A 44,193-nucleotide genomic window follows, 5' to 3' on the forward strand; every position below is an offset into this window, starting at 1 on the left:
GGCTAGGAGGGCCTTATAGGGAAGAGTTTTGCCGGATGTAAGCCCCTAAACTGGCAGGCAGTAGGGCAGTAGGGCAGTAGGGCAGTAGGGCAGTAGGGCAGTAGGGCAGTAGGGCAGAGGTTCGAGCGCCCTTTAAACATATTGCCCTACTGCCCTACTGCCTTATTCCCCTTACCACTATCCCCCAACGCCAAAGCGTCCGTAATCTCGAAGCGTTCGGAAGCACCGACGCGGATCATGTTCAGGCTGCCCTCGCGGGTGAAGCGGAATTCGCCGGGTGCGTCCGCACCGGCCGGCTTGCCGGCCTCGAAGCTGATGATGCGCGTGCCGCCATCGGGCCAGGTCACGGTCACGTCGGTCTTGTCGCCGGTGCGCACCACGCCTGCCTTGCAGCTGGTCATCGGCTGGCCGAGATAGCGCGCACAGGGGATGGCGTTGCCGGCACCGGGTACCGGTGTCCCCGGCGGCTGAAGCCGCGCAACGGTCTGTGCGTCGGCCGGGGGCGCCGCGTTGGCCGCGCCGAAATTCTGGACGGGACCCACTGCCGCGGGCGGCGATCCATCAACCTGTCCAGTCGTGGGGTTTCCACCGGCCAGGGCCAGGCGGTAAGCATCCTCGATCGCCACCCTGCCGATCGCGTCAGGGGAATTCAGCGGCGTTTCGGGAGCGGTCGCGCCGAGGCGCGTTGTCAGGTCGGGCAGCGGCTGAGGCGCAGGGTTCTCCGCACTGGCCGCCACCTGCGGTGTCACTTGCCGGGGATTGATAGGGTCGAGGTAGCGTGCGGGCGCCCATCCGCTCATCTTCGGGTCATCAATGTCTTCAACCTTGCACCATTTGTAGCCGCTGACGTCGCCGCAGCCGAGATTTTTCACGCTCGAACCACTCGGCAGCCGCGCCTCGATCTTGCCCATGGCCGACGCCGTGGCGCGCACGTTCAGGAGGTCATCCGGAGCGAGACCCGTCACAATCGAGACGATGGGCTCCGGCTCCTGGCCGTTGGCCGGCAACTCCGCCAGCATCAGCGGAGCGGCGATCACCGCAAGCAGCGTCGTCGGGAGTGTTACTGTGCGCCTAATCATCTGCCATGGGCGGTAGGTTCAATTGCCGAATGCGCGGCCAGGCACGAAAGCGCCATCGCACGCCAGCCGGTTTTTATAGGCGACGAGACGGCGCTGTGTAAGCCCGAAACGGTGCCGCGTGTTGAATCGCGACCAGGCCACTTCCGTGAACTAACAGCCGGCAAAATATTGCACATTTCATGTAAATATGCACTCTCTCAAGTAAGGTTGAGGAGGGCAAGATGGTCGACCTTGAAATATTTGCGCAGGTGGAAAACATAGTTCGCCAGCGTATCAAGAAAACGCGCGCCGAGATTGAGGCTTCACTTGGTCACATCGCCAACGGCAATCCGCTGGCCGCCGAACAGACCCTCTCCAGGCGGCTCGACAGGTTGCAGGTAAAGGCATCGCTCAGCCGCACCGAAGCGGAGATGATATCGGCAGCGATCGACATGAGGTCTGCCGGGGAAAGGAAGGCCGCCGCCAAGCAGCCGGGGCCGGAGGCAATTCTCGGCCCAACGCTCGATTTCATCGGGGTCGCATTCCTCGAGCGTGGGCGCCGTGCTGCCGATGCGGTTGGCCGCGTTGCCTTTCTCAACGGCAATCCACAAGGATCGGGTTTTCTGGTCGGGCCAAGGCTGTTCCTCACAAACAACCATGTGATTTCGTCGCCGGCGGATTCCCGGCGCTTCCAGGTCCAGTTCGATTATGAGCAGGACGGTGCAAATGCCGTGCGTACGCCGACGACGTTCCTGTTCGATCCTGAATCCTGTTTCGTGAGCGATAGCATAGAGGGTCTGGACTATACGCTGATCGGGGTTGGCGAGCGGCGTTCCGGTCCAAAGGAACTGGGGGAGTTCGGTTTTATCTCGCTGTCGGATGCGCGCGACAAGCATATGCTCGGCGAAATCGCCAACATCGTCCAGCATCCCGATGGCCGCTTCAAGGAACTGGTGTTGCGTGAAAACCGGCTGGTGGCCCGCGACGAAACGGTACAAGTCCTGCACTATGTCGCCGACACCGAACAGGGTTCTTCCGGATCCCCGGTCTTCAACAATGAATGGGAACCTATCGCCCTGCACCATTGGGCCGGCCCGTTCCACGAGGTGACGGGCATAGGTGGCTATGCGCTTGCCCGCGAGATCAACGAAGGCATACGGATCAGCGCCATCGTTGACCATCTGGGTGCTAGAAAGTCCAAGCTGCCGGGCTCCTCGGCATCGGCGGTTTCGCAAGCCATGGCGATTTGGGCCGGCATGCCGCGCATGGTGGACGAGACAGTTCGGCTGAACGCCGATATTCGCGAAGATGTGCCGGACAAGCCGGTGCAGCGGCCGGAACCGGATCGCAATCCGCCGGCGACGAGACACAATGCCGATGGCTCGGTCACCTGGACTTTTCCCGTCGAGATAAATGTCCGGGCGCCGCTGATCGACGGAGGCGATGCGAGACGAAACGACGGCAAAGGCCCGGCAAGCGAACCCGGGAAGGTGGCCATCGCCGAGGCCGCGGGTTGGAAAACAGAGGATTTCGATGATCGTGGAGGGTATGAGCCCGGCTTCATACCGGGCTTTGTCCTGGCAATGCCGACGGTCGCCAATTCACCCTACCGGTTGGCCAAAAACCTTCTTGCCAAACCGGGAGAGGACCCACACGAATTGCGCTACCATCATTTTTCGATCTTGATGAACGCCGATCGCAGGCTTGCCTTCGTCACCGCCTGCAATATCGATGGATCCCGCACCAAGGCGGTCAATCGTGAGGACAAGACGGTCATCGACAACCCGTCGCTTCTCGAATTGGAGGTGGAGTCGATTTCCGGTTCGGAAGCCAGCGATGCTTTCCGGCCGGATCGGCGCATCGATCTTGGCGAGCAGATGAACCAGGAATTCTATTCGAGCCAGAATGTGCCTGGATTTCCCGTCGCAAAATCCAAGGAACGAATCGCTCGAATGTTCCAGAAGGGCCATATTACACTTCGCGGCGACCCCGCATGGGGCGTCGATCAGGAGGCGGTCGCGGCAGAACGCGACACGTTCGTTTATACCAATGCTGCGCCGCAAGTCGGCTTCTTCAATCAAGGAAGCTCGCTTAACCATCCCGGCTCCAAGGGGAAGTTGAGATGGCGCGCGGTAGAAACCTATGTGCTGCGCAACGCCTATACGACGCGAGGCCGTGTCACGGTGTTTGCCGGGCCAGTGTTCGGCGAGGACGATCCTCCCTACCGCTTCGACAGCCATGTCCCCCTGAAGTTCTGGAAGATCGCGCTGTGGTCCGATCAAGCTGGCCTGCGCGCCATCGCGCTGCTGGCGGACCAGAAGCCGGTTTTGGAAGTGATGCCCGAAGCGTTCGGCGAGCGTGCCGAGGCATTCGATGACCCGCTTGAAATTGCCAGGGTATCGGAGTTCCTTTCGACGGTGGCCGAGATTGAAGAGCTGACCGGCCTGAACTTTGGCCAGCAGGTGCGCGACGCCGACATTCGGGCCGGTTCCGAATCCGCCCCAGCACAGAGTTTCAACCCAACGCAACTGGCGCCCAAGACGTCACGGCCAAAGGCTTCGACGTCCAAGACTTCGACGTCCAAGACTTCGACGTCCAAGACTTCGGCGTCCAAGACTTCGGCGGCCAGCGCCCGACGTCCTGCCAAGCGATCGAAGCCATCGGCGTCTGACGACTGAAGCTTGGACCGGTCGCGACTTCTGCCGCTCGAAGGCGGTCAACCGTTCAGCTAGGCATGAGCAAGCTCAGCCTGGGATGAGCAGGCTCAGCCCGGGATGAGCAAGCTCAGCCCGGCATGAAGCCGGTGCGCAGCGCGTGAGCCCATTCGGGCCGTCCCGCCTGCTCGGCCTGGCGCGCCGCCGCCTCGTGGTCATAATCGACGGCGATGGCTTCGAAACGATCGGGATGCAAGTCGACGATGCCGTAGCGGGCGTGCGGCGAACCCTGTTCGGAGACATGCGCCGGCGGGGTTGAATCGTCATAGGCGGGGCAGCCGATGCTGCCCGGGTTGAAGATGACCGGACCGCCGGGAATGCGGACCAGCTCGCTGCGATGGCTGTGGCCGCAAAGCATGATGCGGCAGGCGGGATCGATCGCGCCGAGGCGCCGCTCGATTGCGACCAGCGGCGCGCGCACCAGCCGGCTGTCGACGATCGCGTCAGTCAGGTATTTTTCGTCGTGGTCGGGCCGGGCATGGAAGGCGAGTATGCCGGGCGCCACCTCCAGCGTGAGGGGCAGCGCGAACAGCGCCTCGCGCTGGCCTGCGGTCAGCCGTTCCTGCGCGTAGCGGTCGGACGGCCACATGGTCTCGTCGGCGGTGTCGCGGGCAACGCGGCGGTCGTGATTGCCGCGCACCGTCGGCAGGTCGAGCGTCTCGAGCCGCTCCATGGTCTCGCGCGGCCAGAGCGGGCCGGAAACGCAATCGCCGAGATTGACGATGAGGTCGGCGCCGCCGCGCTGCCGCAGATCATCGAGCACGGCGTCGAGCGCCAGGACATTGCCGTGGATGTCGGCGAGGACGGCAATGCGCATGGCAGGCTCCGTTAATTGGAATGGCTGGAGGGCGGGTGAAGCTACTTTGCTCGTCTCGCGAAGCGGGCGAGAGCGGAACCTAGCTTTGGGTCGTTCAGGCGCGGACTTCGATCTCTTGGCCGCCGACCGCCGGCAACGATGCGTCGCCGGCCGCGGCAATAACACTGTCGAGCAGGCCCGGGAAGCGGCGGTCGAGATCGTCACGGCGCAGCGTGATCAGCCGGCTGGTTCCAACCGCCTCGGTGCGGGTGACGCCGGCCTCACGCAACTTGGCCAAATGGTAGCTCAGATTGGTCTTCGAGCAGAGATCGAGGAACCGGCTGCAATTCAGCGGCACGCCCTCTTTGCTGGCGAGATAGCGCACGATGGCCAGTCGCGTCGGGTCGCCGAGCACGGCAAGCACGTTCGGCAGGCTGATCTGGTCGGCGGTGGGATGGGGCAAGGTCATGCCCAGGAATTAAGCACATTCGGAGCCGATTTCAACGCATCTCCTCTCGTGGCCAATGGACACATAGTTTCGTCCCGTCGCCCGGTCCTGACACCGGGCTGTCAGGATGGTTCGGCTATTTTGCAGCGGCTTTATTGACATCATGCCCTGTTATGTCCAATTGTTCAATAACCTTTGAACTAAGGAAATTGCCATGGATAAGCGCCTAATCTGGCTTGCGCTCGGATCGTTCACGATTTCGACCGAAGGTTTCGTCATCTCCAGCCTTTTGCCCGACATTGCAAAGGATGCCGCCATCTCCGTTCCGCTCGCCGGCACGCTGATCACCGCGTTTGCGCTCGCCTATGCGATCGGCACGCCGATCCTGGCAACGCTGACCGGCGAATGGGACCGGCGCCGCGTCATCCTGTGGACGCTGGTGTTCTTCGTGTTGGGCAACGTCGCCGCGGCGCTAAGCTCCTCCTTCGAATTGCTGTTGATCGCGCGCATCGTCATGGCGCTGTCGTCAGGCTTGTTCGCGGCGACCGCACAGGGAACGGCCGTTGCGCTTGTCGACGATCATCACCGCGCCCGAGCCATTGCCGTGGTCGTCGGCGGCACTACGGTTGCGGTCGCGGTCGGAGCACCGCTCGGCGCGCTCGTTGCGACGGTTGCCGGCTGGCGCGGCACCTTCTTTGCCATTGCCGGCCTTGGTGCGCTCGCCGGCGCGATCCTGTGGTACCGGCTGCCGCGCGGCATCGTCGGCACCAGGCTGCCGCTCCGGATGCGGCTGGCAGCGGCACTTCGCCCCGGCGTCATGCCTATCCTGGTGACGACCATCCTGGCGCTGATCGGCGCCTTCACCGTCTTTGCCTTTGTCGCGCCGCTCGCGATCGAAGGCGGCGGACTGAACCCGATCGCGCTTCCCGGAATGCTGCTCGCTTTCGGCGTTGGCGCGGTCATCGGCAATATCGGCGGCGGGCAGGCCGCCGACCGTTTCGGCGCGACGCGCACCGTCTGCTGGTCGCTGGCGCTGAGTGCCGCCATGCTGGTCACGTTTTCGCTGATCCCGATGTTCCTGCCGCGCGAGATCGCCGGGCCGGCGCTCATGGCCATGATGGTGCCGTGGGGCATCGTCGGCTGGGCGTTCCCGCCGGCGCAGGCCAGCCGTATCATCAAGCTGGCGCCCGATGCCGCGCCCATCGTGCTATCGCTGAACGCTTCGGCGCTCTATCTCGGCGTGGCACTGGGTGCCGTGGTCGGCGCCGCGGTGCTGCGCTATGGCGCACCGGCCGACCTCGGCGTGGTCGCGGCGGCATTCCCGATCATTGGTCTGGGCGTGGTACTGGCGGGCCATCTGGCGGCGCGCCCGGTGGCGATGCCGGCCGAGTAAGGCTGTCAGGGGAGCTTGGCTGCCGGCCGCCGATAATTCAACTCGCGGCCGGCGGTGCGTCAAAATCAAGCGCGGCGATTTCGTCCAGCGCCGAATTCTGGGAAGTTGCCGGAAGCGACCTCGCCGACGTTCCGCAAGAAATCGTCATGACCGCCGACGATCTGGTCGATGCAGCGCTGGTTGGCCTGGCAAAGGGTGAAGCATTCACGGCACCGGGTCTTGCCGATATTGCCGGGGGGTGCCTTTCTTCGCGTCCGCAAGGCTTCTTCGGCAGTCTTCTGGCGGGCAAGCCGGCGGCGCGTTACGCTGCCTGACATGGCTAAAGACTGACCTTACGCTGTCCGCCACATCGGAATGATCGAGGCGGCCAGCAGCAGGCCAAGGACGGCGTTGAGCATGCGCCACTGCCGCTCGGTTCGCAGCAACCGGGCGAGCAGCGTGCCCGCCACGCACCACGCCGCCAGCGAGAGGGCCGCCGCAAGGCCGAAGACCGTGCCGAGCAGCACGGCGAGCTGCAGCGGCCCGTTGGCGAGCGCGGCAAAGGATGCCGCCGCTCCCAGCCCCATGGCCCAGCCCTTTGGGTTCATCCATTGCAGGCCGGCGCCGCCCAAAAAGCTGTTCGGCTTTGCCATGGCCACGTCCAGATTGGGCGGACCGCTGCGGCCGATCTTGAGGGCAAGCCACGTCAGATAGAGGGTACCGGCCATTTTCATTGCCAGTTGCAGCGAAGGAGCGGCGGCCAGCAGACCGGCGAGCCCGGCAGCACCTGCCGCAGCCACCGTGGCCAGGCCGGCCGCACTCCCGGCCATCAGCGGGATAGAGCGGCGAAAGCCGAACTGCGCGCCGGACGCCGTCGACAAGGTCGTGGCCATGCCGGGCGTTGAGGTTGAGACCAGCGCGAACAGGACGAGGGGAAGGACAGGTTCAAACATGCTGCTTCCTTTGAAGCCTGCACGGTAGGCTGTTCGGCTCATCAGTAAATGCAATGTTTGCTATCACACGCATTAGCAAATATAATAGCCGGATGCTCCGCAACCTCGATACTGCCCTGGTCCGAACCTTCGTCACCGTTGCCGACAAGGCCAGCATGACGGCGGCGGCCAACGCGCTGCATTTGACGCAAGGTGCCGTCAGCCAGCAGATCAAGCGTTTGGAAGAGGTTCTCGGCTGCAGCCTGTTCGATCGCGATCGGCGCGGATTGCGATTGACCCGCTCCGGCGAGCGATTGTTCGGCAAGGGCAAGCGCCTGCTTTCCCTCAATGACGAGATCCTGGCGGAGATGGCGGGCGATGCGGTTGCCGGTCAGGTCCGGCTCGGGGTGCCGTACGACCTTGTCGGCACCTTGCTTGCGCCGGTGCTGAAGGCCTATGCCGAGGCCTATCCGCAGGTCGAGATCTCGCTTGTCTGTGCTTCGTCGCCAGAGTTGGCCGCAGCCTTGGCGACCGGCACGATAGAACTCGCGGTGATCGAGGAGCCGATCGGTCGGTCGGCCGGCGAATGCCTTGTTGTCGACCGGCTGGTCTGGGTCGGCGCCAAAGGCGGCGCCGCCCGCGGCAAGCGGCCCTTGCCGGTTTCGATGGTCGCCGAGACCTGTGCGTTCCGCCCGGTGGTGCTGGAGGCGCTTAAGGAGCATGGGCTGGAATGGCGCACCGTATTCGAAAACGGCAGCATTGACGCGACGACGGCGACAGTGCGTTCGGACTTGGCCGTCACCACCTGGTTGGCGTCGACCGTGCCTGTCGACCTCGACATTTTGGCCAACGATCCGGAGCTGCCGTCATTGCCGAATTTTTCGATCAATCTGCATTTGCCGAAGCACGACGTCGCGCCGGCTGCACTGGCATTCGCGGGCCACCTCCGCGATGGGTTGGCAGGGCGACGAGAGGCGGCTTAAAAACAGCAAAAAGGACGGCCAGTGTTCAGCCGTCCTTGATCGCCCTGCGGCATCTACTTCCAGTTCTTGCGCCGCTCGATCTCGGCTTCGGACGGCTGCTCCGTGGCAAATGACCCGGTCTTGATCTCGCCGGAGCGTTCATAGCTCGCCATGATGACACCGGTGGTCGATGCCTGCGAACGGGTCAGCTTGAAGGCGGCGGGTATTGTGCCGCTGCCGAACAGTTTTTTGCCCTTGCCCAGCACCAGCGGGAAAATCAGCAGGCTGATCTCGTCGATCAGGTCATTGGCGAGCAAGGTCTGGATCAGCTCGCTCGATCCCTGAATGAGCAGGTCGGGGCCGTCCTCCTGCTTCATCCGGCGCAACGTCGCCACGACATCGCTGCCGAGCGGCTGGCTGTTTTGCCAGGACAGCGAATCCGGCCTGTGCGTCGCCACATATTTGGTGACGGCGTTGAAGCTGTCGGCGATCGGATCATTTTTCTGATAAGGCCAGTGGGCGGCAAAGATGTCGTAAGTCTTGCGGCCGAGAAGCAGCGCGAACGGTTTTGAAAACGTCTCGCCCATCGCGGCGCCCATCACATCGTCCCAGTAATGAAACGTCCAGCCGCCGAATTTGAAGCCGCCGACAGGGTCCTCTTGCGGGCCGCCAGGCGCCTGCATGACGCCGTCGAGGCTGACGAATGTTGCGGCGATGATCTTCCTCATTGGAGCTCCCTTTCTCTGATCCGTGCCGTCATGGCCGGAGTTCGAGCCAAGGACGGGCGAACGGACATTTGTCCGACAGCGGCCGGCAAATTTCTAGGACCGGGGGCAGGTGACTGCCGACCTTATCGTCTCAGCTTGGAGCCGAGAACGCTCAGCCCAAGCCAACGACCGTATCGTAGAGCAGCTTGAAGTTGAGCACCAGGATGAGCGCGGCAACCACCCAGGCCAGCACGGCGACGGCGCGGGAAATGGCAAAATTGCCCATCTTGCGCTTGTCCGAGACGAACTGCACCAGCGGTACGACAGCGAAGGGGAGCTGCATCGACAGGATTACCTGGCTGAAGACCAGCAACTGACCGGTTCCCTTCTCGCCATAGAGCGCGGTGACCACCACCACCGGAATGATGGCGATGCCGCGCGTCAGCAGGCGGCGCGCCCATTGCGGGATGCGCAGCCGCAAGAACCCTTCCATCACGATCTGGCCGGCGAGCGTCGCCGTCACCGTCGAGTTCAGGCCGGAGGCGAGCAGCGCTACGGCAAACAGGATGGAAGCGATGCCGAGGCCAAGCAGCGGCGACAGAAGCTCGAAGGCCTGGCCGATCTCGGCAACGTCATGATGACCGGTGCCGTGGAACGCCACCGCCGACACGATCAGGATGGAAGCATTGACGAACAACGCCAGTATCAGCGCGATGGTCGAGTCGGTCGTCGCCCATTTGATGGCGTCGCGCTTGCCGCGATCGGTGCGCTCATAGGCGCGGGTCTGCACGATCGAGGAATGCAGATAGAGATTGTGCGGCATCACCGTGGCGCCGATGATGCCGATGGCGATGTAGAGCATGGCCGGATTGGTGACGATCTCGGACGACGGCACGAACATCGCATGCAGGATGGAGCCGACCGGCGGGGCGGCGGCAAAGATCTGGATGGCGAAGCAGCCGAAGATGATAATCAAAAGCGCTATGATGAAGGCCTCGAGGAAACGGAAGCCCTTGTTCATCAGCAGCAGCAGCAGGAAGGCATCAAGCGCGGTGATGATGGCGCCGCCTATCAGCGGAATGCCGAACAGCAGTTGCAAGGCGATCGCCGTGCCAATGACCTCGGCCAGGTCGCAGGCGATGATGGCCAGTTCGCAAGCGACCCAAAGCATGAAATTGACTGGTCGCGGATAATAGGCGCGGCACGCCTGCGCAAGGTCGCGGCCGGTGGCGATGCCGAGCCGGGCGGCGAGTGCCTGCAGCAGGATCGCCATCAGGTTCGACAACATGATGATGAAAAGCAGCGTGTAGCCGAATTGGGCCCCGCCGGCGAGGTCGGTCGCCCAATTGCCCGGATCCATATAGCCGACCGAAACCATGTAGCCCGGCCCCATGAAGGCGAACAGCCGGCGAAGCCAGATCCCCGAGTGCGGCACCGCGATCGTTGCGTTGACTTCGCGAAGGCTGGGCTGCTCGTCGTCCTCCGGGCGGGCAAATCGCCACATGGACCGGGGGGCTGAGGTGGCTTCGGCTTCCGACATGAAATGGCTTTCCACTGGAACGATCGATGTTGTCTCCTTATCTATGCCACGGCTGAACATTATGCAATATGCTATATTTCATTGTCTGAGCTTTTTCTTGTGGCCGCTTGGCGTGCGGCCTGAACGGCAGTGAACGCCGGTTGCGCCGGCCACCGAATGGAAATAAACGGCCAGAACCAATAGGGTTCCGTGTTATGACCGCAATGTCGATTCAAACTGCCGGGAGGAGCGCGTATTGGCGCTGAAGAAAAGACCGGTTCCTCGCGAAAAGCCGCTGCCTGACGCAGAAATCCACTCGGAAGGCTTCAGGCAGACGCGTGAAGCGCGCCGCAGCGCGCTGGTCGAGGATTATGTCGAGCTCATCGCCGACCTGATCGAGGATGGCAACGAGGCGCGCCAGGTCGATATCGCGGCACGGCTCGGCGTCGCTCAGCCGACGGTCGCGAAAATGCTGACGCGGCTGTGCGCCGACGGGCTGGTCTCCCGGAAGCCTTATCGCGGCGTGTTCCTGACCGATGCCGGCCGCAAGGTTGCGGAAGAGAGCCGCATTCGCCACCAGACGGTCGAGGCCTTCCTGCGCTCGCTCGGGGTCAGCGCCGAGACGGCGCGCATCGACGCCGAGGGCATCGAGCATCATGTCAGCGCCGAGACGCTCGAAGCCTTTCGCAAGGCAATAATCGCCGCCCGCTGAAAAGCACGGCCAGCGTATCTCTTCGCGCGACTCGCTTCCCACGAGCAGGGTGAACGGCACAGACCTTGCGATGTCTCGGCCAGAGCAGGCAAGCGTCAGCAAGCATTGCTTGTTCGCACGAAAAATACTGTGACTTGGCGTAACCGTTGAGATAATTGTTGTCGTGTCCGATCGAACCGGGACACGGCCCGATCGGCCGGAAAATTGCATCACGGGGGTTGCCATGCTCTGGAAGGGCCGTCGTCAGAGTGACAATGTCGAGGACGAGCGCGGCCAGAGCGGCGGGCTTGGCGGCGGGCCGGGGCAGTTTCGCATCCCGATCGGCGGTCGCGCGGGCGGCGGCGGCATGTCGGGCATTATCATCGTAGGGTTGATTTTCCTGGCAGGGTGGTATTTCGGCTTCGACCCGAGTCAGATCCTCGATAACAGCGGCTTGCAGCCCGGCGGCGGTCAGATCACCGACAATAGCGGTGCGCAAGGCGGCGGCACCGGTGCGCCCGCCTCCGACGAGATGAAGCAGTTCGTGTCGACTGTGCTGGCCGAGACCGAGGACACGTGGACCGGTATTTTTCAGTCCGAGGGCCTGACCTATCAAGATCCAAAACTGGTCCTGTTCAGCGGACGGATCGGCTCTGCTTGCGGCTCTGCCTCGTCAGCGGCCGGACCATTCTACTGTCCCAACGATCGCAAAGTCTATCTCGACACCACCTTCTTCCAGCAGCTCGATCAGCAGTTCGGTGCCTCGGGCGATTTCGCACAGGCCTATGTGATCGCGCATGAGGTCGGCCACCATGTGCAGAACCTCGTCGGCATCCTGCCCAAATTCAACCAGATGCGGCAGAGCATGGGCGAAGCGGACGCCAACCACATGTCGGTGCAGGTCGAGTTGCAGGCCGACTGCTTTGCCGGCATCTGGGCGCATTTCACCGGTCAGAAAGGCATCTTGGAACAGGGCGACATGGCGGAGGCACTGAACGCCGCCAAGCAGATCGGCGACGACACGCTGCAGAAGAAGATGCAGGGCTACGTCGTGCCGGAAAGCTTCAACCACGGCACGTCGCAGCAGCGGCAGACCTGGCTGGCGCGAGGCTTCCAGAACGGCAAGCTTTCGGACTGCGACACGTTCAACAACCCGATCTGAGCCGACGGTTTTCTCGTAATCCGAGAGACTGGATCGCAGTCAGGGGATGTCAGGATGAAAGCACTCTGCCCGTTCCCTCATTGTTCCCAGCGATGTGCTCGCCTATAAGATGTGTTCCCGTTAGCTTGGGCGGCCCGAGGAGATACCATCATGATAGACCCCAAAACCGCCAGGCGGGGCCTTGCGCTTGTTTTCACCACCCTCCTGCTCGACATCATTGGCTTCGGCATCATTATGCCGGTGCTGCCGGCCTATCTCAGGGAATTGACCGGCGTCGGCATCAGCGAGGCGGCTATCGAGGGCGGCTGGCTGTTCTTCGTCTATGCGGCGATGCAGTTCGTTTTCGCACCAGTGATGGGCGGGTTGAGCGACCGGTTCGGGCGGCGGCCTATCCTGCTTGCCTCGGTGCTGACGTTCGCTATCGACAATCTGATCTGCGCTATCGCCTGGTCCTATCCGATGCTGTTCATCGGCCGCGTGCTGGCCGGCATTTCCGGCGCCAGTTATTCCACGACATCGGCATTCATTGCCGATATCTCGACCGACGAAAATCGTGCGAAGAATTTCGGGCTGCTCGGCATTGCTTTCGGCGTCGGCTTCGTCATCGGGCCGGTTCTGGGCGGGTTGCTCGGCACGTTCGGGCCGCGTGTGCCGTTCTATTTCGCTGCCGGGCTTGCTTTCGCAAACTTTCTGATCGCGCTGTTTCTGTTGCCGGAAACACTTGATAACAAGCACCGTCGCCGCTTCGAGTGGAAACGCGCGAACCCGGTCGGCACGCTCGTCCAGATGCGCAACTACGAAGGTATCGGCTGGATCGGACTTGTCTTCTTTCTGATGACGCTGGGGCACATGATGTATCCTGCGGTCTGGTCGTTCGTCTCCAGTTATCGCTATGGCTGGAGCGAACAACAGATCGGCTTCTCGCTCGGCGCTTTCGGCCTGTGCGGGGCGATCGTCATGGCGACAGTCCTGCCGCGCGTGATCCCTAAGCTCGGCGAGTGGAAGACGGCGGTAATCGGTCTGGCATTTACCGCACTCAGCGCCTTCGGCTACGCCTTCGCGTCACAAGGCTGGATGATCTATGCAGTGATCGTCGTCGGATGTCTCGAGGCGTTGGCCGACCCGCCGCTCAGAAGCCTGGCGGCCGCCAAGGTGCCACCCTCCGCCCAGGGCGAACTCCAGGGCGCGATGACCTCGATCTTCTCGATCACCTCGATCATCACACCGCTGCTTTATACGGCGATCTTTTCCTGGTTCACGGGCCCGAACGCGCCCGTGGTTTTCGGCGGTGCCCCGTATCTGCTCGGCGCGATTTTCCTCACGCTGGCGCTCGTCGTCTTCGTCACCAGGGTGGCCAAGCCGACGCCGAAGGAAGTCAAACGCATGCACGCGCGGGAAGCCGTGACGGACGGGGCTTGATCGGCGCCGGGAGCCCGGCCGGCGCCGTCAGTCAAATCCGTTTTTACGCAATGCGCTAAAGACGCTCGGCCAGTGCCGGCTCGCCGCGCTTTTCGCGGATCAAGTTGACGAAGCGGCGAAACAGATAGTGCGAATCCTGCGGGCCGGGCGAGGCTTCGGGATGATGCTGGACCGAGAAGACCGGTCTGCCGGTGAGCGCAATGCCGCAATTCGAACCGTCGAACAGCGAGACATGGGTTTCCTCGACGCCGCTCGGCAATGAGTCGGCGTCGACGGCAAAGCCATGGTTCATCGAGACGATCTCGACCTTGCCGGTGGTGTGGTCCTTGACGGGATGATTGGCGCCGTGGTGGCCCTGATGCATTTTTGCGGTCTTGCCGCCCAGCGCCAGCGCCAGCATCTGGTGGCCGAGGCAGATGCCGAAAAGCGGGATTTCGGTCTTCAACAGATCCTGGATGACCGGAACGGCGTAGTCGCCGGTGGCTTCCGGATCGCCAGGGCCGTTGGATAGAAAAATGCCGTCGGGCCGCATCGCCAGGATCTCCTCGGCGCCGGTTTTTGCCGGCACCACGGTGACCTTGGCGCCGAGACCGGCCAGCAGGCGCAATATGTTGCGTTTGACGCCGTAGTCGACGGCAACGACGTGCATCGACGGATCAGCCTGTTCGCCAAAGCCCTCGTTCCAGACCCAGGGCGTCTCGCGCCAGACTGATGACTGGCCGGAGGTCACCTCCTTGGCGAGATCAAGCCCGATAAGCCCTGACCATGCGGCGGCGCGGCGCTTGAGGTCATCGACGTCGAAGATACCGTCGGGCGCGTGCGCGATGACGGCATTGGGCATGCCCTTTTCGCGGATCAGCGCGGTCAGCGCCCGCGTGTCGATGCCCGAAAGTGCGACGATGCCGCGCTTCTTCAGCCACTGGTCGAGACCGGTTCCGGCCCGGTAATTCGACGGGTTGGTGACATCGGCCTTGAACACGGCGCCGACGGCGCCGGCGCGGGCCAGCGGGTTGAGGTCCTCGATGTCTTCGTCATTGGTGCCGATATTGCCGATATGCGGAAAGGTGAAAGTGACGATCTGGCCGGCATAGGATGGGTCGGTGAGTATCTCCTGGTAGCCGGTCAGCGCGGTGTTGAAGCAGACCTCGGCGACGGCGGAGCCGGTGGCGCCCAGACCGCGGCCCTCTATGACAGTGCCGTCGGCCAGCACCAGCAGGGCTGTCGGCCTCTCGCTGGCCCAAGGGGGGGTCGACGCGGCTGTCATCGTTGCCATGGCGGCACTCCTAAAGGTTGCGCCCTCAGTCGGCGCAACAAAAGGCGCGAAGCGGCGATCTCACAGCCTCGGCGCGCTAAGTTTTCACTTGTGCCTGTCGTTGCCCAAAACCGCTACGCATTTTTGGGCGACGTGCACTAGAATTCAATTCATGCAAGGCCCAGTACATAGGGGAAGGCGCCAAGGCGGTCAATGATGCCGCGCCGTGCGAGCCTAGATTTATTTCGTCGAATAATATCAGCGGTTTGCCGGACGCTATCGAGTTTGCCTTGAGCTATCGGCACGACTATTGTCCGCCGCATTCGAAGGAGAAAGCACCATGCGAGGCAAAGTCGCCGAATCCCTGAAGAGCGCGATGAAGTCGCAGGACAAGCGGCGGCTGCCGACATTGCGGCTGATCCAGGCGGCCATCCATGATCGCGACATCGCCAATCGCGGCGCCGGCAAGGAGCCGGCGAGCGATGACGAGATCCTGCAGATCCTGGCCAAGATGGTGAAGCAGCGCGAGGAATCGGCCAAGGCGTTCGATGACGGCAAGCGGCCGGAGCTTGCAGCGCAGGAGCGCGACGAGATGGCCATCATCCGCGACTTCCTGCCGACGCAACTGGGTCAGGCCGAGACGGAAAGCGCCGTCCGTTCCGCCATCGCCGAGACCGGTGCCAGCGGCGTCAAGGATATGGGCAAGGTGATGGCGGCGCTCAAGCAAAAATACGCCGGCCAGATGGATTTCTCCAAGGCGAGCGGCATCGTCAAGAGCCTGCTGCAGTAAGCCGCCGAAGGCCCTTGCCGTCGCGCCCGCAATCCGGCAGCCAAAAGCCCGCGCCCGTGATCGAACTCGTCAAACCGGCGTTTGAACACCTGCCGTCCTACAAGGCGGCCCTCGAGCGCGGCTGGTCGCCGGACAATGTGCGGCTGCTCGACGCGACGCGCGAGCAGCTTGCGGCTATCGAAAAGGATCCAGCGACTTTCCTTGGCGATCTCGACGATTCCGATGGCAAGGGACCGCCGATCACCTTGCCCGACGGTTCGACGGTGCCGCGGCTGCCCGGATTCCGGCGCTGGATCTGGGACGGGGAAGTCGCAGGCTCAATCGGCCTGCGCTGGCAGCACGGCACCGCGTCGCTGCCGTCGCATGTGCTCGGCCACATCGGCTATGCGGTGGTGCCGTGGAAACGGGGACGCGGCTATGCGACCGAGGCGCTGCGGCTGATGCTGGTGGAGGCGAGGGCGGTTGGCCTGCCCTTCGTCGAAATCACCTGCAAGCCTCACAATGTGCCCTCGCAGAAGGTCGTTCTGGCCAATGGCGGCCGGCTCGTCGGGCGTTTCTTCGAGGACGCCGCCTATGGCGGCGCGGAAAGCCTGCGCTACCGGATCGATCTGTAGCCCTATTCGGCGGCAGCCGGCAGCGGCGGCGCAGCCCGGCTGCGCCATTCCCAGACATGCGAGGCAAGCGCAACCGCGACGGCGACCAGCATGGCGATCGCGCCAACCACCGGCAGGCTGCGATAGCCATAGCCGGCATTGAGCATCGCCGCGCCGAGCGATGCGGCGAGCGCGATGCCGACATTGAAGCCCGACGGGATGAGCGACGAGGCAAGGTTGGAGGCGTCCGCGGTCCAGGTCAGGATGCGGGTCTGGATCGGAGTGCCGATGGCAAAGTTGAGGCCGCCCCAGACGAAGATCGCTATCACCATCGGCAGCGGGTAAGGGCCGACAGCGTAGATCAAGGCGAGCATTGCCGCCTGTAGGAAAAGCATGGCGATAAGCGACGGCATCAGCTTCCAGTCGGCGAGCCGCCCGCCGACAAAGACGCCGATCGTTGCGCCGACCCCGTTGAGCAAGAGCACCCAAGGTATCCATTTCTCGTCGAGGCCGGTGACCTCAAGCAGCGTCGGCGTGATGTAGGTGAACAGGCCGAACTGGCCGATCATCAGCATCAGCATAATAATGAGCGAGGTCCAGACCTGCTGGCGTGCGAGCACACGGACCTCGCTTCCAAGGCTCGCCGACGGGCTCGACGATCCCGTCTTGCGCGGCAGCAGGGCGCCGACTGCCGTGAAGGCCACCACACCGAGCGCGCACATCACCCAGAATGTCGCACGCCATCCCCAGATGTTGCCGATTGCCGTGCCGGCCGGAACGCCGATTACGTTCGATACGGTGAGGCCGGACAGGATCAGCGCCACCGCCATGCCGCGCTGGTCTTCGCGCACGAGGCCGACGGCCACCACCATGGCAACGCCGAAATAGGCGCCATGCGCGACGGCCACCGCTATCCGCAACAGCAGCATCGAGGCGAAGTCGGGCGCCAGCGCACAGGCGGCCTGGCCGATGGTGAAGGCTGCAGTCAGTCCAAGCAGCAGGGCCTTGCGGGAGAAGCTTTTGGTGGCGAGCGCCAGCAGCGGGCCGCCGACTGCAATGCCGCCGGCATAGCCGGAAACGAGATAGCCGGCGGTCGGGATCGCAACACCAAGGCCCTCCGCCACCTGCGGCAGCACGCCGGCGATGACGAATTCGGTAGTGCCGAAGGCGAAGGCGGCAATGAACAGGGCAATGAGGGGGAGCATGGCGGAAAGGCGATCCTCAGATAAGGTCGCCTCAAACCACGGATGAGGGCAGCGGGCAATCCAGAAATTGTCGACGCCGCTTTAGCTTTTCTTGATCGCCGGTCAGGCGTCCGCGCGGAGGCAAGAGCTAGGCGGCTGCCTTCCTCCCGTAAGGAATTTTCAGCCACGCACGTTCGTGAAGGTAGTAGAGCAGCGACTTGGTGACGACCTCGGTCAGGCCGATGGCAGCGGCGAGCTTGATGCTTCCGGTCACGACGAGCGAAATGATCATCGTATCGATGGTGCCGGTGATGCGCCAGGAAAGCGCTTTGGCGAAGCTGCGAGAATGGGTGTCCATCGACTTTCCTTCCGGTAGATGCGGCGATCTTTAGCCGACAGACAGGAGGTGGCGCAAAGATAATTTCTGCGCATTGGCCCACAGCAATTTTCATAGGCGATGTTCTGAAGCTTCCCGGCCTGTGGATGCAATCTATCCGGCCTTCAGCCGCGAACCGGTGAGCAGGCCGCGCTCTTCAAGAACGGGATAGGCCATCGAGGCGAGCAGCGAGTTGATCTGCTTGAGGTCGCGAATGGTGTCGAGATGGATCGAACTGGTCTCGACGCTCTTGGGGGTGCCGTCGCGCAGCCGCACGAAATGGCTCTGGCTGGTTTCCTTCTCGCGGTCGCGCAGCCGGTCCTTTTCCAGCACCAACTGGCGAGCGGTCTCCGGATCGCGGGACACCAGCACGTTGAAGGCAAGCCTGGCATTGGCAAGCACCAAGGCATGGAAGGCGCAAAGCTCACGCCAGCCTTCCGGCGTGAACTCCAGCCCACGCTCGAATTTCTTCTTCACGTGGACCAGCATGTTGCGCACGATGATGTCGCCGACCTGCTCCAGCTTGACGCAGGCGCCGATCAGTTCCTGGCAACGCAGCGCCTCGTCCTCGCTCAGCGGGTTCTTGGTGACCCTGGCCAGATAGAGCTTGATCGCAGCGTGCTTCCTGTCGACACGGTCGTCGAGTGCGGCCAGCGCGCCGATCTTGTCGGCATCGGCGCTCTCATAGAGCTCGATGATCCGTTTCAGCATGATCTCGACCGTTTCGCAGACCCGCACCACCTCGCGGGTGGCGTTGGCCAATGCCTGGCTCGGCACGTCGAGCGCACTTTCGTTGAGCGCCGAAAGCTCGACGACGTCGAGCGCGTTGGCGGCCTGGGGCTTGGTGCCCAACGCCACGATCCTTTCCGAGGCGCGATAGACCAGGCTCGCCAGCGGTAGGCCGGCGATCAGGATCAGGATGTTGAAGACAATGTGGGCATTGACGATCTGCTCGGGCACCGTGTTGCCCGAGAAGGCGACCGGCGGTTTGAACGTCAGGAACAGGATCAGCATGATCAGCGAACCCATGCCGCGCATCAGGAGATTGCCGATCGGCACGATACGAACGCCGGGTTCTGCGTTGCGGGTTAGAAGCGGCGCGATGATCGAAGAGCCGAGATTGACACCCAGCACCAGCACGATACCGAGTTCGGGCGGGATGAAGCCGCGGCCGGCCAGCGTCACCATCAGCAGCACCGCGGCGATCGAGGAATGGAACAGCCAGGTGATCACCGCCGCCAGAAGATAGGCGGTGACCGGATCGCCGGAGAAGTAATCGACGATGAGCGGCATCAGCGTGCTCTGGCGCAGCGGCTCCGACGCCTGGCCGATCATCTCCAGCGACAGAAGCAGCAGGCCGATGCCGACCAGGATGCGGCCGAACTGGCGCCAGTCGCGCCGCTCGGTGGCCATGAACATGACGGTGCCGGCGACCAGGCAGATCGGCACCAGCAGCGACAGATCGAAGGTGAGCAGCTTGACCACGAGTGCCGAGCCGATCTCGGCGCCGCGCACCGCAAGCTGGCCCGACATGCCGCTGACAATACCGGAGCCGGCGAACGAGCCGACCAGCAAGGTGACGGCGGTCGAGCTTTGCAGCGCGACAGCCAGGCCGCAGCCGGCCAGAACCGCCATGAACGGATTGCGCATTGTGGCGCGCAGTTTGTGGCGCAGCACATCGCCATAGGCGCGCTCGACGCCGGTCTTCACCAGACGGGTGGCAAACAGCATCAGTGCGACCGCACCGGCCAGGTGCAGCAAGACGACCGAGCCACTCATGCCAGGCCCCGCAACGCGACAGGTGCCAGCGACGCGGGCGCGGTGAAGTCAAAGAGGCAAAAGTGGGCGCGAATCGTGGACATTGCAGAGGTTGATATTACTCCGATTTATTTTAGCCGAATAATAAATTTTGCCCGGTTCGGACGCGTGTTGCCACGCGACGGGGCGTGTCGGAAATGGATGGCTGACAAAATGGTTGCATAGCCTGCGGAGTTGCGGCGGGTCATGCGTCCATTCTCGGACGCCCGCTTTAAAGATAGCGCTGAATTAGTCGTTATAAAGGTAAGAAATCATTACGAAAACGTAATCTCGGTGTTCAGTTTCGGTTCATCCTTCCGGCTCTATTCCGTAGGCATCGACAACCAAGGAGTACCCGCCATGAAACGCATCGTTCTTTCCGCCATTGCCTTCTCGATGCTGGCTGCAACCACCTGGCAGGGCCAGGCCGCACCTCTGAACACACCAAACGCGCCGCAGTCGAACTACAGCCAGGTCGACTGGCAGAAGCCTGGCAGGCATGTCGACGTGAACAAGCATGTCGACGTGAACAAGCGCGTCCTAGTGAAGAAGAAGATCGTTGTGAAGCGCAGCCATTGGCGCAACGGCCAGAGATATTCCAGCTGGAAGCGTCACCAGCCGATCCGCGACTATCGCCACTATGGCCTGCGCCGTCCGGGTCCCGGGCAGGAATGGATCCGGGTTGGCAATGACTATCTGCTGGTCAGCGTTCTTTCCGGCTTGATCTTCGGCGCCATCGCCACGCAGTGACCGCGGAACGTCTGACCGGCACGGCGCTGGTCAATGAAAGAGAGGCGGCCCGCCAAGGCCGCCTTTTTTCATTGGTCCATCTTGATCCTAATTCAGCGCGGCCGAAAGTTTCACGGTTCCGCTGAAATACTTCGCCGAATCGGAGCCGATGCCGCCATAGCTGGTGGAGAGGCCGAGACGCATGCCGCCCGGCATGCGGGTATCGACGCCGGCTCCGACGCGGCCATGGAAATTGTCGGCGCCGCTTTCGGTCGCTGTGTCGCTTATGTCGAAGACGCCGTCGAGCCGCAGGTTAAAGTCGAAGGTAACGTCGTCATCCGTGACATGGCGATAGGAAACGCCGGGGCCGAAGGCGATCTGGCCGAGGCCGGCGGTGACGGAGGGAATGGGGACGTTCAGGCCGTCGACATAGGCTCCCGATTTTTCCTCGAAATAGGAGAAGCGCGCCCGCGGCGAGAAGGTCCAGGCGTCATATTGCCATTCCCCTTGCAGCGTGGCGCTGACCAGCCAACGGCTGGCGTCGAAGCCGTCGGTGTAGGTATCCATGGGGCTGACGCTGTTCGAGGATGTTCCAGCTCCGGCGAGCAAATCGAAATACAGATTGTCCGTCAGCCGAGCGGTCAAATAAGGCCCGGCGATCCAGCCGGTGCCCTCGGCGGTTCCGCCGCCGCTGCCGGTGAAGCCGTCGGTACGATCGATCTGGACGAAGGCGCCAACAAGCAGATTGCGGCTGACCAGATAGTCGGCGCCGAAGGTTGCGAGGGCGAATTTGCCGTCTTGGTCATTGATGTCGAAGCGGCTGTAAGTGCCTTCGAACCAGATGTCGAACAGGCTGTTGGCATCTTCCCCGCCAAGCCGCCGCATGGAGGCAAGGCTTGCGCTGACATTGACCGAGTTGGTGTCGGCCATGCCGGGCAGGTACGCGAGCAGGGTGGCCACTGGGCTGCCGCCGCCGGCGACGCCGTCGAGCCGGTCGATGCGGCGCTGGATGTCGGGCTGGTTCTCCAGGATGAGGCTGGCGCGTGTCTCCATGAATTCCTTGATGAGCGCCGTGGTATTTTCGCGTGAATTGGTGCTGGCGAACGTGCAGACGACGCTTTCGCCGGGCGCCATGTTGATCACAGCCGTGCGGTTCGCCACATTGCCGACGGAATCGCCATCGTTGCAACTGATCGAGGTCAAGGCGAAGCCGGCGGCGGTCATGTCGGCGGCGGTGATGCTGTAGGAGCCGGTCGGCAGCGAAACGGCCGGTCCGTCGCCGGAGCCGCTGCTGGTGGCGATGGTGAAGTTGAGGCCGGGCGCCGGCGAGGAGAAGCCGAAGGAGCCGTCGCCGCTGTCGGTGGTCTGGCGGATGGTGATGGAGCCCAGGGCGTGGACTTCCTGGGCGAGCGCGCTGGAGGTGCTTGTCGCGTTGTTCGCGTCGCCATTGTAGGTCGCGACGACCTGACGGGTGCCGACCGGGAGGGCGGACGTCGTCAGGGCGGCGGTACCGCCGGCGAGCGCGACCGTAGCGGCGGGCGAGCCGTCGACACTGAAGGTGACCGTTCCGGCCGGCGGCGGGTTGCCGGGAGCCGAAACCGTTGCCGTGAAAGTGACCTGATCGCCCTGATTGGAAGGATTGAGGCTGGAAACGACCAAGGTGGTGGTGCCAAGCTTGTCGATGGTCACCGAATAGGCCTTGGAACCGGATTTCCCATTCTGATCGGTTGCAACTGCGGTGAAGTCGAATGTGCCGGTATTGGTCGGGGTACCGGAGAGCAGACCGGTCGCGTCGAAGCTGATGCCCGACGGGAGGGTTCCGGACGTCAGCGCGAAAGTATAAGGCACCGCGCCGCCGCTGGCCGCAAGCTGTTGCGAATAGGCCCGGTTGTATACGGGGTTTGGCAAGGATGCCGGCGTCAGCTCGACGGTCGGCTCGGCAATGATCAGCGTGTAGGATTTCGAACCGATGAAACCGTTTGCGTCGGTTGCCGCCACGACCAGGTTGAACGTGCCGGTATTAGTCGGGATTCCGGAGAGCAGACCGGCCGCGTCGAAGCTGATGCCCGACGGGAGGGTTCCGGACGTCAGCGCGAAAGTGTAGGGCGTCATACCGCCGCTGGCCGTCAGCTGCTGCGAATAGGCCTGGTTGTAGACCGGACTGGGCAATGACGGCGGCGAGACCGTGATCACGGGCGGTGTAAAGGTGACCGTGTTGTCGGTGCTGGTCGAGGCTTCGTTCGCATCGACGGCGGCATTGGTTGCCACGCCGGCCGGTATTGTGGCCACGACGGACCCTGAACCCGTCATGCTGCTGACCGCGACGCTGAAAGTGCTGCCGGAGCCGGTGACGACAGCGATGGTGGCGCCGGCGGTGCCGGAAAGCACAACGTCGCTGCCGCTGAAGCCGGTCACCGGCTCGCTGAAGACCACGTCGAAGAGGATTGGCGACGAACCGGTCGGATCGCTCTGGCCGGCAGCCTGGTTGATGGTCACTGTCAGCGGCGGTGGCGGCAGATTGTAGGTGACGGTATTGTCGGTGCTGGTCGAGGGCTCGTTCGGATCGACGGCGGCGTTGGTCGCCACGCCGGCCGGTATTGTGGCCACGACGGACCCCGAACCCGTCATGCCGCTGACCACAACGCTGTAGGAGCTGCCGGAGCCGGTAACGGACGCGGTGGTGGCGCCGGCGGTGCCGGAAAGATCGACGTCGCTGCCATTGAAGCCGGTCACCGGCTCGCTGAAGACCACGTCGAACCGAATTGGTGAGGAACCGGTCGGATCGCTCTGGCCGGCAGCCTGGTTGATGGTCACTGTCAGCGGCGGTGGCGGCGGCAGATTGTAGGTGACGGTATTGTCGGTGCTGGTCGAGGGCTCGTTCGGATCAACGCTGGCGTTGGTTGCCACGCCGGCCGGTATTGTGGCCACGACGGAACCTGAACCCGTCATGCCGCTGACCAAAACGCTGTAGGAGCTGCCGGAGCCGGTAACGGACGCGGTGGTGGCGCCGGCGGTGCCGGAAAGATCGACGTCGCTGCCATTGAAGCCGGTCACCGGCTCGCTGAAGACCACGTCGAACCGAATTGGTGACGAACCCGCCGGATCGCTCTGGCCCGCTGCCTGGTTGATGGTCACCGTCGGCAGCGCGAACGCCGCGGTCGGCACGAGCACGAGCACGAGAATGGCGGCGAGGGCGCGCCTCAGCGTTGCGAACAAAAGCAGAAAAATCGACGACAACAGAAAGGAAAGTGCGGACAACGGCAAACGCCGCAGCCGCATGGTGACATGCGCATCCAGAGCTACGGTCACCCCGTCCCCCAAAATCCCCCGACCGGCGGGCCTGCTCTCTACGGGCGCTGAATTCCGGACGAGTCGCCTTTGCTTATGATCATCTAGATTGGCGAGTTCATGCAAAGTCAATCTTGAAGCCACGGGTCAGGTAAGCTTGAGACTATTCCCGCCGCGGTGTGGCAGCCACGCAACGTCAGGCGCCTGGACCCCTTGGCCCTGTGAAAACCGGGTATGGTTCCGCATTAGGAGTCGTCGGGCTTCGCCGGCGTGATTATATGGAGGCCAAACGAGCTGTCCCCCATGCGCTTTCCGCCTGCTTTCCTCGACGAGATCCGCGACCGCGTGCCGATTTCTTCGGTGATCGGCCAGCGCGTCGCGTGGGACAGGAAGAAGACTAACGCGCCGCGCGGCGACTATTGGGCGTGCTGTCCCTTCCATGGCGAGAAGAGCCCGTCCTTCCACTGCGAGGACAAGAAGGGCCGCTACCATTGCTTCGGCTGCTCGGTTTCGGGCGACCATTTCAAGTTCCTGACCGAACTTGACGGGATGAACTTTCCTGAAGCGGTCGAGAAGATCGCCGACATGGCCGGCGTGCCGATGCCGGTTCGCGATGCCCAGGAGGAGCGGCGCGAAAAGGAACGCGCCAGCCTGACTGACGTCATGGAGATGGCGACGGCGTTCTTCCAGGAACGGCTGCAGGGACCGGAAGGGGCAAAGGCCCGCGCCTATCTGCGCGACCGGGGGCTGACACCGGCGACGCAGCAGTCTTTCCGCCTCGGCTATGCCCCCGACAGCCGCAATGCGCTGAAGGAGCATCTTGCCGCCAAGGGTGTCCCCAAGGCCGACATCGAGGCGTGCGGGCTGGTGCGCCATGGCGACGACGTCCCGGTTTCCTACGATTGGTTCCGCGACCGCATCATGTTCCCGATCCCGGATTCCAGGGGCAAGATCATCGCCTTCGGCGGGCGGGCACTGGCGCCGGATGCGCCGGCCAAATACATGAACTCGCCCGATACGGAGCTCTTCCACAAAGGCAACGTGCTCTACAATTTCGCCCGTGCGCGCCAAGCGCTCGGAAAGGGGGCGCTGGCCAAGGGCGGCACGGTCATTGCCGTAGAGGGCTACATGGATGTGATCGCGCTGGCGCAGGCCGGCTTCGAAAACGTGGTGGCGCCGCTCGGCACCGCGTTGACTGAAAACCAGCTCGAACTTCTATGGCGCATGGCTGGCGAGCCGGTGCTGTGCTTCGACGGCGACCAGGCCGGGTTGAAGGCAGCGTGGCGCGCCGCCGACATGGCGCTGCCGGCGGTCCAGGCAGGCCGCTCCGTGCGATTCGCCCTGCTGCCGGAGGGCAAGGATCCCGACGATCTGGTCAAGGGTGACGGGCCGGATGCGTTCCGCGCCGTGCTTTCCGAGGCACGGCCGCTGGCCGACCTCTTGTGGATGCGCGAGACCGCCGGCGGCATCTTCGACACGCCGGAACGGCGGGCGGAGCTCGAAAAGACGCTACGCGAACTGACCAGCCGCATCCGCGACGAGAGCCTTCGTTATCACTACCAACAGGAAATGCGCGAGCGCGTGCAGAGCTTCTTCGGTGCCCAGCGCGGACGCCAGGGACGTCAGGACGGACGGCCCGGTGAGCGCTTCCCGGGCAGGGTCTCAGCACCCGGCGGACAGTTTGCACGTGGCGGCAATGCCGGTGGGCGCACCGCGATCACCGAAAGCCTCGGCCGCTCGGCGCTGGTCAAACGCGGCGGCGAGGGCATGTCGGTGCGCGAGGCGACGATCATTGCGGCCCTCGTCAACCATCCCGTGCTGATCGACGAGAATTTCGCCCATGTCGAGTTCCTCGATCTCGCCAATTCCGATCTGAAGCGGCTGCATGCGGCCATCCTCGACGCCATGGCGCACGATATGGCCAACAACCGCGAGGCTGTAATCGCGACGATCGAGCGGGCCGGCTGCGGTGAGATCTGGCAGCGCGCGGTGGCGCTGATCAAGCGTGCGCGGCAATGGCCGGCGCTGGAAACGGCAGCGCTCGACGATGCTCGCGATGCGTTCAGCCAAGCTCTCCACTTGCAGCGCAGCGCGCGCACCTTACATAAGGAGCTGAAGCAGGCGGAAGCAGCGCTCGCCAGCGATCCCACGGACGAAAATTACCGGCACCTGGTCGAAATCCAGGCGCAATTTCGTGATGTGCAGGCAACGGAAGCGCTGATCGAAGGGTTTGGCGTATCGTCGGGCAGAGCTGGGCGCGTTTAGATTGAAGCCTCCAGAAGACTGAAATGTAAGGACGTGCTTGCGCGTTGAATCAAGCGTGCGGTGCTCTAAGTCGGGTAATTGATTCGCTTTTTTCATGCGAATCATGCGAGAGGCGCTTGACCTTCCGGCAGAATGGCGGAATCAGGTCGATTCGAAACGTTAACCCGCCCCGGCATCGACGGGAATGCAGCGATGTAAGGTACTGATCACTGGACAGGCAGTCAGCTTGCCACAGATATCAGGGTTAATCTGGACTTAACGAGAGATGCAGTTACTGGCCCGGTAAAGCGCGTTCTGGAAAGAGCGCATCCAATTTGACCGGACCGGCAGCTTACGCGGCTTTGATACTCAGCCGCTTGGAGAAAATAAAGACTATGGCGACAAAAGAAAAGGAAGAAGTCGAGACCGAACGCGAGGCCGCGACCGATGGCCCTCTGCTCGACCTTTCCGACGATGCTGTCAAGAAGATGATCAAGGCCGCCAAGAAGCGCGGTTATGTCACCATGGACGAGCTGAATTCGGTGCTGCCCTCGGAGGAAGTGACCTCCGAGCAGATCGAGGACACGATGGCCATGCTTTCCGACATGGGCATCAACGTGGTCGAGGACGACGAGCAGGGCGAGGAGCCCGAAGCCGCCGACACCGCCGCTGACGCCGAGGAAGACGCCAACGAGCTGGCCGAGCAGACCGGCACCGCCGTCGCCGCCACCACGACCAAGAAAGAGCCGACCGACCGCACCGACGATCCGGTCCGCATGTATCTGCGCGAGATGGGCTCAGTCGAGCTTCTGTCGCGCGAGGGCGAAATCGCGATCGCCAAGCGCATCGAGGCCGGCCGCGAGACGATGATCGCGGGCCTGTGCGAAAGCCCGCTGACTTTCCAGGCCATCATCATCTGGCGTGACGAGCTCAACGAATCGAAGATCCTGCTGCGCGAGATCATCGACCTTGAAGCGACCTATGCCGGGCCGGAGGCCAAGCAGGCGCCGGTTGTCGAGCGTATCGAGGAAGCCAAGACCGAGGAAAAGTCGCGCCGTTCGCGCGAGGACGAGGACGACATCACCAATGTCGGCGGCGACACGCGTGGCCTGGTGGACGACGACGAGGAAGACGATGACGAGGCGAGCCTGTCGCTGGCGGCCATGGAAGCGGAACTGCGCCCGCAGGTGATGGAGACGCTCGACGTCATTGCCGACACCTACAAGAAACTGCGCAAGCTGCAGGACCAGCAGGTCGAGAACCGGCTGGCTGCCGCGGGCACGCTGTCGCCCAGCCAGGACCGCCGGCTGAAGGAATTGAAGGACCAGCTGATCAAGGCGGTGAAGTCGCTGTCCTTGAACACGGCGCGCATCGAGGCACTGGTCGAGCAGCTCTACGACATCAACAAGCGCCTGGTGCAGAACGAAGGCAAGCTGCTCAGGCTGGCCGAAAGCTATGGCGTGCGCCGCGAGGAATTCCTCAAGGAATATCAGGGCTCGGAGCTCGATCCCAACTGGACGCGCTCGATCGGCAATCTAACCTCGCGCGGCTGGAAGGAATTCACCAAGAACGAGAAGGACGCCATCCGCGACCTGCGCGCCGAGATCCAGAACCTCGCCACCGAGACGGCGATTTCGATCCAGGAATTTCGCAAGATCGTCAACCAGGTGCAGAAGGGCGAGCGCGAAGCCGCGATCGCCAAGAAGGAAATGGTCGAGGCCAATCTGCGCCTCGTCATCTCCATCGCCAAGAAATATACCAATCGCGGCCTGCAGTTCCTCGACCTGATCCAGGAAGGCAATATCGGCCTGATGAAGGCGGTCGACAAATTCGAATACCGCCGCGGCTACAAGTTCTCGACCTACGCGACGTGGTGGATCCGGCAGGCGATCACCCGTTCGATCGCCGACCAGGCGCGCACCATCCGCATTCCGGTGCACATGATCGAAACGATCAACAAGATCGTGCGCACCTCGCGCCAGATGCTGCATGAGATCGGCCGTGAGCCGACGCCGGAAGAACTGGCGGAAAAGCTCGCCATGCCGCTGGAAAAAGTGCGCAAGGTGCTGAAGATCGCCAAGGAGCCGATCTCGCTCGAAACGCCGGTCGGCGACGAGGAGGATTCGCATCTGGGCGACTTCATCGAGGACAAGATGGCGATTCTGCCGATCGACGCGGCGATCCAGGCCAATTTGCGCGAGACGACGACGCGCGTGCTGGCCTCGCTGACGCCGCGCGAAGAGCGCGTGCTCAGAATGCGCTTCGGCATCGGCATGAACACCGACCACACGCTTGAAGAGGTCGGCCAGCAGTTCTCGGTCACCCGCGAGCGCATCCGCCAGATCGAAGCCAAGGCGCTGCGCAAGCTCAAGCACCCGAGCCGGTCGCGCAAGCTCAGAAGCTTCCTCGACAGCTGAGGCCGGGTGACGGATAAGCAGTTTAAAGGGCGCCGGTGGCGCCCTTTTCCGTTTGGACACAGGCGATCACGATTGGACGCGCCGCTCTTGCGGGTCGCGCCCTACGAGAGGATAATTCCGCGACGGACGCATTCTCTGGGCGACAAACCCGGATGCCCGCCCCGGCAGTTGGACGCCGTGCTCCGTGGCACCGGAGGGAGGTGTGCCATGACAACTTACATCGTGCTGATCAACTGGACGGAGCAAGGCGCCAAAAACGTGCGCGAATCGCCGAAGCGGCTCGATGCCGCCAAGAAGCTGCTGGGAGACATGGGCGGGTCCTTTAAGGCATTTTATCTCACCATGGGGGATTGCGACATGGTGGCCGTGCTCGAAGCGCCCGATGATGCCGTCCTGGCTCGTTTCTCGTTAATGCTGGCGACGGCTGGCAACGTCAGGACTCGGACGCTCAAGGCTTTCCCGGAGGATGCCTATCGCGAGATCATCACCTCGCTCGGCTGAGCCGCGGCGCCTGAAGCGCGTCGCGCTGAACGGCCTTTGCGACGCGCTTTAGGCTCTTCTTTTTATGCATGTCGTTATCGTAAAACCGCTGCATACCCTTTGGGCGACCTGGATCAGCGAAGCCGGCCATTCCGCCGGTATCGTGTCACGTTGCGGCGCAACGGCATTTCTCGGATAATCCGTGCGTGTCCTCTGGTGCCGTTTCGAAACATGAGCAAGCCTCTGCTGACTGTCTGGTACAATACGCGCTGTCCGGTCTGCGATACCGGCATCCGCCGGCAGAAGCGGCGGCTGATCGGGGCGGTCAAGGCCGGGCGGATCGAATTTCGCGACATCAATGCCGAACCGGCGGCGCTGGCCGGGTACGGCATCGGCCTGGAGGACATCCGGCGCCGGCTGCATGCGATCGACGCCGACGGCAAATTGCTGGTCGGCGCCGATGTTGCCATTGCTGTATGGCGCACGACGCCCGGCGAAGCCTGGCTCGCAACGCTGTTCGGCAATCCCGGCGCACTGCCGTTGACGCGCTATGGCTATGATCGCTTTGCCGATCTGCTCTATGCCTGGAACCGGCGCAAAGGCCGCTGGTAACGGGTATTATTCGCTCCGCACCGAAACGTCCGGAGATTGTTTCCGGGCCTTTCGCGTGCCCTGCTATCGAGCCACGGGCTCGCAAAGCCAGCCAACGATGCGGCGCACCGCCGGCAGCACCAGCAGCAGCGTCGGCCAGCCAGGACAGGCCTCAAGCCGTCAGCCAAGTGGCCACATGTCGGGCTGGAAGCCAAGGCTTTTCAGTGTCGAGATGAACGACACGATGAACGTCGTCAGCAACGACAGCACCAGCGGGCCGAGCACGGCGGCATAGCGCACAGGCAGCCTGCTGCGCGGGGTTTTCATGGTCATTTGGATTTCCCTGAAGCATCCGGTTCGTCGCCTTGCACCCATTCGCCGGTATTGTCGGCGTAACTGCTCGGAACGACCGGGGTGGATGCGTTGCTTCACGTCAGACGCTTACGGAGCGGCCTTCGGCCCTCATGCACCATCTAGCTGCCCTCGCTGGCGAGATCAATCCTGCTGGTGCCATTTTCAGATACATCGTAAGATATATCTTGACTCGGCCGTGGCGGGCACTTAGTTGAGATATATCGTAAGACATAACTCAAGGAGCAGACAATGCACAAAGACAATCATTTCAGCCATCATCGTTTCGGCGAACGCGCCGAGCGCGTCTTCATGCATATGGCCGGCAAGTTCGGCGGACGTGGCGGCGGCTTTGGCCCGTTCGGGCATGGCATGAGAGGCGGCGGACGCGGCGGGCCGGGCGACATGTTCCGCGCCGGCCGCATGCTGGCCGACGGCGATCTCAAGCTGATCACGCTGTCACTGCTGGCCGAGGCGCCGCGGCACGGCTACGACATCATCAAGGCGCTGGAGGAGCGCACCAGCGGCGTCTACAGCCCGAGCCCCGGCGTGGTCTATCCGACGCTGACCTTCCTGGAGGAGGCCGGCTACGCCGTTTCTGCGGCGGAAGGCAACAAGAAGGTGTTTTCAATCACCGAGGCTGGGCAGGCGCACCTCAACGAAAATCGCGAGATGATCGACCACGTGCTCGAACATCTCGAGCGCTTCGGCCGCAAGATGGCCAAGGCGCGCGACTGGTTCGGCTGGAACGATGACGGCGACGGTGGCCGGCGCGGCCGCGGCCGCTCGGAAAAGCGCGACGAGTTTCGCGCCGTGCGCCACCGGCTACGCGCCGCGCTCGGCGAGATCGTCGATGCGCCTGAAGCAAAGCAGGCCGAGGCAATCAGCATATTGGAAGCTGCCGCGGAAGCCCTGGAAGCGCTGACGCGCGACTGACCTCTAACGGCAGGCCGCAGGCGGCCCTTGCCGGTCCAGCCAAGGACCGGTACTGAAAATCATCCTGCGTCGCGCTATGTGGTGCAGGATGATTGCCGTTGGAGGATACCCCATGTCTTTTCTGAAGCGTCTTTTCGGCGGAGGCAACGAAGCCGCCGAGCCAAAGACAGCGGCGCCTGTAAAGCAGATCGAGCACAAGGGATTTTTGATCAGCGCCACGCCCTACAAGGCGGAGGGCCAGTACCAGACCTGCGGCGTGGTTTCGAAGGAGATCGACGGCGTGATGAAAGAGCACAAATTCATCCGCGCCGACCGCTTTGCCGGGCTTGATGACGCTGTCGACATCTCGATCAAAAAGGGCATCCAGCTGGTCGACGAGCAAGGCGAAAAGATCTTCGGATAGATCGGCTACTACAGCCTTGGGTCGATTGGCTCGCTTTCCAACGCCAGCACGGCGAAGACACACTCGTGAACCCGGCGTAGCGGCTGCTTGGCGACAAATCGCGTTAGCGCTTCGTGGCCAAGCGCGAACTCCCGGAACGCCAGGCTGCGCTTGCCGGCCAGGCCGCGTTCTCGGAGGCGGATGAGATTGTCGGGTGCATCATATTCGGGACCATAGATGATGCGCAAATATTCCGGGCCGCGGACCTTCAGCGCCGGCTGGATGAGCCCCTTCTCGCCACGGCTGACGAAGTCGCGTGGTTTGACCACCATGCCTTCGCCGCCTGAGCCGGTCAGTGCTTCCCACCAGGCGACGGCCTCGGCACACGCGCTGCCGTCGGCGAGGTCAACCATACGCCATCGAGTCGGCGTGACCACGCCGCCACGGGCAGCCAGACGGTCCGCGAGCGACATGTGCCAGACATGGTCCTGGTCAAACCAAACACGTCCCTCGCTGGCCAGCAGGTGGAAAGGCGCGGCCTTAAGGTCCTCGACGCCCGAAACTGGCCATACGTAGGGCGCCCAGGCGGTGGCGTATTTGGCTGCGCGGACGGCCCGGTCTTCAAGGCGTGCGTTCAGGCCGGCTGCATCGACGCCGCGCGCCATCGCACGGGCCAGCGCCTCGCTGCTGGCCTTGAGACCGGCGGCAGAGGATGTGGCCACAGGCGCATACTGGCTTTCGATCAGACTGCCGGCCTTGGCCGACCAAGGCATTATCTCGGCGTCCAGCAGCAGCCAGTCGCTGTTCAATTCCTTCCACAGATCCGCCGTGTCGACCTCGGCGCGGAGACGGGCGAGCAGGCCCTCCGTCATGGCACTGTCGTTGAAAAAGGAGCGTCCGGTGCGGGTCCAGATTGCGCCGGTTTCGTCGCCAGGGACCCCGAAGCGGCTGCGTGCCGCCTGCGCGTTCCGGCAGAGCGCGATCACTGCCCGCGAACCCATGTGCTTCTCCTCGCACACGATCTGCGCAACGCCGCGCTCGCGGAAGTAAGCGAAGGCATCCTCCGGACGTTCCAGCCAGCCGTCCTGGCTGCTGGTCTCGGACGGCGACATGGTCGGCGGCAGATAGATCAGCCATTGCGGCGAGAGCGCGAAGCGGCTCATCACCTCCAGTGCTGCCGACGCGTTCTCCTCGGCCACGACAATCCGGCCCCTCAGTCCGGTCTCGATCCAACGGCGACCGGAGACATCCTGATAATCGAGCACGCCGTCGGCGTCGGCCTGTGCCGATTTACCGGGACCGGACCCGCCCAGCGGACGTATCGGCTCCGACCAGGTCTCGATTGCCGGCACCTCGACCAGTTCGCGTTCCGGCCAGCGCAAGGCCGTCAGCTTGCCGCCGAATACGCATCCGGTGTCGATGCACAGGGTGTTGTTGACCCATTCGGCCGATAGCGTGGGCGTATGTCCATAGATAATGGCCGTCTTGCCACGATAGGCCGCAGCCCAGTCGGCACGGACGGGCAGCCCGAATTCGTCGGTCTCGCCTGTGGTCTCGCCGTACAGAGCGAACTCGCGCACAGCGCCGGAACCGCGTCCGATCATCCCTTCCTTGAGGCCGGCATGGGCGACGGCGAGGCCTCCGCGATCGAGCCAGACATGGCTGCGCAGGCCGTCGAGAAAGGCCGGCAGCGCCTCGCGCAGGCCTCGGTCCTGTGCATTTAGCTGATCAAGAGTCTGCTGGAGGCCGTGAGCGACAGTGACCTTGCGGCCTTCTAGCCAGCGGCTGAGTTTGCGTTCATGGTTGCCCTGGACACAGTAAGCCGTTCCAGCCGCGACCATGCTCATGGCAATGCGCAGCACGTCGGGCGAGTTGGGGCCGCGATCGACGAGGTCGCCGACAAAGACGATCTTGCGGCCCTCTGGTGGAACCACGGTGACCATTCGGTCGCCCTGATGCTCAGACCAGGCGACGCTGTAGCCCAGTCGAGCGAGCAGGATATGAAGCTCATCCGAACAGCCGTGGATGTCGCCAATGATATCGAACGGGCCATGGTCGTCGCGCTTATCGGTCCACAGCGGCTGTCGCGACACCTCGGCCGCGTCGATGCTGGCCTCGCTGGTAAGCTTCCAGACTTGGCGGAAGCCCTCGCGTTGGAGGCCCCCAAGACCCTTGCGGACCTCGGTTGTCATGCGCTGGGCGACCCCGGCGCCGAACTGCCGGTCGGCTCGCACCGCATTGCGTGCGACGCACACCTCGACGCCTGGATCGAGGACCACGGCGACGGGCAAAGCGTGCCACTTGCGCGCCAGCTCAATCCAGGGCTTGCGGTCGGCGGCTCGCACATTGGTGGCATCGATGACGGCCAGCCTGCGGTGTTTGAGCCGCTTGCCGGCTATTTCGCGAACCAGATCGAAGGCATCCGCAGAGACGTCCTGGTCGGTTTCGTCGTCGGAGATCAGCGCCCGGCACTGGTCCGAGGAGATAATCTCGGTCGTCAGGAAATGCTTGGTGGCGAAAGTCGACTTGCCCGATCCGGTCGAGCCGATCAGCACGACGAGGGCGAAGTCAGGAATGGTGAGGTTGGTCTTATCAGGTTCTCTCATCGGGTGAACACCGCCATCTGTGTGGGGGCGCCGAGGGTCGGGTCCTCGGCTCCGATACCGCTGAAGGTGGCTGCATAGCCATAGATCTCGCCGATTTTGGCCGCCCAGGCTTGGAACTGAGCCCGGCTCCATTCGAAACGGTGATCGGGATGGCGAAATGCGCCAGGGACCAGTCTTGGAAACAGAGCGTTGTAGTCCGCATTCGGAGTGGTCACGATGACGGATTTGGGCGCCGTCTCACCGAAAACGATGCGTTCGACCAGGGGCAGCCTGTCCTCGTCGAGATGCTCGATGACCTCGACCAGAACGGCGACGTCGGCTGCGGCCCAACGGCTGTCGCGGTAGGTCAGCGATCCATGCAGCAGCGTGACCCGGCCCTCGGGCGGCCCGCCTAATTCGTTCAGCTTGAGACGCTTTGCGGCCCATTCCAGTTCGCGCGCCGCCGGATCCAGACCGAACAGCTTGTGAATCCATCGCTCGCGCACCAGCCTGTCGAGCAGCTTGCCTTCACCGCATCCCAGGTCCGCAACCGTGGTTCCTCGCGTCGCCCGAATGGCGTGGACAACTGCGTCCATGCGCAGATCGTTGAGCCGGATAGGCGTCTCCAGCGCTTCCTCGGGCGTAACGCGCGGCTCGGCAGGTTGTGCCTCGCCAGCCGTCTCGGGAGCCAGCCGCTCCAGGGCGATGCGGGCCAAAGCCCGGCGATTGCCCAGATAGCGGCGCACGATCAGGTCTTTGGCCGGATGGTTTTCCAGCCAGCCTTCGCCTTTGGACAGCAGCTTGTCGATCTCTGCTTCGCCGACCCAGTAATGCTTGGCATCGTCCATCACCGGGATCAGCACATAGAGGTGGTTCAACAAGGCGCTGAGCCAGCCCGTGCCGGTCAGCTTCAGATGGCCGTATCGGGGCTCGCCCGCAGCACCCCCGATTCCTTCGATTGGCGTCAGATCGACTGTCCAGCCCAAGGGTTCGAACAAACTTCGAACCAGAACCTCACCGCCGCGCGTTGGCAGTGGCGTGACCACGGCTTCCAGCGGCAGTTCGCTGTCGGCTAGTTCCTGGCGCTCCTTCGATATACCGGTCATCGCCGTCCGCAGCATTTTGTTCAGCGCCACCGACAGGAAGGATGATGCAGCGTAAGGCCGGTCGTTCACAAATTGGTCTAGCAAGCCTTCTGACTGGCCCTTGCCTCGCACCAGTCCCACCGGGTCGACGTCGAGCAGGAGTGCAGCCTCGCAACGCTCTTCGGTTGCCTCGGGATAGAACAGCCACGCCTTGCCGAAAGACAGGTCGGTCTCGTGCAGGCGATCCGGATGCTTGTGCAGCAAGAAGCCGAGATCGGTGGCCGGACGGTGCGTTGTGGCAACGGAAAGGAACATCCGCGACCGATAGCGCAGACAAGCGGAATAACCAATGGCGGTTGTGTGGCCCACCACAATAGGTTGTCGCCAACGACAACAAGGGCAGGCGCCGGGCGCCTGCCCTTGTACAATTCAGACGATCCTGACGCTTTACGCCGCGGTGGCGACGCGCTCGGCATTACCGGTCGCGGCCACAATGGCGTCGACCTTGGTCGAGGCCTTGGCCAGCGCTGCTGCCACCGCATCGGCGCCCATACCGACTCCTTCGATGCGGATGACCTCGAGATCGGTCATGCCGAGGAAGCCAAGCACGCTGCGCAGGTAGGGAATGGCGTGATCGAACTGCACGGCCGCACCTTCGGAATAGATGCCGCCCGAAGCCAGCACGATGTAGACCTTCTTGCCGGTGACGAGGCCCTTGGGGCCGTTCTCGCCATAGGCAAAGCTCTTGCCGGAACGGGCAATGTGATCGACCCAGGACTTCAGCGTCGAGGAGATGTTGAAGTTGATGAAGCCGGTGGCGAGAATCACCGAATCGGCGGCGAACAGTTCATCCAGCACGACATCGGAGACGCCAACGACTTCGGCCTGGCGCGAGGTGCGCGCTTCGGCCGGCGTGTAGATGCCGGTCGCATAATCGGCATCGATGTGCGGCAACGGATTGGCGACGAGGTCGCGCACGACAAGCGTGTTCGACGGATCGGCGGCAACAAGCTTTTCGGCGAATTCAGTAGCAATACGGGTCGAGTGTGAGGCAGCGCCGCGCGGGCTCGATGTGACAAGAAGGATGGACATAATGGGGTCTCCAGGGTTGGATCAAAATCTCCCGGCAGATATGTGTGCGCAGACCCATTTGAAAAACTGGTATATTTTGTATATTATCCATCTAAAATGTGGATTGAACGATGCAACCGAACCCGACGCTTGACCAACTGCAGATCCTGGTTGCGGTGGCCGAGACCGGCAGCTTCTCGGCCGCCGGGCGCAAATTGAATCGCGCGCAATCGGTGATCAGCTACGCCATCGCCAACCTCGAAGCGCAGCTCGGGCTGAAGCTGTTCGAGCGCGAGGGCACGCGTGAACCGCAACTGACCGATGTCGGCAAGGCGACGCTGGAAGATGCGCGGCGCATGGTCGGCGTGCTGCAACGCATCCGCTCGCGTGTCGACGGATACCGGCAGGGATTGGAGGCGGAAGTGACGCTGTCGGTCGACGTGACGCTACCGTCGCCGGTGCTGGTTCGGGTGCTAAAGGCATTCGAGGCGCAGTTCCCGGCCGTGACGCTGCGTCTGCATATCGGCTCGCTTGGCCTTATCCTCGATCATGTTGTCGGCGGACAGGCCGATCTCGGCATCGGGGGGCTTCTGGGTGAGACGGACGTGAATCTGCTTCGCATCGGCTTCTTCTCCCTGGTGCCAGCCGCAGCGCCTGATCACCCTCTGGCGCTGCTGCCGAGACCAGTGGCGCTAGAGGATGTCCGCGAACACATCCAACTGGTCGTCTCGGACCAGTCCGAGCGTACGCGCGGGCGTGACTATGGCGTCTTCGCCTACCGCACCTGGCGGCTGACGGATGTGCGCACCAAGCACGTGCTGATGCGCGAGGGGCTGGGCTGGGGCGGGCTGCCGCGATGGCTCATCGCCGATGATCTGGCGACCGGGCGGCTCGTCGAACTCGATCTCGAGCCTTACAGCGAAGTCCGCTCGCCGCTCTATGCCATGCACCGCGCCGATCGCAGCCCGAAACCGGCGGCCGCCTGGCTGATCGACCAGTTCAAGCGCCAGCTAGGCTGTTTCAACGAGTTCGAACCGGGTGAGATACCTGAGGAGGAGCCGGAGACAGGCCGTCGATCAGCGCCATGAGAACGGCGCGATAGTCCTCGATCGATGCTCCAGTTTCGATTGCGAGCGCTGCGCGGTCGAAGGCGGCTGCGAGCAAAGCGGTCAGTGCTTCCACAGGCAGTCTCGTCATGGAGTGCGAGCGCATCGCGGCAACAAGGCCGTCGCGCAGCGAACGGTTGCCATGGCGATTGTCGATCGCATCCATGGCGGCGCGGCCGAGCACGGCCGGGCCGTCAAGCAGCAAGAGCCGCGTACGGCCGGGCGCACGCATGGCAGCCAGATAGGCATCCGAGCCGGCAATCAGCGCATCGCGGGCAAATAGCGAAGGCGGCGACGCGCGTTCGATCTCTTCCGAGACGGCTTGCGCCTCCTGTTCGACCACAGCGGCAAACAACGCCTGCTTGTCGGCAAAGTGATGATAGAGCGCGCCGCGCGTGACGCCGGCAGCGGCGACGATCTCGGGTGTGCCGGTCTCGGCATAGGACTTTTCGGTGAACAGTTTGCGAGCCGCGGCGATGAGCTCAGCGCGTGTCGCCTCGGTGCGATCACGGTTGGAGCGACGAGCGGATCCTTGTTGCATACATGCAGCCTGTATGTTATTGCCATTTACATGCAGACTGTATGTTATTTGCCGGGAGAAGGAAAGATGAGGACGACGAGCTATTATCCGGTGCTGATGACGAGCGACGTTGCCGGCACGGCAGCCTTTTATGTTGCGCATTTCGGCTTCAAGCCGCTGTTTGAGGCCTACTGGTACGTGCATCTGCGCTCAGCCGAAGATCGCCGCGTCAACCTCGGCATCGTCCAGGGCGATCATGAGACGATCCCGGAGGAAGGGCGGGGCCGCACATCTGGCCTGCTGATCAATTTCGAGGTCAGGGATCCGGATGCCATCTGTGAGCGGATCACCGCCGCTGGCCTGCCGATCCTGCGAACGCTGCGCGACGAACCCTTCGGCCAGCGTCATTTCATCACCAGGGATCCCAACGGCGTGCTGATCGACGTGATCAGGCCGATCCCGCCGAGCCCAGAATTTATGGCGCAATATGCGCAGGGTGCTGCGGCGCGCTAACTCGCCCGCGCCAACGGCATCACGGTGACCTGAGTAATGCCGGAGCGGCGCACCACCGTGCACAGTGTCTCGCGGCCGATGCGCTCGGCGTCGAGCATGCGCACCAGATCGTCGACGCCGGTGACCGGGCGGCCGTCGATGGCGGCAATAATGTCGCCTTCCCTGAGGCCGGCTTTGGCCGCCGGGCTGTTCTTTTCGACGGTGCGCAGGCGCACCGCCGTGCTGCTCGATACTTGCGACAAAAGGGCTGCGCGGCGCGGCAGGTTGGTGGTGTCGGCGGAAACGCCGATGAAGGCACGGCGCACACGGCCGAAGCGGATGATTTCCGAGATGACGAAATTGGCGGTGTTGGAGGCAACCGCGAAGGCGATGCCTTGCGCACCGTGGATCATCGCGGTGTTAACGCCGATCACCTCGCCAGCCGAGGACACCAGCGGTCCGCCAGAATTGCCGGGGTTGAGCGCGGCGTCGGTCTGGATGACGTCGTCGATCAGCCGGCCGGTGGAGGCACGCATCGAGCGGCCGAGTGCCGAGACGACGCCAGCGGTGACGGTCCATTCGAAGCCGAGCGGATTGCCGATAGCAATAGCAATCTGGCCGCGCCTCAATCGCTTGGAATCGCCAAGCGGCGCGACGTCCGCAAAGTTGCCGTCGGCGCGCACCAGCGCAATGTCGGTGTCGGGATCGCGGCCGAGCACGCGGCCTTCCCTGGAGGCGCCGTCCGGCATTGACACGCGTACGCTGCGCGCATCGCCGACGACGTGGAAGTTGGTGACGACCAGCCCGTCCTGCGCGATGACGAAGCCGGAGCCATGGCCGCCGGGGCCACCGATGCGCTCGATGCGGCAGACAGCGGGCCCGATGCGGTCGACGGCATCGGCGACCGTCGCCGAATAGGCATCGAGAAGGGCATCGTCATATTGCAATTGCTGGGCGGGCAGGGCCATCCGAAGGCTCCGTTTGGAACAAGATGAACAATGCCTATATGTGCGGAGCGGCCGGACCGGCCGCGACCTGACCAGATGGCCAGTCAAATGCCCAACTAGCCGTCAGGCGAGTATCCGCCAACGCCCTGCCGGGCGATATCTGGGTCACGAAGAACCCAGGAGACAAATCATGAGCGATTTCAATCTGAGCACGTTTTCCGACGCCATTGCCGACATCGCGGCAGCCGCGGCACCAGCGACGGCCAGCTTCGCGACGCACCACCGGACGTCAACTGCTTTCCACTGGCGGGACGGCTATTTCGTCACTGCCGAGGAGGCGGTCGAGGCCGGCGAGGAGATCGAGCTGACGTTTTCTTCGGGCGAAGCCGTCAAGGCGGAACTGGTCGGCCGCGACCCGTCCACCGGCACGGCCGTTTTGAAACCGGCCGGCGCGCCGGCCGCCCCGTCACTGGTAAAGGCGGATGCGGTGCGGCCGGGCAACCTGGTGGTCGTGGCGGGCAATAGCGACGGCACCTCGCTCGCTACCTTCGGCACGGTCGGCGAGGTCGGCCCGGCCTGGCGTTCAATGCGCGGTGGCACGATCGACCGGCGCATCAACCTTGCCGTCAATGCCGGCGGCCGTTTCGAGGGTGGCCCTGTGCTCGACGCCAAGGGCGGACTGATCGGCATGCTGCTGTTCGGGCCACGCCGGCGGGCGCTGGTCATGCCTTACGAAACGATCGAGCGGGCAGTCACGACGCTGCGCGAGAAGGGTCATGTGGCGCGCGGCTATCTTGGCGCCGGCCTGCATCCGGTCCGCAATGGTGATACACAGGGCGCCATGGTGATGAGTCTCGACGATAACGGGCCGGCGAAATCAGCCGGTCTCAGTCTCGGCGACATCATCGTGTCGTGGAACGCAGAGACGGTGCATGGCCCGCGCGAGCTGATCCGCAAGCTCGGGCCGGACAGCGCCGGTGCCTTGGTGACACTCGGCGTGGTGCGCGGCGGCGAGAATCGTGAGGTTTCCCTGACCATCGGTGAAAAGCCACTGAGCTGAGGGATAGATGGTAAGCGGTGAGGTCGCTGGCAGACGGCTGACGGTGCTGATCGCGCTCGGTGACGCCGAGCGCACGCGAAGTCTGTCCGCCATTCTCGCCGCGACCGATGATCTGCGGCCGGTTCTGGCCGGCGAAGTCGACGGGCGTGAGGCGGCGGATGTCGCCATCGTCGATGATCATGGGCTACAAGGCGGGCTCGTCGACGCGGCTATGCCTCGCGTGCTGCTATCGTCGCGAGCGGCCCGTGAACGGCCGGCCGATACAGTATTTGCCGTGCTGCCGGTGCAAGCGGACGAGTTGCTGATCGCCGCCGCCGCGCGGCTCGCGGCTGCGGGCTACCGGATTTCGCGTGACAGTCATGCTCTATCCGATCTGCATCACGATTTGACCTTCCATGGCAGCGACCGGTTCGAAGAGGAACCGACTGACGAGCATATCGTCCGGCCGACGCTTTCGCCGCGGGAAGGCGAGGTGCTGGCGCTGCTGGCCGAGGGCGCCCCCAACAAGGTCATCGCGCGGCGGCTGAACATCTCCGTGCATACGGCGAAGTTCCATGTCGCAGCGATCCTGACGAAGCTCGGTGCCGCCAACCGCACCGATGCGATTGCCATCGCCATGCGGCAGGGCCTGGTGCTGGTCTAGTTCAGATTGTCTCAAGGCCGACGCAGCGTAACCCGCATGCGGTGTGTTGGGCCTTGCGCGGCGGTTCTCAGCCGCGCAAGGATCGTGTCTTTCATGTTGCAGGAAGGCGCAAGGATGTCGCTCAAGGGAAAGACGCTTTTCATCTCCGGCGGGTCGCGCGGCATCGGGCTGGCGATTGCGCTGCGCGCCGCGCGCGATGGCGCCAATGTGACGATCGCGGCCAAGACCGCCGAGCCGCATCCGAAGCTGCCCGGGACGATCTACACGGCGGCGCACGAGATCGAGCAGGCCGGCGGCAAGGCGCTGCCGGCGCTGTGCGACATTCGGGATGAAGAACAGGTCGCCGAGGCGGTCGCCAAGACCGTGGAGCGGTTCGGCGGCGTCGATATCTGCGTCAACAACGCCAGTGCCATCCAGCTCACCGGCACGTTGGAGACCGATATGAAGCGCTACGATCTGATGCACCAGATCAACACGCGCGGCACTTTTCTCGTCTCCAAAATGTGCATTCCGCACTTGAGGTTGGCGGAAAATCCTCACATCTTGAATCTGGCGCCGCCGCTCGACATGAAGGCCAAGTGGTTCAAGAACCATGTCGCCTACACGATGGCAAAGTTCGGCATGTCGATGTGCACGCTGGGCATGAGCGCCGAGTTCGCCAGGGACGGCATTGCGGTCAATTCGCTATGGCCGATCTCGACCATCGACACGGCGGCGGTGCGTAACCTCCTGGGCGGGGCGACGGTGGCGGCGATGAGCCGTTCGCCCGACATCATGGCCGATGCGGCATACGCCATCCTGGTCAGGCCGTCGCGTGAGGCGACCGGCAATTTCTACATTGACGAAGAAGTGCTGCGCGCTGAGGGCGTCAGCGATTTCTCGGCCTATGCGCCGGGTGCGACAGGCCCGCTCGCCGGCGACTTTTTTGTGCCGGACGAGGTGTTCGGCCGGACGGATACCAAAATCAAAGGTATCTACTGACGGAAAGTATCTAGCTGACAGGCATATCTCTTAAAGACCGGCACAGACGTGTGCTCAGTCTTCGGCTTTCTTGGCTTTGCCAAGACCCATCAGCCGGTCGATATAGGCAAGCATCAGTGCCGACAGAACGAAGGCCAGATGAATGATGGTCAGCCACATCAGCTGGTCGGTCGTGTAGGAGACCGAGTTCAGGAACACCTGCAAGAGGTGGATCGAGGAGATCGCTACGATTGTCGAGGCGACCTTGACCTTCAGCGAGCCGACATCGATCGTGCCCAGCCAATGCACCTTGCCGTCATTTTCATCGAAGCGGCTGACGAAGTTTTCGTAACCCGAGATGATCACCATCACCACCAGTGAGGCGACCAGCGCGGCATCGATGAGGCCGAGTATTTTCAGGATGGTGTCGGTGTCATCGAGCGTGAAGGCAACGGAGACGAACTCGAACAGCTTGTTGCCGAAGGACACGGCATAGATGGCAAGTGCCGCACCCAGTCCGAGATAGAAGGCGACCAGCAGCCAGCGCGAGGCGAGAATGATCGATTCGATGGCGAGTTCGAGGCGCTTCATGCGGCGATTCGGGCTCCGTTATCGGAGTGCCGTATTTCGGGCAGGCTGCGGCGGTTTGCAAGGTTTCAAAAAAACGAAACCCCGCCGGGGAGGGGAACCGGCGGGGCTCGGGTGTCCCGCTGGAGTCGGGACAGGGCAGGGAACGCCCTTTCCAGAATCTGGGATGGGTAACCGCGCGTTTCAAGATTGATGACCGCGCGATTCAATGGTTGATCAAATCGCGCGGTTCACATTGCGGTTTATTGGGCGCTGGCCACAGGCGCTACCAGGGGTGTAATCCGGCGGATGGCGACGCGGCGGTTCTCGCGGTTGGGTCCCGACGTGTTAACCTTGAGATACTCCTCGCCATAGCCCTGCGTCGTCAGGTTCTCCGGCGGGATGCCAAAGGCGTTGGTCAAGGCTTCGGCGACCGCCTCGGCGCGGCGGTCGGACAGAGCAAGGTTCGCTTCCGGTGTGCCGACAGCGTCGGTATGGCCCTCGATCAGGAAGCTCTCGGCCGGGTTTTTCTTCAGCAGCTTGTCCATGGCGTTGGCAACACCCTCCAGCTTCTGGACCTCGGTGTCGGAAATCGAGGCCGAACCGAATTCGAAGTTGAGCGTGTCGAGGTCGATGCGGCGGGCGATGTCGCGCACGCGGGCCGAGCGCTTGACCTCGTCGATCGAATAGAGGCGCTGGACCCTCTCGACCGGCGGCCGTTCGAGGAAGGTGTAGTAGTCGTCCGGATCCTCGACCTCTTCGGAATCCAGAATGTATTCCTCTTGCGGGATGGTAAGGCGCATCGGCGGCAGGTCGTCGCCCGGGTCGCGCCAGTCTGCATCGTCGTCATAGTTCCGCTCGTCGACATAGCTCAGCACATATTCGCGGCCGTCGGGCGCGATGCGTGAACGCTGGATGACGTCGCCGTAGCGGTTGCGGATGGTGACGATCCGGACACCATTGTCACGCTCGACTATTTCCCGGGTGCGATCGCCCGACAGGTCCTCATAATAGACATTCCTGGCGCCGCGGTGCATGCGCGGTGCATCGCTGCTTTCGACGAACGTCTGGTTGTTGAACTGGAGGATAACGCGGTCGCCGAATTCCCTGACGACGTTGGCGCCCTGGGGGCGCGGACGACGACGAACATCCTCGACGTCCGGCGCACGCTCGACGCGCTTGCCTTTTTCCTCGGTCACCGGAACGATCTTTTCAGGCTTGATCTCCCGCTGGGCTGCCCGGTCGTCGGTGGGTGGCGGCCCCTGATCGACCGGAGCCGGCTTCGGGGCTTCCACCTGGTTCTCGCCCTGCTGGGCGGGCTGGTTGCCCTGCTGCTTACCGGCATTTTGGCCGCGCTCCTTGCCACCCTTGCGCTTGCGCAAGACATCCTTCTGGCTGTCCAGAACAGGTGCCTCGTTCGGATTGGCCTGGGCTTCACCCTGGACCGGATTTTCACCCTGGACCGGCGCGGCCTGGCCAGTCGAAGGCTGTTCGCCGGTCGAGGGCTGTTGCTCTCCTGTCACCGGCTGTTCGCCGACAGGCCTCTTGCCACGTTTCTTGATCTTGTCCTGGGGCTGTTCGCCCTGGACGGGAGCGGCCTGCTGCTCGATCGGAGCCGGTTGGGCCTGTGGGGTCGCTTCCTTATTGGTCGGCGCCGGCTGGCCTTCCGCCTCCGTGGCGGGTCCGGTCAATTCAGCAGGCTTCTTGCGCTTGCCCGGCTTTTGTCCGGGCTCGACAGTCGGAGCCTGTTCTGCCGGGGCAGCCTCGATCTGCTGGTTCTGTTTTTGCTTCTTCTTGCGCGGGTTGACGTTGGGCTGGTTGTCGTTTGCCGGCGCTGCCTGCTCGGCCGGTTGTTCCGATGGGGCCGCTTCGATCTGCTGCCGATTGCGCCGCTTCTTGCGGGGTTGCTCGGACTCGGCTGGAGCGATCTGCTCGGCCGGAGCGGATTCTGTTTGCTGCTGCTGATT

Annotated in this window: 40 protein-coding genes; 21 read left to right on the plus strand and 19 right to left on the minus strand. The window is 63.2% G+C overall.

Annotated features, from left to right (window positions below):
* Window positions 1-146: 146 nt before the first annotated feature.
* Entirely contained in the window at window positions 147-1,037 is an 891-nt protein-coding gene (locus NKI39_RS29340) for an SH3 domain-containing protein (RefSeq protein WP_352836186.1), read from the minus strand.
* A 263-nt stretch (window positions 1,038-1,300) separates the two neighbouring features.
* Between NKI39_RS29340 and NKI39_RS29345 the strand changes: the two genes are divergently transcribed.
* Window positions 1,301-3,736 carry a DNA/RNA non-specific endonuclease gene (locus tag NKI39_RS29345; protein WP_352836188.1) on the plus strand — a complete coding sequence of 812 codons (2,436 nt, stop codon included), beginning with the start codon at window positions 1,301-1,303 and terminating at the stop codon, window positions 3,734-3,736.
* A 106-nt stretch (window positions 3,737-3,842) separates the two neighbouring features.
* Here NKI39_RS29345 and NKI39_RS29350 read toward each other — a convergent pair whose 3' ends face one another.
* Together NKI39_RS29350 and NKI39_RS29355 are read right to left on the minus strand one after the other, a co-directional pair.
* Window positions 3,843-4,589 (minus strand): metallophosphoesterase family protein, encoded by a 747-nt coding sequence (locus NKI39_RS29350; protein WP_352836191.1) that lies wholly within the window; start codon window positions 4,587-4,589, stop codon window positions 3,843-3,845.
* Between the two features lie 94 nt (window positions 4,590-4,683).
* A complete protein-coding gene (locus NKI39_RS29355) occupies window positions 4,684-5,037 on the minus strand; it encodes an ArsR/SmtB family transcription factor (RefSeq protein WP_352541088.1) in 354 nt (117 codons plus the stop codon).
* A 193-nt stretch (window positions 5,038-5,230) separates the two neighbouring features.
* Between NKI39_RS29355 and NKI39_RS29360 the strand changes: the two genes are divergently transcribed.
* Together NKI39_RS29360 and NKI39_RS29365 are read left to right on the plus strand one after the other, a co-directional pair.
* Window positions 5,231-6,409 carry an MFS transporter gene (locus NKI39_RS29360; RefSeq protein ID WP_254820339.1) on the plus strand — a complete coding sequence of 393 codons (1,179 nt, stop codon included), beginning with the start codon at window positions 5,231-5,233 and terminating at the stop codon, window positions 6,407-6,409.
* A 146-nt stretch (window positions 6,410-6,555) separates the two neighbouring features.
* A complete protein-coding gene (locus NKI39_RS29365; protein ID WP_352836195.1) occupies window positions 6,556-6,723 on the plus strand; it encodes a hypothetical protein in 168 nt (55 codons plus the stop codon).
* A gap of 18 nt (window positions 6,724-6,741) precedes the next feature.
* Here NKI39_RS29365 and NKI39_RS29370 read toward each other — a convergent pair whose 3' ends face one another.
* Window positions 6,742-7,341 carry a LysE family translocator gene (locus NKI39_RS29370; protein WP_352683602.1) on the minus strand — a complete coding sequence of 200 codons (600 nt, stop codon included), beginning with the start codon at window positions 7,339-7,341 and terminating at the stop codon, window positions 6,742-6,744.
* A 92-nt stretch (window positions 7,342-7,433) separates the two neighbouring features.
* Between NKI39_RS29370 and NKI39_RS29375 the strand changes: the two genes are divergently transcribed.
* Window positions 7,434-8,303, plus strand: a complete 870-nt coding sequence (locus NKI39_RS29375) for a LysR family transcriptional regulator (RefSeq protein ID WP_352836197.1) — start codon at window positions 7,434-7,436, stop codon at window positions 8,301-8,303.
* Between the two features lie 53 nt (window positions 8,304-8,356).
* On the opposite strand, the gene NKI39_RS29380 is transcribed toward NKI39_RS29375, so the two are convergent.
* Window positions 8,357-9,010: a dihydrofolate reductase family protein gene (locus tag NKI39_RS29380; RefSeq protein WP_352683606.1), complete on the minus strand. Its 654-nt coding sequence runs from the start codon at window positions 9,008-9,010 to the stop codon at window positions 8,357-8,359.
* A 151-nt stretch (window positions 9,011-9,161) separates the two neighbouring features.
* Window positions 9,162-10,529: an Nramp family divalent metal transporter gene (locus tag NKI39_RS29385; protein ID WP_352473938.1), complete on the minus strand. Its 1,368-nt coding sequence runs from the start codon at window positions 10,527-10,529 to the stop codon at window positions 9,162-9,164.
* Between the two features lie 235 nt (window positions 10,530-10,764).
* Between NKI39_RS29385 and mntR the strand changes: the two genes are divergently transcribed.
* The 3 genes from mntR (at window position 10,765) to NKI39_RS29400 (ending at window position 13,780) form a co-directional block, all read left to right on the plus strand.
* Complete coding sequence (gene mntR, locus NKI39_RS29390; RefSeq protein WP_023678308.1) at window positions 10,765-11,220, plus strand: manganese-binding transcriptional regulator MntR; 456 nt, start codon at window positions 10,765-10,767, stop codon at window positions 11,218-11,220.
* Between the two features lie 223 nt (window positions 11,221-11,443).
* Window positions 11,444-12,361, plus strand: a complete 918-nt coding sequence (gene ypfJ / locus NKI39_RS29395; protein WP_352473939.1) for a KPN_02809 family neutral zinc metallopeptidase — start codon at window positions 11,444-11,446, stop codon at window positions 12,359-12,361.
* A 150-nt stretch (window positions 12,362-12,511) separates the two neighbouring features.
* Window positions 12,512-13,780, plus strand: a complete 1,269-nt coding sequence (locus tag NKI39_RS29400) for a TCR/Tet family MFS transporter (protein WP_352473940.1) — start codon at window positions 12,512-12,514, stop codon at window positions 13,778-13,780.
* Between the two features lie 55 nt (window positions 13,781-13,835).
* Here NKI39_RS29400 and carA read toward each other — a convergent pair whose 3' ends face one another.
* A complete protein-coding gene (gene carA / locus NKI39_RS29405) occupies window positions 13,836-15,053 on the minus strand; it encodes a glutamine-hydrolyzing carbamoyl-phosphate synthase small subunit (protein ID WP_352836200.1) in 1,218 nt (405 codons plus the stop codon).
* A 319-nt stretch (window positions 15,054-15,372) separates the two neighbouring features.
* Here carA and NKI39_RS29410 point away from each other — a divergent pair, with 319 nt between their 5' ends.
* Both NKI39_RS29410 and NKI39_RS29415 read left to right on the plus strand, forming a co-directional pair.
* Window positions 15,373-15,822, plus strand: a complete 450-nt coding sequence (locus NKI39_RS29410) for a GatB/YqeY domain-containing protein (protein WP_352836203.1) — start codon at window positions 15,373-15,375, stop codon at window positions 15,820-15,822.
* Window positions 15,823-15,878: 56 nt separating this feature from the next.
* On the plus strand, window positions 15,879-16,436 hold the full coding sequence (locus NKI39_RS29415; RefSeq protein WP_352473942.1) for a GNAT family N-acetyltransferase: 558 nt from the start codon (window positions 15,879-15,881) through the stop codon (window positions 16,434-16,436).
* A gap of 2 nt (window positions 16,437-16,438) precedes the next feature.
* Here NKI39_RS29415 and NKI39_RS29420 read toward each other — a convergent pair whose 3' ends face one another.
* The 3 genes from NKI39_RS29420 to NKI39_RS29430 all read right to left on the minus strand — a co-directional run bounded on the left by NKI39_RS29420 (window position 16,439) and on the right by NKI39_RS29430 (window position 19,754).
* Window positions 16,439-17,620 carry an MFS transporter gene (locus NKI39_RS29420; RefSeq protein WP_352473943.1) on the minus strand — a complete coding sequence of 394 codons (1,182 nt, stop codon included), beginning with the start codon at window positions 17,618-17,620 and terminating at the stop codon, window positions 16,439-16,441.
* A gap of 127 nt (window positions 17,621-17,747) precedes the next feature.
* On the minus strand, window positions 17,748-17,957 hold the full coding sequence (locus NKI39_RS29425; RefSeq protein WP_292658743.1) for a DUF2061 domain-containing protein: 210 nt from the start codon (window positions 17,955-17,957) through the stop codon (window positions 17,748-17,750).
* Between the two features lie 132 nt (window positions 17,958-18,089).
* Entirely contained in the window at window positions 18,090-19,754 is a 1,665-nt protein-coding gene (locus tag NKI39_RS29430) for a Na/Pi cotransporter family protein (RefSeq protein WP_352836206.1), read from the minus strand.
* A gap of 378 nt (window positions 19,755-20,132) precedes the next feature.
* On the opposite strand from NKI39_RS29430, the gene NKI39_RS29435 reads away from it, so the two are divergent.
* Entirely contained in the window at window positions 20,133-20,522 is a 390-nt protein-coding gene (locus tag NKI39_RS29435; RefSeq protein ID WP_352473947.1) for an RcnB family protein, read from the plus strand.
* Window positions 20,523-20,609: 87 nt separating this feature from the next.
* Here NKI39_RS29435 and NKI39_RS29440 read toward each other — a convergent pair whose 3' ends face one another.
* Window positions 20,610-23,810, minus strand: coding sequence for a putative Ig domain-containing protein (locus NKI39_RS29440; RefSeq protein ID WP_352836209.1), 3,201 nt, complete (start codon window positions 23,808-23,810; stop codon window positions 20,610-20,612).
* A 282-nt stretch (window positions 23,811-24,092) separates the two neighbouring features.
* On the opposite strand from NKI39_RS29440, the gene dnaG reads away from it, so the two are divergent.
* The 4 genes from dnaG to NKI39_RS29460 all read left to right on the plus strand — a co-directional run bounded on the left by dnaG (window position 24,093) and on the right by NKI39_RS29460 (window position 29,542).
* Window positions 24,093-26,054 carry a DNA primase gene (dnaG, locus tag NKI39_RS29445; protein ID WP_352836212.1) on the plus strand — a complete coding sequence of 654 codons (1,962 nt, stop codon included), beginning with the start codon at window positions 24,093-24,095 and terminating at the stop codon, window positions 26,052-26,054.
* 374 nt (window positions 26,055-26,428) lie between these two features.
* On the plus strand, window positions 26,429-28,450 hold the full coding sequence (gene rpoD / locus NKI39_RS29450; RefSeq protein WP_023678297.1) for an RNA polymerase sigma factor RpoD: 2,022 nt from the start codon (window positions 26,429-26,431) through the stop codon (window positions 28,448-28,450).
* Window positions 28,451-28,657: 207 nt separating this feature from the next.
* A complete protein-coding gene (locus NKI39_RS29455; protein ID WP_352450720.1) occupies window positions 28,658-28,951 on the plus strand; it encodes a GYD domain-containing protein in 294 nt (97 codons plus the stop codon).
* 210 nt (window positions 28,952-29,161) lie between these two features.
* Window positions 29,162-29,542, plus strand: coding sequence for a thiol-disulfide oxidoreductase DCC family protein (locus NKI39_RS29460; protein WP_352836214.1), 381 nt, complete (start codon window positions 29,162-29,164; stop codon window positions 29,540-29,542).
* Window positions 29,543-29,701: 159 nt separating this feature from the next.
* Here NKI39_RS29460 and NKI39_RS29465 read toward each other — a convergent pair whose 3' ends face one another.
* Window positions 29,702-29,854, minus strand: coding sequence for a DUF2798 domain-containing protein (locus tag NKI39_RS29465; protein ID WP_352772044.1), 153 nt, complete (start codon window positions 29,852-29,854; stop codon window positions 29,702-29,704).
* 270 nt (window positions 29,855-30,124) lie between these two features.
* On the opposite strand from NKI39_RS29465, the gene NKI39_RS29470 reads away from it, so the two are divergent.
* Window positions 30,125-30,808 carry a PadR family transcriptional regulator gene (locus NKI39_RS29470; protein ID WP_352491496.1) on the plus strand — a complete coding sequence of 228 codons (684 nt, stop codon included), beginning with the start codon at window positions 30,125-30,127 and terminating at the stop codon, window positions 30,806-30,808.
* 112 nt (window positions 30,809-30,920) lie between these two features.
* On the plus strand, window positions 30,921-31,211 hold the full coding sequence (locus tag NKI39_RS29475; RefSeq protein WP_023719334.1) for an HlyU family transcriptional regulator: 291 nt from the start codon (window positions 30,921-30,923) through the stop codon (window positions 31,209-31,211).
* A gap of 8 nt (window positions 31,212-31,219) precedes the next feature.
* Here the strand turns inward: NKI39_RS29475 and NKI39_RS29480 are convergent, their stop codons facing one another.
* The 3 genes from NKI39_RS29480 to NKI39_RS29490 all read right to left on the minus strand — a co-directional run bounded on the left by NKI39_RS29480 (window position 31,220) and on the right by NKI39_RS29490 (window position 35,952).
* Window positions 31,220-33,796, minus strand: coding sequence for a polynucleotide kinase-phosphatase (locus NKI39_RS29480; protein ID WP_352836217.1), 2,577 nt, complete (start codon window positions 33,794-33,796; stop codon window positions 31,220-31,222).
* The gene (locus NKI39_RS29485) at window positions 33,793-35,175 is read right to left on the minus strand and encodes a 3' terminal RNA ribose 2'-O-methyltransferase Hen1 (RefSeq protein ID WP_352836219.1); all 1,383 of its coding nucleotides are present in this window, start codon (window positions 35,173-35,175) and stop codon (window positions 33,793-33,795) included. The genes NKI39_RS29480 and NKI39_RS29485 overlap by 4 nt, the downstream gene beginning before the upstream one ends.
* Window positions 35,176-35,307: 132 nt before the next feature.
* Window positions 35,308-35,952 carry an FMN-dependent NADH-azoreductase gene (locus tag NKI39_RS29490; RefSeq protein ID WP_352491493.1) on the minus strand — a complete coding sequence of 215 codons (645 nt, stop codon included), beginning with the start codon at window positions 35,950-35,952 and terminating at the stop codon, window positions 35,308-35,310.
* A 110-nt stretch (window positions 35,953-36,062) separates the two neighbouring features.
* On the opposite strand from NKI39_RS29490, the gene NKI39_RS29495 reads away from it, so the two are divergent.
* Window positions 36,063-37,019: a LysR family transcriptional regulator gene (locus tag NKI39_RS29495; RefSeq protein WP_352450726.1), complete on the plus strand. Its 957-nt coding sequence runs from the start codon at window positions 36,063-36,065 to the stop codon at window positions 37,017-37,019.
* On the opposite strand, the gene NKI39_RS29500 is transcribed toward NKI39_RS29495, so the two are convergent.
* Window positions 36,952-37,578 carry a TetR/AcrR family transcriptional regulator gene (locus NKI39_RS29500; protein WP_352683626.1) on the minus strand — a complete coding sequence of 209 codons (627 nt, stop codon included), beginning with the start codon at window positions 37,576-37,578 and terminating at the stop codon, window positions 36,952-36,954. The two genes, NKI39_RS29495 and NKI39_RS29500, sit on opposite strands and share 68 nt — an antisense overlap.
* 66 nt (window positions 37,579-37,644) lie before the next feature.
* Here NKI39_RS29500 and NKI39_RS29505 point away from each other — a divergent pair, with 66 nt between their 5' ends.
* Window positions 37,645-38,070 (plus strand): VOC family protein, encoded by a 426-nt coding sequence (locus NKI39_RS29505; RefSeq protein WP_352836222.1) that lies wholly within the window; start codon window positions 37,645-37,647, stop codon window positions 38,068-38,070.
* Here NKI39_RS29505 and NKI39_RS29510 read toward each other — a convergent pair.
* Entirely contained in the window at window positions 38,067-39,017 is a 951-nt protein-coding gene (locus NKI39_RS29510; protein WP_352491490.1) for a S1C family serine protease, read from the minus strand. The two genes, NKI39_RS29505 and NKI39_RS29510, sit on opposite strands and share 4 nt — an antisense overlap.
* Before the next feature lie 169 nt (window positions 39,018-39,186).
* On the opposite strand from NKI39_RS29510, the gene NKI39_RS29515 reads away from it, so the two are divergent.
* From NKI39_RS29515 to NKI39_RS29525, 3 genes are all read left to right on the plus strand, one after another.
* Window positions 39,187-40,056, plus strand: coding sequence for a S1C family serine protease (locus NKI39_RS29515; RefSeq protein WP_352491489.1), 870 nt, complete (start codon window positions 39,187-39,189; stop codon window positions 40,054-40,056).
* A gap of 7 nt (window positions 40,057-40,063) precedes the next feature.
* Window positions 40,064-40,699 carry a helix-turn-helix transcriptional regulator gene (locus tag NKI39_RS29520; RefSeq protein ID WP_352473965.1) on the plus strand — a complete coding sequence of 212 codons (636 nt, stop codon included), beginning with the start codon at window positions 40,064-40,066 and terminating at the stop codon, window positions 40,697-40,699.
* Window positions 40,700-40,813: 114 nt separating this feature from the next.
* Window positions 40,814-41,680 (plus strand): SDR family oxidoreductase, encoded by an 867-nt coding sequence (locus NKI39_RS29525; RefSeq protein ID WP_352473967.1) that lies wholly within the window; start codon window positions 40,814-40,816, stop codon window positions 41,678-41,680.
* A gap of 54 nt (window positions 41,681-41,734) precedes the next feature.
* Here NKI39_RS29525 and NKI39_RS29530 read toward each other — a convergent pair whose 3' ends face one another.
* Window positions 41,735-42,250, minus strand: a complete 516-nt coding sequence (locus NKI39_RS29530) for a TIGR00645 family protein (protein ID WP_352450730.1) — start codon at window positions 42,248-42,250, stop codon at window positions 41,735-41,737.
* 239 nt (window positions 42,251-42,489) lie between these two features.
* Window positions 42,490-44,193, minus strand: a 1,704-nt coding sequence (locus NKI39_RS29535; RefSeq protein WP_352836225.1) for an OmpA family protein, incomplete at its 5' end; no start/stop codon positions are given.

This window comes from Mesorhizobium sp. M0664 (assembly GCF_040320565.1).
Classification (GTDB): Bacteria; Pseudomonadota; Alphaproteobacteria; order Rhizobiales; family Rhizobiaceae; genus Mesorhizobium.

What these genes read in the sequence shown, in the direction of transcription:
- NKI39_RS29345 (WP_352836188.1), top strand. Translation starts at nt 1,301, where the DNA reads ATGGTCGACCTTGAAATATTTGCGCAGGTGGAAAACATAGTTCGCCAG.
- NKI39_RS29385 (WP_352473938.1), bottom strand. Translation starts at nt 10,529, where the DNA reads ATGTCGGAAGCCGAAGCCACCTCAGCCCCCCGGTCCATGTGGCGATTT.
- NKI39_RS29485 (WP_352836219.1), bottom strand. Translation starts at nt 35,175, where the DNA reads ATGTTCCTTTCCGTTGCCACAACGCACCGTCCGGCCACCGATCTCGGC.
- NKI39_RS29500 (WP_352683626.1), bottom strand. Translation starts at nt 37,578, where the DNA reads ATGCAACAAGGATCCGCTCGTCGCTCCAACCGTGATCGCACCGAGGCG.
- NKI39_RS29375 (WP_352836197.1), top strand. Translation starts at nt 7,434, where the DNA reads ATGCTCCGCAACCTCGATACTGCCCTGGTCCGAACCTTCGTCACCGTT.
- NKI39_RS29510 (WP_352491490.1), bottom strand. Translation starts at nt 39,017, where the DNA reads ATGGCCCTGCCCGCCCAGCAATTGCAATATGACGATGCCCTTCTCGAT.
- NKI39_RS29480 (WP_352836217.1), bottom strand. Translation starts at nt 33,796, where the DNA reads ATGAGAGAACCTGATAAGACCAACCTCACCATTCCTGACTTCGCCCTC.
- NKI39_RS29505 (WP_352836222.1), top strand. Translation starts at nt 37,645, where the DNA reads ATGAGGACGACGAGCTATTATCCGGTGCTGATGACGAGCGACGTTGCC.
- NKI39_RS29495 (WP_352450726.1), top strand. Translation starts at nt 36,063, where the DNA reads ATGCAACCGAACCCGACGCTTGACCAACTGCAGATCCTGGTTGCGGTG.
- NKI39_RS29355 (WP_352541088.1), bottom strand. Translation starts at nt 5,037, where the DNA reads ATGACCTTGCCCCATCCCACCGCCGACCAGATCAGCCTGCCGAACGTG.
- NKI39_RS29435 (WP_352473947.1), top strand. Translation starts at nt 20,133, where the DNA reads ATGAAACGCATCGTTCTTTCCGCCATTGCCTTCTCGATGCTGGCTGCA.
- ypfJ (WP_352473939.1), top strand. Translation starts at nt 11,444, where the DNA reads ATGCTCTGGAAGGGCCGTCGTCAGAGTGACAATGTCGAGGACGAGCGC.
- NKI39_RS29380 (WP_352683606.1), bottom strand. Translation starts at nt 9,010, where the DNA reads ATGAGGAAGATCATCGCCGCAACATTCGTCAGCCTCGACGGCGTCATG.
- NKI39_RS29515 (WP_352491489.1), top strand. Translation starts at nt 39,187, where the DNA reads ATGAGCGATTTCAATCTGAGCACGTTTTCCGACGCCATTGCCGACATC.
- NKI39_RS29410 (WP_352836203.1), top strand. Translation starts at nt 15,373, where the DNA reads ATGCGAGGCAAAGTCGCCGAATCCCTGAAGAGCGCGATGAAGTCGCAG.
- NKI39_RS29400 (WP_352473940.1), top strand. Translation starts at nt 12,512, where the DNA reads ATGATAGACCCCAAAACCGCCAGGCGGGGCCTTGCGCTTGTTTTCACC.
- NKI39_RS29360 (WP_254820339.1), top strand. Translation starts at nt 5,231, where the DNA reads ATGGATAAGCGCCTAATCTGGCTTGCGCTCGGATCGTTCACGATTTCG.
- rpoD (WP_023678297.1), top strand. Translation starts at nt 26,429, where the DNA reads ATGGCGACAAAAGAAAAGGAAGAAGTCGAGACCGAACGCGAGGCCGCG.
- dnaG (WP_352836212.1), top strand. Translation starts at nt 24,093, where the DNA reads ATGCGCTTTCCGCCTGCTTTCCTCGACGAGATCCGCGACCGCGTGCCG.
- NKI39_RS29430 (WP_352836206.1), bottom strand. Translation starts at nt 19,754, where the DNA reads ATGAGTGGCTCGGTCGTCTTGCTGCACCTGGCCGGTGCGGTCGCACTG.
- NKI39_RS29365 (WP_352836195.1), top strand. Translation starts at nt 6,556, where the DNA reads ATGACCGCCGACGATCTGGTCGATGCAGCGCTGGTTGGCCTGGCAAAG.
- NKI39_RS29465 (WP_352772044.1), bottom strand. Translation starts at nt 29,854, where the DNA reads ATGACCATGAAAACCCCGCGCAGCAGGCTGCCTGTGCGCTATGCCGCC.
- NKI39_RS29460 (WP_352836214.1), top strand. Translation starts at nt 29,162, where the DNA reads ATGAGCAAGCCTCTGCTGACTGTCTGGTACAATACGCGCTGTCCGGTC.
- NKI39_RS29470 (WP_352491496.1), top strand. Translation starts at nt 30,125, where the DNA reads ATGCACAAAGACAATCATTTCAGCCATCATCGTTTCGGCGAACGCGCC.
- NKI39_RS29490 (WP_352491493.1), bottom strand. Translation starts at nt 35,952, where the DNA reads ATGTCCATCCTTCTTGTCACATCGAGCCCGCGCGGCGCTGCCTCACAC.
- NKI39_RS29475 (WP_023719334.1), top strand. Translation starts at nt 30,921, where the DNA reads ATGTCTTTTCTGAAGCGTCTTTTCGGCGGAGGCAACGAAGCCGCCGAG.
- NKI39_RS29420 (WP_352473943.1), bottom strand. Translation starts at nt 17,620, where the DNA reads ATGCTCCCCCTCATTGCCCTGTTCATTGCCGCCTTCGCCTTCGGCACT.
- NKI39_RS29530 (WP_352450730.1), bottom strand. Translation starts at nt 42,250, where the DNA reads ATGAAGCGCCTCGAACTCGCCATCGAATCGATCATTCTCGCCTCGCGC.
- NKI39_RS29370 (WP_352683602.1), bottom strand. Translation starts at nt 7,341, where the DNA reads ATGTTTGAACCTGTCCTTCCCCTCGTCCTGTTCGCGCTGGTCTCAACC.
- NKI39_RS29455 (WP_352450720.1), top strand. Translation starts at nt 28,658, where the DNA reads ATGACAACTTACATCGTGCTGATCAACTGGACGGAGCAAGGCGCCAAA.
- NKI39_RS29525 (WP_352473967.1), top strand. Translation starts at nt 40,814, where the DNA reads ATGTCGCTCAAGGGAAAGACGCTTTTCATCTCCGGCGGGTCGCGCGGC.
- NKI39_RS29425 (WP_292658743.1), bottom strand. Translation starts at nt 17,957, where the DNA reads ATGGACACCCATTCTCGCAGCTTCGCCAAAGCGCTTTCCTGGCGCATC.
- NKI39_RS29350 (WP_352836191.1), bottom strand. Translation starts at nt 4,589, where the DNA reads ATGCGCATTGCCGTCCTCGCCGACATCCACGGCAATGTCCTGGCGCTC.
- NKI39_RS29520 (WP_352473965.1), top strand. Translation starts at nt 40,064, where the DNA reads ATGGTAAGCGGTGAGGTCGCTGGCAGACGGCTGACGGTGCTGATCGCG.
- carA (WP_352836200.1), bottom strand. Translation starts at nt 15,053, where the DNA reads ATGGCAACGATGACAGCCGCGTCGACCCCCCCTTGGGCCAGCGAGAGG.